Origin of the sequence: Moraxella pluranimalium, assembly GCF_002014825.1 — a bacterium.
Taxonomy (GTDB): Bacteria; Pseudomonadota; Gammaproteobacteria; order Pseudomonadales; family Moraxellaceae; genus Moraxella; species Moraxella pluranimalium.
This window is the reverse complement of sequence record NZ_MUYU01000007.1, coordinates 57,672-99,264: the sequence shown is the minus strand read 5'-3', so window position 1 is coordinate 99,264 and position 41,593 is coordinate 57,672. Positions and strand designations below refer to the sequence as shown.

The window sequence follows — 41,593 nt, the reverse complement described above, 5'->3', positions numbered from 1 at the left end:
GAATTGGGGGTCGGTTCATAGCAGGGGCAATTTTTATTTTATGGATTAACTAAAGTACTGTATCAGCTCATCCACTGTAGGATTATAATAAACATTAATTAGTGTTTTAATATCTTTATGTCCTGTAATTTTAGCAAGCTTTTCTACAGGGATATTCAAGTCTCTAACCATACGGGAGATGGCTTCGTGTCTCGTATCATGAAAATGCAAGTCTTTAATCCATAGCTGTTGTTGCATTCTTCTCCATATTAAATTGAAGTTATCCAAACGTATAGGGAACAGTCTATCCTTCAATGGCTTTATATCCTTTAGCATTTCTTTTGCTGCACTGTTTAGCACAACATCCCTACTCAATCCATTCTTACTGTGTGGGATATGTACATGATTAGTATGAATGTGCTCAGCAGTCAGTGCAAGTATCTCACCCCTACGCATTGCTGTCTGCAAGGCAAATAAGAAACACCAACCAACTTGTTTCCTACAGGTGTCAGGTGGTTCACCTACTTTATAACGAGTCCACTGTAGGACTTTAGCCTCTTCTTCTGGTGTAATCCTTCTATCTCTTGGCGGTGGTTTACTAGGTCGCTTAACCCTGCTCATTGGATTAACTTCCAACAAGTAAAGCTCATTAATAGCAAACTCAAACACACACCTTAAAAAAGACATCTCTAGTAACACAGTACCTTCAGATACCTGTAGTAATCTTCTGTCTTTCCATGCAGTAAGATGTTTGGGTGTTATATCTGTAATGGGTGTAGTAACTAAATCAGGGTGCTCTTTCACCAGAAGGCTAATAATACTCGTTGCTCTATCCCCACTTTTTAGTCGTGACAGCACCCTCTTTCTGTACAGCTCAATGACTTCCAGTAGGCAAAGAATAGCTTCTTCCTTTTGGTTTACAGCCAAGTCATTACAAAGTAGGTTAAACCAGTTAATACACTCTTCTTGTGTAGCCCTAGTTGCAGAGTAACGTTTACCATTAATCATGGTCTGAATACGATACTTATTACCTACCTTGTGTATTTTAGGGATATTTTTAAGTGACATTTTAGGGTAGTCCTCGTAAAACTAAAGAATCAAATTACCCTAAAAAACACAGGTTTTACTCACCACTAACACTTGCCATCAAATCCGCCTGATGCTCACGCAATAGGCTGTCCAATAGCTCGGTCAAATCCCCTTCCATAATCGCATCTAGCTTATAAAGGGTCAAATTGATGCGATGATCCGTCATACGACCTTGTGGGAAATTATAAGTACGGATACGCTCGGAGCGATCACCAGAACCAACCAAATTGCGACGCATATCACTGGTGGCATCGATTTGCGCTTGGACTTTGGCTTGTTGGATACGGGCAATCAGCATTTTCATGGCTTTTTCTTTGTTGGCGTGCTGAGAGCGTTCTTGCTGACATTCAGCGACGACCCCTGTCGGGATATGCGTGATACGCACCGCTGAGTCTGTGGTATTAACATGCTGACCACCTGCACCGCTTGAGCGGTAGGTATCGATACGCAAATCCGCAGGGTTGATCTCAACCGTATCATCAATCTCAATCTCTGGCATCACCGCCACCGTACACGCTGATGTGTGCACTCGCCCTTGGCTTTCGGTTGCGGGCACTCGCTGTACACGATGCGCACCACTTTCAAACTTCAAGCGACCATAGACATCCGTGCCTGAGATACGGCTGATGATTTCTTTGTAGCCGCCGTGCTCGCCTTCGTTGGCAGATAGGACTTCGACTTGCCAACCTTGCGATTGAGCGTATTTTTGGTACATACGGAACAAATCACCGCTAAAAATCGCCGCTTCGTCACCGCCTGTACCCGCTCGAATTTCCAAAAAGGCAGGCACTTTATCATTGGGATCTTTGGGTAGCATCAAGACATTGAGCTTATCACCCAAGCTTTCGATGCGTACTTTGGCATCATCGATCTCTTCGGCTGCCATTTCTTTCATATCAGGATCAGACAGCAGTTCTTGGGCGGTCGCCAAATCTTCTTCGGCTTGCAAAAACTTCTGCCAAGTCTCAGTAATCTCGGTCAAATCGCTGTGCTCCATCGACAGCGTACGAAATTGCTTATTATCCACAATCACATCAGGATCGGATAACAAATGCGTCACTTCTTCATAACGATCAACCATCTGATCTAGGCGATGGCGTAGGGATTCTTTAATCATTGAATTTGTGCTTAAAATAACCAAATAATTGCGTATTTTGCCACAAATCAATCTTTTTTGCATGGGTTTTGTGCAATTTGCTACAATACCGCATACGCCACATTGAGAGTAATCATGATCCAAGACAAAACCACAGTCAGCCCATCACCGACAACCCTGCTGATCATCGGCGCAGAATGTACGGGCAAATCCACGCTGATGCAGGCATTTTGTCAGCGGTATCATGCGCTCGGTGTGAGCGAATATATGCGTAGTTTTTTGGATGCCAAGCCATCAGGCTATCTATGCCAATTTGATGATATTATGCCCATTGCCACAGGACAACGACAGCAAGAACAGCTCGCCTATACGCAGGCGAAGGCAGATGAGATTGATTTTGTGATTTGTGATACATCGCCGATATTGGTGGCGGTGTATAGCCAGTGGTATTTTGGGCGTGTACCTGATGAGATTTGGGTGCTCATAAGGCAGTGCCATTATGACCATGTATTTGTCACGGATGCGCATGGGATTGACTGGGTGGCGGATGGTCAAAGAGATTTGCCACATGGCAGGCATTTGATGCGTGATGCGATTATCCAGATGCTGCAAAAGTTGCAAATCGGTTTCACACCCATCACAGGCACAGTTGATAAGCGACTGATGACGATGGCAAAAGTACTTAATCAAGCTTAACTCTAGACAATATTAAGCTTATCTAGCGGTCAAACACATCCGCCAAAAAACAAAAACGCCCACAACCGTGAGCGTCTTTTGATGGTAGGAAACTTGGCAATAAGTCAAAAATTAAACTTTTTTCAAAATCACCGAACCAATCGAATAGCCTGCACCAAATGATGACATCACGCACAAATCACCTGACTGCACACCTTCTTGGCTGTCATGGAATGCGATGATTGGACTGGCTGAGCTTGTGTTGCCATAGTTGGCGATAACCACAGGGGCGATGGCTTTATCTGCATCTTTACCCATCACCGTACGCAAAATCAAATCAATCATATTGATATTGGCTTGGTGTAGCCATAGGCGTTTGATTTGTTGTGGGTCGATGTGATTTTCTGCCAAATGCGTGCTGATAGTCTCGGCAACTTTTGGACAGACTTCACGAAACACCTTACGACCTTCTTGCAAAAATAGGCTTTTGGTCACAGGTTCATCGATATCGCTGTGCATCGGCACGCCTGAAGCCAAAGATTCTGAGCGGTCCATAAAGCCGTATTCGCTCGTGATATTGGTTGAGAATTGGGTAATCAGCTTGGTACTGATGACTTCATAGCCTTTTGGCGTATCTAGCTCTTCAACGATGGTCGCCGCTGCGATATCACCAAAGATAAAGTGGCTATCACGGTTACGCCAGTTGAGATGCCCTGAAGTAATCTCGACATTGACCACCGCCACACGCTTAGCCAGACCCGAGCGGATACTGGCAGCTGCTTGAGCAATACCAAAGGTCGCCGCACTACACGCCACATTCATATCAAAGGCAAAACCATGCGTCATGCCCACTGCATGCTGAATCTCAATGGCAATCGCCGGCATGGCACGCTGAAAGTTCGAACAGGCACAAATCACACCATCTAGGTCATCTGCACTTAGACCTGCGTTCGCCAAAGCTTTGTTCAGTGCGTCAGCACCCATCTCTGCCATGATAGACAGCTCTTCGCCAAGCTTACGAGCAGGGAAAATCGGCGCCATGATGTCAGGATTTAGGATGCCTTCTTTTTCGATGACATAGCGAGATTTGATGCCTGATGCTTTTTCGATAAATTCTGCACTAGAATGTTGCAAAGCCACCTTTTCGCCACTGGCGATGGCATCAGCGTGCTTGGCATTATAATTATCCACATAAGTATTAAAAGTTGCCACCAGCTCTTCGTTGCTGATTTTATGAGCAGGAATGTGTAATCCTGTTGCGGTGATGCAAATGGTCATAATGACTCCTTGATTTGGTATTTTGTTGTTTGCCATTGTAGCACAAATAAATGTAACGAGTTGTAAAAAAATACAGTTGTTTACACAATTTATTTGTAACGCTTAGCCAATCCAGTATCGACGCACCTGTTTGTCGCCCATACTGATGATATTTTCAAGCTGACCGCCGTTTTTCTCTATCACTCGTGCCGAGCCAAGATTCTCATCATCACAAGTGACCAGCACTCGGTTTACGCCAATCTTTGCCAAAAACTGCACGGCAAAGCCAAGCATGATGGTCGCAATGCCACGCCCTTCAAAATCAGGATGCGTGCTGTAGCCAACATGACCGCCGATTTTGTGCAAAAATTCGGTCAATTCATGACGAATACCCACCACGCCAATCACTTGATTGTCATACATTGCCAAAAAATGACTGGCAGGCACTTTGTCATAGCCGAATAAATTCGTCCCTGCAGGTGCATTGATATAATCAAGCCATGCTTGATAATCATCATCAAATCGCTCAAGTCCACCACTGCCATGAATCACACTATCATGGCGTGATAGATACGCATCCTTATAAGCCATCACCGCTTGCTGATGCTCTATCGTCGGTCGGATAAATACAATATCATCTGCAATCATAAATAATTTCCCTTTAACAGCTTATAGTGAATATGACGGATAAATTTTATCTAAAATTAACCAAAAAAATCTTTATAAAACAACACTTATTTGGTATTTAAACTTGCCCATACTTTTTCAAGTCGCTTGGCAGATACAGGCGATAGCGTCTTCATCGGCTGGGCAAATAGATTAATCCGATATTCTTCGACCAGCCAGCGATATTCGGCAAATTTTGGCTGATGTACCACCGTCGCCAATCGCTCCATGTGTATATCGAGTAAATACACTGCATCCAAATCCGCATCAAGATTGTGCGTAATGCGGTCAAGGCGAATGTTTAGCGCTTGTAAATAGCGGGCATACTGTCGCCAGTATTGATAATCGGTGCGATACACAAAATCCGCCAACTGCAAATCATCAAGCTGATCTTCGATATCTTCAATGCTCTCGCCAAAGATTTCTTGGTCAAGCATTAATAATTTGCCACGAGCCACCTGCCATGCGGTATAAATGTCCTTGAGTGTCTTTAGCACCGTTTGCCCAATCAGCAAGAAATTGGCCAATAGCTTGTCTTGGCAAATGGCAAATTCGGCTTGGTCAAGCGGTAGATGGTCAATCAGCCAGCTATTTTTGTCAGTCACAAGTCCTGCAATCAGCGTACGAGCATGCGCCCCGTGTTCGCTTGGCTGTTCGCGACCAAAGTTGGTGGCGTGCTCATATAGACAAGCTTGCAAGGTAGCATCAACGACGATGGTTTTTAGTTTTTCTAAATCACCAAGTGGCGCAAAAGCAAGCTTAAACGCTTTATCAATCTGACTGGTCAGCTGTTTTTGCTTAGCACCAAGTTTGGATTTGATAAGCGTCAGCACGCCTTGTTTGTGAGCGTTCAGCGCCGCACCAATTTCGGTAAATACCGCAATCGACACCGCCGTGCCTGCTTTATCCGCCTTGAGTGCCGAAAATTCTTGCATGACAATGCCAGATGTGTGCGTATTTTTGACAAAATTAAAATACTCAGGAAACTCATGATGTAGCCCTTGTTCGACGGTGACACTTTGGCTGACTGTTTGGCTATGACGAGCTTGCAAGCGGAGCAGATCGCGGCTTTTTTCGATGACACGGTTTTTGTCATCGACCACGCAAATCAATGGGCGTAGGTATTCTTCGACCTTATCAGGGGCAAAATCAGCAGGCGTCGTACGTACACCGAGTGCCATCAAAGCATGGCTTAGCTGATCAAGCAGCCCTGTCTGTGCACGAGCATCTAGCTTATCAAAGATTTTATCACAAGTATCAGGTATCGGCACAATTTGACGGCGAATTTCTTTAGGTAAAGTTTTTAATAACTGCAAGACCAGCTCATATCGCCAGCCTGCAATCCCCCAAAGTAGCGCCACAGGATCAAGCTGTGCCAATGCCTTAACCGGCACACGCACGGTTACGCCATCATCATCACTGCTTGGGTCAAAGACATAGGATAAGGGTAGTTTTACGCCGCCCAGATGCCAACTTTCGGGGAATTGGCGGCTGTCATCAACTGATTCATTGAGCACATCGTCATCGCTAAAATGCAGGAAGTTTGGCGTCTTATTCTCCGCATCATGATAAAATTCTTCAAAGCTTTTGCGACTGGCGATATGGCTTGGGATGCGAGCATCATAAAACTGATACAGGCTTTCTTCATCAACAAGCAAATCACGGCGACGCATCTTATCTTCGATACGCTCGATGTTTTTGATTTTATTGGCATTATCCGTCAAAAACTTCATCTGCATACCGTACTGATTGGCAACGAGTGCATCACGGATAAAAATCTCACGAGCTTGCGCCAAATCAATCTGCTCATAATTCACCAACTCTTTGGCGATGACAATCAGCCCAAATAAGCTGATTTGCGCATACGCACGCACCCGTCCTGATTTTTTTGACCAATGCGGTTCAAAATAATGATATTTCAGCAGTTTTGGCGCCGCAGAGATAATCCACTCAGGTTCAATCTTGGCAAGGCAACGCATATACACCTGCGATGTCTCAACCACTTCAAACGCCATCACCCATTGCACGCCTTTTTTGTGCAAAGTACTGGCGGGGAAAATCCGAGCTTTTTGGCTACGAGCCATCAGATATTCGCCAAGTGTTTCGGTCTTGTGTGCCACAAATGACAGCAAGGCGGTCAATAGTGCACGATGAATATTGGCATATTGGCGTGATTGACCGTCGGGCTTATCCATACCATTTTTTAGCACATATTTAAGATTAACCAGTGCTTGCTTGGGATTTTTATTTGTCTTTTCTGCTTTGGCTTTGTCTGTTTTTAGCGATAAGCGTACGCCTTTTTTGGTATCGACTGTCGTGTCAAGCGTATCAAGAGTTGCTGTAGGCTCATGAATGACAAAGCCCATTTCAGCGACCATCTCGGTCAGCTGACGATGGGTTTTTTGCCATTCACGGATGCGTGGATAGGACAGATAATGCTTTTTGGCAAAATTGCGTCTGCCATTGCTAGATAGCACCTGATGATCATTGGTGGCGTGCTTGTCAAATAACGCTTGGAATAATTCAAGATAAAATAAAAAATCTGAATCATCTCGGCGAAACAAGGCGTGCTTTTGATCGGCTTGCATCTGCTTATTCATTGGGCGTTCACGCACATCTTGCACGGCGAGCGCAGAGACGATGATCAGCATATCATGCAGACAATCAAAGGTATTGCCCGCCACAAGCATACGGGCTAGGCGTGGGTCGATGGGCATTTTTGCCATCTGTTGACCGATTTTGGTCAGACTGCCTGCCTGTGGACGCCCTTTTTTGGCACGGGTTTTGGTATAGCCGTGTTCATCGAGCGCACCTAGCTCAATGAGCAATTTACGACCATCATTGACCAGTCGCAAATCAGGTGGCGTGATAAAATCAAAGGCCTGCACATCCCCCAAATGCAGTCGCTCCATCTGTAGTATCACCGATGCAAGATTGGTACGCAGGATTTCAGGTTCGGTAAATTCAGGACGACTGTTAAAATCTTCTTCAGAATATAGGCGGATACACACACCGGGTGCGATACGACCGCAGCGACCTTTACGCTGATTGGCAGCGGCTTGGCTGATGGCTTCGATGGGCAATCGCTGAATGCGAGAGCGGTAATTGTAGCGAGAAATACGAGCAAAGCCCAAATCAATCACATAGCGGATGTTTGGCACGGTCAGTGCAGTCTCGGCGACATTGGTGGCGATAATGATGCGTCTGCCACGAGCCGATGGTGAGAAAATCCTTTGCTGTTCGGCATAGCTTTGGCGAGCAAATAACGGTAAAATCTCGGTATGAGCAGGCGCATAGCTATTTAGAATATCTTGCAAATCTCGGATTTCTGCTTCGGTCGCCGCAAAAATCAAAATATCCGCTTGGTCAGGATGGCCTTTGGCTTTTGCATCATCAAAACATTCATTGACCGCCGCCGTCAAAGCACGGGGCAAGTTATCTTCAATTTCATCAAAGGCATCATCGTCTTGGCTAGTGACAATCATATCAGTCAAAGGACGATAACGCACTTCGACAGGATAACTACGCCCTTCGACCACAAACACAGGCGCAGGCTTGCCATCTTTGGCAAAATAATTGGCAAATCGCTCGGTATCAAGCGTCGCCGATGTGATGATGACTTTTAAGTCAGGGCGTTTTGGCAATAGCCGTTTTAGATAGCCCATAATGAAGTCAATATTTAAACTGCGTTCATGTGCTTCATCGATGATGATGGTATCATAATTGGTCAAAAACTTATCCGAGCCAAGTTCAGCGAGCAAAATACCATCGGTCATCAGCTTGACGATTGAGTGCTTACCCCCTTCTTCGGTGAAGCGAATCTTAAAACTCACCGTCTTGCCAAGCTCTTCACCAAGCTCTTCGGCGATACGAGTCGCTACCGAACGAGCGGCCAGTCGTCTAGGCTGTGTATGACCGATTTGACCCGTCGTACCACGACCTGCTAACATCGCAAGTTTAGGCAGTTGTGTGGTTTTGCCCGAGCCTGTCTCACCAGCGATAATCACTACTTGATGCGCTTTGATGGCGTTAATGAGCGTGTCAGCTTCGGCGGTGACAGGCAGGTCGTGATTCAGTTTACCCCACAAATCAGCTGGGATGCTTGCACGGCGTTCTTGTACCTTGTCACTTGAGCGCTGATAAAGTTCATCATAGCGTGCTTGTTTTTTGGCGTGTTCGTCACCTTGTGCGGATTTGATTTCTTTGCGTAATTTTTCTAAAAAGAATCTATCTTTTGCCAAGACAGGCAGAGTATCGGCGGATGGCTTGTTTTTTGGGTGATTAATCATTGTCATTGTAGCTGATTGTATGTATCTGTGTTTTAAATTTGCCTATTGTAAAGAAAATTCGGCATCGGTGCAATTTATCCGAGATGATTTGTGTATTTGGCAGGTGCTGACTGATGGCTGATTTGGCGTTTGGTGGGCCCCGGTCACAGTTTTACCCTACAAAAAGTCCACAAACTGTGCTATGATGATGGCAATTTATTTGTGTATTTAGCCAATAATTATGAATAATTCAATCAGTATTTTACAGCTTGTCACCGAAGCAAGCCTTGTTGTTCAGCTTGTGATGGCGTTGTTGCTATTGTTATCACTTATCAGCTGGGTGATTATTTTTCACTTGGGGACAAAGCTTGGCTCGGCATCTCGCTTTGATGCACGCTTTGAAGCGTGGTTTTGGACAGATAGCATTGATAAGCAGTTCGCCACCGTTGCCAAAGAAAATGAGCGTTCGGCACTTGAAGCGGTATTTTTTGATGGCTATAAAAAGCTTGGCACAGTCACGGGTACAGCTCAAGCCGATATCGCCGAACGAGAGCTAAAAATCGCTCTAGGCAAAGAGCAAAGCCGACTTGAACAAGGGCTGTCGGTTCTTGCCAGTATCGGCTCGGTATCGCCTTATATTGGTTTGTTTGGCACAGTTTGGGGGATTATGAATGCCTTTATTGGCTTGGGTCAAGCCGAATCGGTGAGCCTTGCTACCGTTGCGCCAAGCATCGCCGAAGCACTCATCGCCACGGCATTGGGTCTATTTGCCGCCATTCCTGCGACGCTTGCTTTTAACTACTTTACCGCAAAAGCCAACACCATCTATGAGCGTCGTGCGTTATTTTGCGAAGCTGTGGTATCTGCCCTGCTTGCCAATCAAACCAAGCTTGAGCGACCAAACAGCAACCCAACCGAGTAATCATCGATGACCAACCGCCCAAGTGCTTTTGCTCGCACAAAAAAGCCACTCAATGCTGAAATGAATGTCGTACCGTATATCGATGTGATGTTGGTACTGCTTGTGATTTTTATGGTGACAGCGCCGATGCTCGCCACAGGCGTTGATGTATCCTTGCCAAAAGAAGACACCAAGACCGTCAGCCAAAATGAACTGCCCGTCATCGTCAGCCTAAAAGCCGATGGCAGTGTGTTCGTCAGTCACAAAAATGCCATCGATGAGCCGATGGATGATGCACAGCTTGATGCACTTCTGCGTAATCTGTATAGCGAAAATGAAAACTTACAAGTGATGGTCAATGCCGATGCAGACAATCCATATCACCAAATCATGCATATCATGGCACTCATCCAAAATGCTGGCGTCAGCCAAGTCAGCCTACTGAGCGAAGCTGCCAAATAGGTGCGCCATGTCCAATGAATCCACCCAAAAGACCAGCTACACCCTGCCGATATTGGCAAGTGTGCTCATTCATGCCGTGATTGTCATTGCTGTCATGGCGCCGATGATATCGCCACCTGATAAGGATACGGGTATCCAGACCACATTGGTAAGCCAAGAAGCATTTGCTAAGGCACAATCTACACTTAATGCACATCATCAAGCGCAAAATTCTGTACAGACACAGTCATCACAAAGTACTGCCAATGCACAGACAACATTTGGCAGTACTGATAATCCTTATCAATCTAATCGAGTGGTCAATTCGACAACGACCATTGAGCCGACTTTTAGTAATGACACGCAGTCGCTTGGCTTTGACCAGCCATCAAGCACGATTGATAACACATCCAGCAATTTTGCGACAAATACCAATGATAATTCATCAGCCGCTGATACAGGGTCTGCGTTTAACAATCAGCTTGGCAGTCAAGGCGGTGTGAGTGCTGCTGACAAAAAAGCCGCCCAACAAACCGTCTATAACCGTATCAAGTCCATTTGGTTATCACAGCCAAAACAGCCCAATCAGATGATGCAATTTGTCGTGCGTTTTGACGAAATGGGCAATGTAGCAGGGATTGATTTTGGTGCAGGTAATCCTGAGCTCAAAGATTCTATTCGCACAGCGGTGCAATCAGGCGCGCCGTATCCTGAGATTGCAGGCTTGGTCGGTCAGATGACCTTTCAGTTTCAGACTGAGACGCTGATTTATGATGAACCATCTGCTGATGCATCGTCTGACACTGCGACAACTCCTTGAATATATTGAGTATGATTTATGAATAAATTTAGCCAATTAGCCATCGCCACCATCACCGTGATGGCAAGTATCAGCCCTGCCATCGCCAATGATGATACTGATAAAGTATGGGTAGCAACTCAGCAAATCGCCCAAAGTAGCGACCGTATCGCCATCGTGCCTTTTGTGGGCGATACTGTGGTGACAGACGTTGTCACGGCAAATCTAGACGGCACAGAGCTTGGTGCAAGCAGTGGCAATCTGCCACAACGCACAGCCAGCACCAATGACATCTTGGCAAACCTTAGCACTTGGCGCAATCTTGGCTATGATTATGTCGTCATTGGCAAATCGCACTCAATCGTGGGTAACAAAACCGCCATCAGCTATGATGTCATCGACACCAAAGCCGCCAAAGTCATCGGCAGCCAAACCCAAGTCAGCGACACCAATACCGCATCTTTAAAGCTTGCCGGTCATCAAATCAGCGATAAAATCTATCAAGCCATCACAGGCAAATCAGGCGACTTTGGCTCTATTATCGCCTATGTCGAAGAAACAGGCACGCCATCGAACAAGACTTCTCGCCTAAAGCTCATTGATGCCACAGGACAAAATGCCCGTACGCTGTTTACGGTGACAGGGTCAATTTTGACGCCGACTTTCTCGCCAGATGGTAGCCGTATCGCTTATGCTGTCCAAGCTAAAAATGGCTTACCCGTGATTCATGTGCAGTCAATCAATAGCACGCATAGCGAAGTGGTGACGCCATTTTGGGGGCATAATCTAGCGCCCAGCTTTTCGGCTGATGGCACACGCCTATTATTCTCAGGCAGTCATGAGCACAACAACCCAAATATTTATGAACTCAACCTAACCACCAAAACACTCAAAGCCATCACCACCCAAAACGGTGCAGAAAACTCACCTAGCTATCTGCCCGATGGCTCAGGCTTTATTTATACAGCGGATAATGGCACACGCAGCCAAAGCCTGTACCGCTATCAATTCGCCAATCAAAACGCCACCCGCATTGCACTCAATGCCACCAACCCACGCCTAAGCCATGATGGGTCAAAAATCGCCTATGTCGCAGGTCAAGACATCATCATCGCCAATGTCAGCGGTTCGACCTTACAGCGTATCAAGGTCGGCGGCACCGAGATTTCGGCAAGTTTCTCACCATCGGCAAATCGCATCGTCTATGCCCAAAGTCAAGGCGGTCAAAGTAAGCTTGTCATTCACAACTTAGCGAGCAACCAAAGCACCACTTTGCCGACCACAGGTCAAGTGCGTGAACCGGTATGGTCAAAATAAGACCCAAACCCGATAATAAGCCATGATAAATAGCAAAATGACTGTGCCAATAACCACGCTGACACGCCCTGCGATGCCGACTGATATCGCCAAATGCGTTATAGTGATGTTGCTAGCTGTCATCATGACAGGCTGTCAGCATATCCAACTGGTGCGCAGTCCACTGCCGGTAACTTTGGCAGATGTCAGCCATGACGACAAGACAAGCATCGTCTATCAGCAGAGTATGCCAAGCACAATTCCTGTCAAAAACCGACCACCCAAGCTAACGCCTAGACAGCAGGTGCAACAAGTGTATTTGCTAGAAAATTGGTTCTAGCATGGGAAAGTGGTTAATTTTGAAATGGTGTTTGTGATTAAAAAGATAGGCAAGTAATGGCTTATATTGGGTTTAAAATTGAGTTATTCTAAAATATCACGACCATTTTAATCATAACTGTTTCAATACTGTCTTTGCCAAATGCTCACCAAACCAAATCGCCGTGTCAATATCTCCTTGACATGGCGTGACATCAGGTGGCGCATCGATTGACTGCGTCATCAATCCCAAAAAACTGCTCAATCGGTTCAAATCCACATCGCTACTACCTGTCGGTAATAATGGCAAGCCCGCCCAATTCATCCCGTGTTGCATGGCAAATAAGCAAAGCTGTTGTAGTACCGCCAATTTATCACCGCTCAAGCCACCTGAATTGGCAAAGCCTGCGGCAAATTTACCCTGCCAAGTGCGAGACAGCCAACGCTTGGATGTGCTATCCATAAAGGTCTTAAACTCTGCTGTCACACTGCCCATATACACCGCACTACCAAAGACAATCATCGATGCCTCATCAAGATATGCCCAGTCATCATCGCTGATTGCCATGATATCAATGGTACGCATCGTGCAGTGGCGAGCCACCCCTTCGCCGATGGCTTGTGCGACACGGCGTGTGTGTCCATAGTTGGAATGATAGACGATGGCAATGGTTGCTTGCATGGGTTTATCCTTGTTTGTTTTATTTATTCTTGCTCATTGATAGCAAAGTTTGGCTTGGTGCTTAGTGGCGTACAACTACCATCGCCATACGCCCTGTGGCTGATTTGCCTGCGTGGGTCTGCGCACGGTACGAATACAGATTTGGTTCAAGATAGCTACATGGCACAGACTCACTGACTACATCGATACCCAGATGTTCAAGCTCAAGTCGTGCAAGCTTGACGATATCAATATTCACCTTACCATCATCAGCTGATGGGATAATAATGGCGTCATACAGTGCTGATGATGTCATATTCACAAGCGACTGTGCTGTGACTTCATCGCAGATACGCTTGGCAAGCACTTCATCAATCTGATATGAGCCCTGCGAGATACAAGCACCGATGATGGCTTTGGGTGCAGACAGCACACCAAGCTTGGCATAGCTTTTGGCAATGATACCATTAACAAGTCCCTGCCAACCCGCATGAATACAGGCGATACCATCATCTTGACTCTGCCCAAAAATCGCCACAGGCACGCAGTCCGCCGTCATGATGGCAAGGGCACGATTGGATGACTTGGTAATTAGCGCATCAGCAGACACCGCTTGTAATGACGGCGTATCCGTATCAATATCCAGTACGGTATCGCCATGCACTTGGTTTAGCCAATGAATTGCTGTGATGGGTGCATGATGGCTAATGGCATCAAGTAGCTGCGCTCGGCGAGTGAGCACCGCTGTCGGATTGTCCTTGACGTGCAAACCTAAGTTAAAATCCCCATAAATATCTGTATCGCCAAACTTATCAAATGCCCCTGCTTGTGTCTGCACGACCAGCACGGTGTCATCTTGATAGAGTACGCAAACAGGTACGGTGTCAGTTATTTGCATTTTTTTCATCCTTTAATTAATCTGCAAACACATCCATCAAGGCACAAAAATCAGCCGGCAATGGTGCGTGAAACTTCATCGACTCACCGCTTATCGGATGGATAAAGCCAAGCGTATGTGCGTGTAGCGCCTGTCGTGGGAAAGTTGCCACCGCTTGACGCTGTGCATCTGTCAGCCCTGCTCGTGGCGATGTGCCATAGACCTTATCGCCGACCAATGGATGACCGACATGGGATAGATGCACACGGATTTGGTGCGTACGCCCTGTCTCTAGCTGTACATCGCATAGGCTGTAGCGTTCGTGTAGTGCCACTGCTTTTAGGATATGCGTCACCGCAGGTTTGCCTGTATCTTTGACCGCCATCTTGGTGCGCTGTGTGCTGTGCCGTCCAATCGGCGCATCAATGCGAGCATGACGCATGATGTCATGCGGTGCACCCAGTGCGATGCACTGATATAGGCGATACACGCTTTTGTCTTTGAGCTGATCGATAAGATCAAGCTGTGCTGTCTTGGTGCGAGCGATGACGAGCAATCCTGTGGTGTCCTTATCAATACGATGCACCAGTCCCGCTCGTGGCAGATGCGCCACATCAGGATAATGATACAATAGCGCATTGACTAGCGTGCCTGTGCGATTGCCCGCCCCTGGATGCACCACAAGTCCTGCCGGCTTATTAATCACAATCACCGCATCATCTTCATAGACGACATCGATGGCGATATTTTCGGGTAAATCTTCAGAATGGTTCTCAAGTGATGCGGTCAATGTCAGTACATCACCTGATTTGACTGCGTATTTTGGCTTAACAATCATTCCATTGACGAGCAGTTCGCCATTATCGATAAACTTTTGAATATTGGCTCGTGAAAAGCCATCAAACACCGTGCTACCCAGTTTATCTAGGCGCACACCGACATCAGATGCCTGCACGGTATAAGTCTGCTCACCATCGTGGCTGTCAGCATCTTGATCATCCGCCGTATCATCATCCATATCAAAGGCATCACCATCATCAATCATCTCAAATGGCGTGTCGGTCAAAGCATACTTGGTATGGATATTATCGGCTGTCATGATGGCTACTTATAAAAAATGTCGCTAAACACTGCGACTAAAATTAAATGAATAAAAAGGCGATACTTTAGCATATTTTTGTGATTATCGCCACTTTTGAGCGTGACTTATGGCTCATGCTTGGCTAAATTTGGCTGATCACACCATTGATATTAAGCTGTTTAAATGACCCGAATATCCCAAGCCGCTATCCCAAGCCATTCAAGCCATCGGTTTATCTTGCCACCATCACGCTGTGCTTGATGTGCTTTAGATGCGTGACGATGGTAAAAGTCATCATAATCAGTAGCGACCATGAGCTAAATTTGCTGATATGCACCATCGACCATGCCATCACTTGATTGGGATATTGCCAAATGCCAAAAAAGGTGCTGATATTCTCCGCAAGCCAAATAAAAAATCCAATCAGCACAAACGACAACAGCACGGGCATCCGTCGTGGCGTATCATAAGGGGTAAAACGCACATAACTTCTGGCATACAGCCCAAGCACAAACATGGCAATATACCAGCGCAAATCCATGATGGCATGATGCGTAAAAAAGTTCAAATAAATCAATATCGCTGTGATGGTCGTCAGTGCGTACGGTGGCATCTTATACAAACGTAAATCAAATAACCGCCACGCTTGGATAATATAGCTTGCCACCGCCGCATACATAAATCCTGTGAACAAAGGCACGCCAAACACCTTGCTATAAGCAAAATCAGGATACGCCCAAGATGCACCAATGCGAGCGCCATCGGGCAATAAGAGTGCTTGGATGTCAGGTGAAGTTTTGAATAATTCTAAGGCAAAACCGATTAGATGAAATAAAGTGATGGATTTGAGCTCATCCCAAGTTTCTAGTTTGCTCCACACCATCGCAAACTGCGCCACCACCGCAAAAATCAGCAAGGCATCATAGCGGGGAATACCCCAAATGCCTGATTTGGGGATAACAAACATCGCCACAAAAAACAGCCCAGCGAACAGGCATGCTCGAGCCTGCTTGAGTCCAAAAAACCAAAACTCCACCACAAAGCGACGATAGCCGCGCAAAGTGGGATTTTTGGGATGTTGGCATAGCCATTGGTCAAATTGTGCAAGCATTTTTATCAATACTGATTAAATTCATAAATAAGAATATGATAATTTATCATGTTTTGTACTGATTTGCAATTTGGCAGCTGTCATCGCCATTTATTGCCAATCTCATACTGACCCATCGCCGATAGAACACCTTACTCTAGCGTTGCTTATGAGTAGTAATTTTTTGATAACGGCGGTTTTGGCAAGCTTTGTGCGGCGGTTTCGTTGTTTTGGCTGTCAAATCATGCTAAACTAGCGAAAATTTGTCATACGACATCAAAAAATCGAGGATACAATGAAAGCAAAAGCCCTAAAAATTGCTGTTACTGCTGTTGTTGCAGGCAGTCTGATGACTGGTTGCGCCACTGTTGGTGGGTTGTTTGGCAAGAAAAAAGGCGAAGACATCGTCCAAACCGCCGACAAAACCGAACAGCAATATTATGACTATGCCCAAGAAGCCATCGCCAAATCGCATAATAATGAAGCGATGATTGCACTGAATAACATTCGCACTTTTTATCCGACAGGTGCTTTGGCACAGCAGGCTTTGCTTGATTTGATTTATGTGCAATATCAAGCAGGCAACTATGAAGCAGTGACCCAAAGTACGGCTGAATTTATCCGTCTGTACCCAACAAGTCGTCACATTGACTACGCACTGTATGTACAAGGCGTGACCAATATGGGCGGTGCGCCAAAAGCATCTCGCCTATTTAAGTCAAATCAAGCTGAACGCAATACCGCCTATCTGCGTCTAGCATTCCAAGATTTTCAGACGCTGGTTAATAACTTCCCAAATAGTGCCTATGCTGCCGATGCGGCACAGCGTATGGTGGCGATTTATAATGATTTGGCAGAAAATGAGCTAGTCGCCGCTCGTTGGTACATCAAGCGTGATGCGATGGTCGCAGCTGCCAACCGTGCTAAATGGGTATTCCAGTATTTCCCACAATCTACTGCTGTGCCTGAAGCCATTGCCATTTTGGCATATGCCAATGACGAGCTTGGGCTAAAAGACACCGCAAGCGAGTACAAAACACTCCTGCAAATCAACTATCCACAGTATCTAAACAGCAACGGCACAGTGCGTCTGTCAGGTACAGGCACTAAGACTGCGGTGCAAAAAGCACTATCAACCATCAGCTTTGGCAAGCTTGGTCGTGCAACCGATGCCCAAAGCTATGAAGGTGGCTACACGGGCGAGACTCGCACCCAAGTTATCCGCCAAGCGCAAGCAATGCGTCTGCCCGCTGTCAGCACACCTGCCCCAGCGACCAATAACGACGCCGAAACCAAAAAGAGCCATTTGCCACAGTTTGGTTTGGGTCTGCCAAATGATGCGACGGGCAACCCTAGCGAAACACGCTAATCATAAAGCACGCAACATGACGGCATGATTTGTGCCGTTTTGTTGTTTTTGTCCATTGCCAATCGTGATACAATAATGGTTATTTAAAAAAATAGCCATTTCGATTGTCAGCCAAAGTGTCGCCAGTTGGCATTGATGGTTTTCGCTTTTTTGCATCTGAGTAATCCCATGCGCATTCCTGACTCTATCATCGAACAGCTCAACAGCCAAGCGGATTTGGTTGGGATGATTCGTAAGCATACCGTGCTCAAGCCTGCCGGCCGAGAGTTCAAGGGCTGTTGTCCATTTCATGGTGAAAAGACGCCATCATTTTATGTCAATCCTGAGACCAATTTATACTACTGTTTTGGTTGTCACGCCAAAGGCAATCCAATCACCTTTTTAAAGGAATTTGAACGCTTAAGCTTTATCGAAGCGGTAAAAACATTGTCCGAACAAACTGGTATCGAGCTACCAAAAGACGATGAATTTGCCAAAAAAGTCAAATACAATAAAACCAAAAAAACACCCAAAAATCAACAGCAGCCATCAGCCCAACCTGTACCGCCACCGATGCCACAAGCGCCATCTGTGCAGACAGCACCGGTGATGGATGATGCCATATCACCCCAAGACAGCACACCGCAAGTATATCCCACGCCGCCGATGGCACAGCCCAATCCGCAAGGCGACTTGTATCAATTACTTGAAAATATCTGTCATTTTTATCAATTTACACTACAAAATACACCTGTCGCTCGGCAGTATTTTTTGGACCGTGGTGTGAGCGAAAGTAGCATACAGACCTTTCGGCTTGGCTATGCGCCTGATGGTTGGCAGCACCTTGAAGAAGTCTTTGGCGAAGATATTGAAGGCCTAAAAATCTTGGGATTGGTCAGGCAGTCGCAAAATGGTCGGGATTATGACCTATTGCGCAATCGAGTGATTTTCCCCATTCGTGATAAGCAAGGTCGAGTGGTCGGCTTTGCTGGTCGTACCATTGGCGATGATTCACCAAAATACATCAACTCAAGCGAATCACCCGTATTCCAAAAACAGCACATCCTGTACGGTCTGTACGAATCTCGCCAACAAAAAGCCAGTGATTATATGATGGTCGAAGGCTATATGGATGTGATTGCGCTGTATCAAGCAGGGATTTATGGTGCGGTTGCGCCGATGGGTACGGCAGCGAACGAAAATCAAATCGCCACCTTGCTACGCTACAACAACACGCTGACCCTATGCTTTGATGGTGATAATGCCGGTCAAAGAGCTGCTTGGCGGACGATGGAAATCGCTGCGCCTGCGCTCGAAGACGGTAAGACGCTCAAGTTTCTCACCCTGCCCGATCAGCACGACCCCGATACCTTTATCGCCGAACAAGGTGCGGATGCGATGCGTGAGCAAATCTTAAATGCTTGGTCGCTATCGGACTACATTTATCAGATTTTGGCAGCTCGTTTTGATCTTGAAAAATCCGAACAAAAAGCCGCAGCGATGGCAGAGCTACGCAAATTCACCGATTTATTCCCAAAAGGCTCAAGCTATAAATGGCTACTCAATAGCGACATCTATCAGCGGATCAAGTCGATTGGCGATACTCGCTTTGGTCGCCGTGCTCGCATGGACACCATCAATTATCAAGCAGGTAAGACGCTTGATACTGCCACCGAGCTTGCGTTATTTATCATGCAAAGCCCTACCATCTTGGATCAAGATCCCCTTGCTGATATCATCAGCCAATCGCAGATGGCAGATGCGCATCGCCCTTATTCAGAGCATCTAGAGCGTCAGTCGCTCAAAGTGCCTGACCTACCGACTTGGCAAAGTCTTGATAGCACGGTACTGACCGAAGTCATCACCGCCATCAAAGCACTGCCCAACGAGTATCGACAGCCGAATAACGATGTGCCGAATCACAGCATGTACTTTATCTTATCAACACTCAGTGAAGATGCTCGCCAACAAATCAGCGCACATTGGGATGATTTTGTCCAAATCAGACGCACCTATCCGATGGATGACATCACACCGCTTGTCTATGAGCTGATTTGCACCGCACTAAAAAAAGTATTGAGCGAACAACAAAAAAATGCCAAAGTGCTAGCATTATCAATGATTTATAAACAGCGTTTACAGCTACTCACACAGTGGGATAATCAAAACAACAAAGCCAAATTGGCAGATTTATTCAATAAATCTTAATTGACCTTGATAAATCAATCACCATCTGCTGATGGTATCGCTATTTATCCACGCACTCGACCACCGAGCCTTCGATATGCGCCACTTGACCTTTGGCTTCACAGGCATTGATTTGGCGGGATTGGTGCGCATAATAGCCTGCGCCAAAGCTGACAACGCAAAGGATAGCGACCAGTAGTTTATTGGCGATTTGCTTGGTATTGAGATTGGCATTAAGATTGGTGTTGTCAGATGTGTGTTGCATAATAATTTCCAGTGAAACAAATCACCGCCTTGGATATACGGTGATTTGCTTGCTAAAGCGATTATCGTGATTGCTATGATTACAGTTTTATCAATCAGCTTGGCTTGATGGCACTTGGGCTGGCTTGGTAGATAAGCTTTTGGCAATGCCGATCAGCTCAACGAACTCTTGGCGTAAGCCATGCGGATCTGTGCCGATATTTTGCTGTGCCAAAGTCTCAATCTGCGCCCAATCCATCTTGCCAAGATATTTGCCACCACGCAGTGCTTCACCAAAGCCTGTGGCAGAGACGGCAAATTTGGTATCGGTATCCGCCATACCAAACGGCTTGGCATCCGCCAAAATCGGCGCCTGTATCAATAGACTGTCATCATCGGCACTGGCATTTGCTTGTTTATAGCGAAGTTGCAGATAGGCGTATTCGCGCGCTTGCGTATTCACAGCTGATGGCTGTGTTTGATAACGAGTGTCATCGAGCCAGCCTTGCACGCCGACAGGGATAATCTCATAAAACGCCGTCATCTGATGTCCTGCGCCAATATCGCCCGCATCTACCTTATCATTATTAAAATCTGCTTCATTAAGCATACGATTTTCGTAGCCGATTAGGCGATATTCTTTGACTGTATTGGGGTTAAATTCCACTTGGATTTTGACATCTTTGGCAACGGTGGCAAGCGTGGATGACAGCTGACGATCGATGACTTTGGCGGCTTCTTTTTCATTATCGATATAGCTATAATTGCCATCACCTGCATCGGCAAGCTGTTCCATCAGATGCTCATTATAATTACCCGTACCATAGCCGAGCGTGCTCAATGAAATGCCTGATTTACGTTTTTCGCTAACCATACCTTTTAGGGTATCAAAATCAGTCACACCGACATTAAAGTCACCATCGGTCGCAAGCAAGATGCGATTGATACCGTCTTTGACATACGAGCGTTCCGCCGATTGATAAGCCAAACTAATCGCTCGCTCACCTGAAGTCGCCCCTTGTGCCTGTAAGCGGTTGATGACATCTAGGATTTTTTGCTTTTGATCGCCTGCAGTTGGCTCAAGCGCAATCGTCTCACCTGATGCATAGGTGATGATGGTGACGGTATCTTTGGCTCTTAGCTTGTGCACTAGGGTTCGCAAGGTCTTTTTGACCAAGCCAAGCTTATTATCGCTTGCCATACTGCCCGAGACATCCACCAAAAAGACTAAATTGGCAGCAGGTAATTCGCTCATCTGCTGCTCTTTGGCTTGGATGGCGATTTTGATCAGTTTGGCATTGGGATGAAATGGCGAATCATAGCTCTGGGTTGTGACTGCAAAAGGCTGATTGCCACTTGGCTGTGGGTAGCTATAATCAAAATAATTGACAATCTCTTCGGTGCGTACTGCGCCCACAGGCGGTAATCGCCCGTCGTTCAAAAACCGTCGCACATTGCTATAACTGCCTGTATCGACATCGATACTAAATGTCGAAACGGGGGCATCACTCACCTTTTGCACGGGATTTTGGTCAAGTTTGTGATATTTTTCACGATCTTGGCTAATGGCTTCGGGCATGGCGATGGCGGGCATCATTATAGGCATCGCAGATAAGGCACGAGCTTGCATGGCAGGTGCTTTGACCACTGCTTCTGCCATGATGGGTGCAGGCAGTGCAGGTGTCGGCACTGGCGTATTGGATAAGGCATCCGTTGTCGGCGGATTATGAGTGACCGATTGGCAAGCCATCACAAGCATTGATAGCGAAAAGATAACAGTAGGTTTGACTCTTTGATTCATTGCATTCTCCCACAAAGCTTACACGACTCATACAGGGCTGATGGCTTATTATAAAAGCATTTGGCACAAAAAAGCCAGACAATTTGACTTATCTGGCTTATGGTGATGATTAGCTTATGCCTGTGTATCGGTCGTATCCGTATGTTCAGGACTGGTAGCACCATCTGCATTTGGACTCACATCAGCATCCACCGCATCATCATCACTTGGCTCTTCGTGCTCGACGCACGCCATGCCAACCAGCACTTCTTCGTCAGCGATACGAATCAGCTTGACACCTTGAGCATTACGCCCTGCGATGGCGATTTGGGCAACTGGTGTACGCACCAACGTGCCTTTATCCGAGATCAAAATCACATCTTCTTCGCCAGTCACGGCGATCGCTTTGACCAGCTGGCCATTACGCTCAGATGTCTTGATGGCGATGATGCCTTTACCGCCACGACCTTTGGTTGGGTAGTCGTCAATCGGTGTGCGCTTACCAAAGCCATTCTCGCAAGCACACAAAATCTCGCCTGTCGTCGGTGCAACAACGAGCGACACCACACGACTGACCGCAAAGCCGTCGCTATCGTCGCCATCATCTTCTACAGGCTCTTCGTCATCAGCGAGCGCCAAGAGATTGACACGCATACCACGCACGCCCTTAGCGACACGGCTCATCGCACGGATGCTATCTTCTTTAAAGCGAATCGCCTTACCTTCATTGCTAAATAGCATGATTTCTTGGTTGCCATCGGTAATCGCCACGCCAATGAGCGTATCGCCTTCGACTAAGTCAATCGCTCTTAGACCATTGGCACGCAGATTGGCAAACTGCGACAAGGCAACACGCTTGACCGTGCCCGATGCGGTGGCAAAGAATACAAAGCTGTTTTCGTCCTTAAGATCGGTTACAGGTAAGATGGCAGTGACTGACTCATCAGCTTCAAGATTGATCAGATTCACCAGTGGGCGACCTTTTGAGCCACGACTTGCCAAAGGAATCTCAAAGCCACGCAGACCAAACACACGACCCGTATTGGTAAAGCACATGATATGCGCATGGGTGCTGGTGACCAGCAGATGCTCAATCACATCATCTTCTTTCATCGCAGTAGCCGAGCGGCCTTTACCGCCACGCTTTTGTGCTTGATAATCGCTGATCGGCTGTGTCTTGGCATAGCCTGTGTGTGAGACGGTTAGGACAACGGTTTGTTCTGGGATCAGATCTTCACGGTTGAAATCATGGCGTGCATCGACGATGTCCGTGCGACGCTCATCGCCAAATTCATCACGAATCTCAATCAGCTCACCACGCACCACACCCATCAGCACATCAAAGTCATTCAAAATCAGCTCAAGACGAGCAATCTCGCCTAGAATTTCTTGGTATTCACCAGTCAGCTTGTCTTGCTCAAGACCAGTCAAGCGGTGCAGCTGCATATCCAAGATGGCATTGACCTGTTCAGGCGACAGACGATAGCGAGTGTTATTATCAATCAAGCCATAAGGCGCATTCAAATCTTCACCTTCGATATATTCAGGGCGAATTGAGCTTGCGCCCGCTGCTTCAAGCATCGCCACCACGCCGCCTGACTGCCAAGTGCGTGATAGTAGCTGATCACGAGCTTCTGCTCGGTTTGATGACTGCTTGATGGTCTCAATCACTTCATCAATATTGGCAAGTGCGATGGTCAAGCCTTCGAGCAGATGCCCACGAGCCAAAGCTTTGTTTAATTCAAAAATCGTGCGACGAGTTACGACTTCTTGGCGATGACGAATGAATGCCGCCACCAAATCACGCAAGGTCATCAGCTTTGGCTGACCGTTATCAAGCGCCACCATATTGATGCTAAAGCTAGACTCAAGCGGTGTCTGGGTAAATAGATTATTGACCATGACTTCAGAATTTTCGCCACGGCGCAAATCAATCACCACACGCACGCCTTCTTTGTCCGATTCATCACGAATTTCGGTGATGCCTTCGATTTTTTTGGCATTGACCAAATCGGCAATGTGCTTGATTAGATTGGCTTTATTGACTTGATAAGGAATCTCAGTAAAGACAATACGCTCACGGTCTTTATTCGCACCGCTCTCGCCCATCGGCTCGATATGATAACGACCACGGATGTGCAAGCGACCCTTACCCGTACGATAGGCATCAATGATACCGCTGCGGCCATAGATGATACCCCCTGTCGGGAAATCTGGGCCTGAGATATGCGTAATCAGCTCTTCGGTGGAGATATTTGGATTGTCGGCATAGGCTAGGCAGGCGTTTAGCACTTCAGTGAGATTGTGCGGTGCCATGTTGGTCGCCATACCGACAGCGATACCTGCCGCACCATTGACGAGTAGATTTGGGATGCGAGCAGGTAGCACGCTTGGCATCTTCATCGAGCCATCGTAGTTGTCTTCCCAATCGACAGTATCTTTGTCCAAATCAGCAAGCATACGATGCGTGAGCTTCTGCATCTTCATCTCGGTATAACGCATCGCCGCCGGTGGGTCGCCATCCATCGAGCCGAAGTTACCCTGACCATTGACCAACATATAACGCAGGCTAAAATCCTGCGCCATACGCACGATGGCATCATACACTGCTATGTCGCCGTGCGGATGGTATTTACCGATGACATCACCGACCACACGGGCTGATTTTAGGTATTTTTTGTTATAATCGTTGCCCAATTCGTGCATGGCGTACAAGATACGGCGGTGCACAGGCTTAAGACCATCACGCACATCAGGCAATGCACGAGAGACGATGACGCTCATGGCGTAGTCTAAATATGATCGCTTTAACTCATCGACAATGCCAATGGGGCTGACCGAATCACTCATAAAAAATCCTTGAAAATCACTGGGAAAACACCCGAAAATTTAACGAGTTATTATAGCATAAATTGGCAAAAAATTGTGAATTTTGTTGCAATTATGATAAGTGATTTATGATTGGCAAAATACCTTGATGATTTTGAAGGGTGTAGAAATTAGCGGACTATTTGTTTGATTGCTTGATTAATAAAAAGAAAAAAGTGCAGAATAAAATCTGCACCAGCAAGCTTTAAATCAATTTGCAGGGATGCTTTTGACAGCTAAGCACAGACGGCGTGGATTGGTGCTGATTTGCAAAAATCCGTATTTTTCATAAAACCGCTTGGCAGCATCATCTTTGGCATCAACCACCACAAAAGCAAGTCCCATCATCCCTGAAATTGCCTGTACTGTCTGCAATGCGTGTATTAATAAATCTGCACCCAAGCCAATGCCTTGATAACGCACATCTACCGCCAATCGACCAATCAAAGCACAAGGAATTGGCAAATGCGGGCTTTGCTTTTTGAATAAAGCCTTGTCATCCGCCTGAATCATGGTGGTCGCCGTCAAAGTGTAAAATCCTGCAAGCCTGCCATCATGAGCCATATCAACAGCACCATATAGCACGGATTCTCGGCGTTTGATAAACTGCGATGCTTGCGTGCACAAAAAATCATTGAGTGCCACGACACCGCAGTCAAATTCAGATGCTTGATTGACTTTATCCAGCTTATGAATGACTAACAACTTGATAACCTCGGCTAAACAGTTGATTTAGTTCATCATTTGCCTTAGGTGGATTCTCAAGCATGGCTAGGGCTTGTTGCCATTGCTGTTCGTTTAGCTGAACGGCTTCTAGTTCTGATTCTAATGCCAATGCCTTTTCGTACGCAGTTTGGATAATAAAACTGCTGACACTGACACCCAAACGCTGACAAACCTTTTCAATCATGGCTTTGGTATCAGCAGTTGTTCTGACATGGATGCGTTCGGTAGCAAGCATGGTGACTCCTTGTGTGTCATTTTGGCGTACATAGTGAATACAGCCATTGTACCGCTGATTTATCTTATCGTCAATAAAAAACCGTCCAAAACCCAAGCTTTGAACGGTTTATTGGTTAGATAAAATTAGCGGATTGCCAATTCTTAATCCATTACCAAGCCTGCGCCAATGCTGACAATGCGCCTTTTAGCATCGCTGAGACAGTGCTGTTGCAGGTGCCGATGCCTGAGTAGATTTGACCATCAACAGACAGCTGAATGTAAGCAGCAGCAGCATTGTGCGTTTGGTTGTCCTTGCCGTCGTCGCTGTCGATTTGGGCAGTTTGGCTGATGGCGTGCTCAGCATAGTTGGTGACATGGATTTGCTTGCCTGTTGCTTTGACCAAACCATCAATAAACGCTGATAATGCGCCATTGCCTTGACCAATGACTTCAAAGACTTCGGTCGGTGCTGCCACTTGACCTTGGAATGTCACTTCACCGCCTTTGTTGTTGATGGTGTAGTCGCTTAGGCGGAATTTATCTTGCGATAGATAAGCTTGGGTAAAGATTTCAAGCAGCTCTTCGGTCTTGAGCTCACGAGCTAAGCTCTCAGCTTGAGCTTGCACCACACGAGCAAAGTCAATCTGCGTCCAGCGTGGTAGGTTAAATCCATAATGGCGTTGTAGAATGTATGCCGCACCGCCCTTACCTGACTGGCTATTGATACGCACGACATCTTGGTAGCCACGACCGATATGTACAGGGTCGATTGGCAGGTACGCCACATCCCAGTGATTATCCGTCTCTTTGTGCGATTCGTTATAATCCAGTGATTTTTTGATGGCATCTTGGTGTGAGCCGCTAAATGCAGTAAACACAAGCTCGCCGACATACGGATGGCGTGGATGTACAGGCAAATTATTGCACTCAGTGACGATTTGCACCATTTCACTGACTTGGCTAAAATCAAGCTCAGGATCGACGCCTTGGGTGTATAGGTTCATCGCCATCACTAGGATGTCCATGTTACCGGTACGCTCACCATTGCCAAGTAGCGTGCCTTCGATACGATCAGCACCCGCCATAAGACCCAATTCAGATGCCGCCACCGCACAGCCACGGTCATTGTGCGTGTGTAGGCTGATGATGACGTGCTCACGCTGCTTAAGATGACGGCAGAAATATTCCACTTGGTCGGCATAGACATTTGGCGTGCTCGCTTCGACGGTCGCAGGCAGATTTAGGATAACTGCTTGACCGTTTTGTGGTTGCCACACTTCACAGACCGCATCACACACTTCGACAGCATAGTCGGTTTCGGTTTGGCTAAAGCTCTCTGGGCTGTACTGGAACACCCATTCAGTATCAGGATAATTCTTCGCCTTGTCACGAAGCATCGTCGCCCCTGCGATGGCGATTTGCTTAATTTCTTCTTTGTCCATCTTATAGACTTTGTCGCGTTGGACTTTTGAAGTTGAATTATACACATGGACGATGGCACGGCGAGCACCTTGTAGCGCTTCAAAGGTACGCTCAATCAAATGCTCACGAGCCTGTACAAGCACCTGCAAAGTCACATCATCAGGCACATGACCTTCTTCAATTAGCTTACGAGTAAAATCAAACTCAACCTGCGCCGCTGATGGGAAGCCGATTTCGATTTCTTTAAAGCCGATATCAACAAGCAATTTAAAGAATTTTAATTTTTGCTCAATGTTCATCGGGTCAATCAATGCTTGGTTGCCATCACGCAAATCCACACTCGCCCAAATCGGTGCTTTGGTGATGGTCTTGTCTGGCCAAGTGCGGTCAGTCAGCTTCGGCGCAAATTCGAACGGACGATATTTGGTAAAATCAAAAGCAGAATTTTTTGGATTAATATGTGGCATGATAGCTCCAAACTGTGTCAGTTATCGCAAAATAGGGTTGATTTTTGATGGTGATTATCTTAACAAACTTAGTATAGCAATTTTTACCTATTTTTGCATTATTTTTGCCATCAATGAGTACAAAATACTAATTTTTTGCTAAAATATGGTGAATTTCACTATTTTTAATGGATTTATCAGTTATGGCTACCACTCAAGAAGTTGTGACGCTGGATGCGATTGACCGCAAGATTTTGCGAATGCTGACCATGAATGCCAAAGCATCCATCAGCGATATCAGCGAAGCGGTCAATCTGTCTGCCACGCCGACCATCCGCCGTATCAAACGGCTCGAAGAGCTTGGCATCATCACAGGCTATCATGCACACACTGACCCCGCCACGCTTGGCTATACTCTATCGGTCTATGTGGCGGTGAGCATGGATAAGCATACCGCTGAGCGTTTTGGCGAGTTTGAAAGTCAAGTTCGCACCTTTGATGAAGTGGTCAGCTGTAGCGTCGTCACTGGTCGTAGCGAAGATTATTTGCTCAAGGTCTTGGTCAAAGATATGCGACATTATGAAGAATTTCTACTACATCGTCTGAGTAAAATTGATGGCGTAAGTCAGCTACACACTAGCTTTGAATTACGAGAAGTATTTAATCGCTCGGCGGTGTGATGGCGCCTTAGGCTAATGATACGCTCTTTTGTAGGTGGATGGTGCGATGACACAACGCATCAATCACCATCGGATCATGGCTGATGATAAGTATCGCAGTCTGATAAGTTTGGTTAATTTTTCTTAATAAATCAAGCAAACGAGCAATCGATAAGCGATCAAGCATGGCTGTCGGCTCATCAAGTATCAACAGCTTCGGGCGAGCCAGTAGCGCTCGCACGATACAGATACGCTGACACTCACCGCCTGACAGACCTGATGGATAACGCTCAAGCAGTGATTTGGACAGACCACACAGTGCCAATAGCTCATCCAGATACGCATCATCCGCTGTGTCACACGCTTCATCAAGGCTTTGGCGGATGGTGCGAGTAGGATTTAGGCTGTCTTTGACTTCTTGCATCACTAGGATGGCTTGTCGCTTGGCGTGCCTTAACCGTGTGGCAGACAGCTGATAGATGTCCTGCCCATTGATGATGATACGACCTGAGACGATCAGTCTGGGGTCTAGGCGTGTGATGGCACGGGCAAGCGTGGATTTGCCTACACCTGAGACACCCATGATGCCGACGATTTCGCCTTGATGGACTTGTAAATTAAACTTCTCGATAACAGGACTGGATTTACGCCAAAATAGCCAGCGGTGTGCATGATGGATGGTCAAATCATGTATGCTTAAAACCGGGCTTTGATTATCCATTACATCAGGCATAACTGGTGGCGTACCAAAATCGGCGATCAATAGCGCATGAGCAGTAGGATTGTGAATGATGGTCTGCGGTGTCAAAGTATCACAGCCATCAGCCCCGATGACCAAAAACCGATCACAACGACCCATTAAGCTTGGCAAATCATGGCTGATGATGAGCAGTGCCGTGCCTGTGCGATGGCACAAATCGGTCAATAATGTCAGCATTTCATCTTTTAGATGACTATCAAGCGCGCCCGTCGGCTCATCGGCGATGATGACTTTTGGTGTGCCTGCCAAAGCCTGTGCAATGCTGATACGCCGTGCTTCACCACCTGAGAGTTCGTGCGGATAAGCGGATAAATAACGCTCGGTATCAGGCAGATGCACCATCTCAAGTAATTGTTTGGCATAAGATTTACGCTCATGCTTTGGGATATTAAGCGTAGCAAATAACTTATCAAAACTCGTCGCTATCGTATCCACAGGATTAAGCGATGCTTTTGGCTCTTGAAAAATATACGCCATCTGCCGACGCACTTCGCCAAACGCTCTATCATCACCCTGCCGAGCCATCGGTATCACAAGACCTGCTATCATCGCCTGCTGTGCCGACACCGTCCAAGATGGTGATAATAGTCCAAATAATGACAGCATTAAGCTTGTCTTACCCATACCCGAGACGCCAACGACACCGATGATTTCGCCTTGATGTACATCGAGTGTCAGCCCATCAATGAGCCGAGCTTTGGCAGTGCTGATAGTTAGCTGATTGAGCGAGATGATAGGCTTATTATTGCTTGACATCGAGTGCATTTCTGAGCCCTTCTCCAATCAAAATCAGTAGCGACAGCACCACGCTTAGCACCACAAAGCCTGTCAGCATCAAATGCGGTGCGTCTAGATGATTTTTACCCTGTAATAACAGCTCGCCCAAGCTTGCCGAACCCATCGGCAACCCCAAGCCCAAAAAATCAAGCGTCGTCAAAGCGCTGATATTCGCCACCATCACAAAAGGAAACTGGGATAAGGCGAGCAGTAGCGCACTTGGTAAGATGTGCCGTTTGATGATGACCAGTGGATGCACGCCAAGATTTTGGGCAGCGAGCACATACGCCATACGCCGTGTCCGCAAAAAATGCGCACGGGTCAAAGGCACAAGCGACAGCCAACCAAAGGACAACAACAGCACAAATAGCACAGGCACGGACGGCACAAACACGCTTGCCAAAATCATCATCACAAACAGCTGCGGCAAGCCAAGCCACACTTCGACAATCCGCTGACCGAGCAAATCCGCCAAGCCGCCAAAATACCCCATCAGCGCTCCAAATGCAATGCCAATCACACTCCCCACAAGGCTAAGCCCAAAGCCCATCAACAGACAAATACGCAGTCCATACAGCACACGAGCCAGCACATCTCGCCCGACATCATCCGTGCCTAGCCAATGATTGGTGCTTGGTGCGCTTGGGTGTGGCGTAGGTGCATCGAGCACCAAAGTCTGCTCGCCATAGCGTATCGGCGGCATAATCATCGTCCCATCACGCTGAATGCTATCAATCAGCACAGGGTCGTGATAATTGGCACTCGTCTCAAACTCACCGCCAAATGTCGTCTCGGCATAGTCGTGTAGCATCGGCAGATAAGTGGTGTTTTGATAACGAACCATCAGCGGTTTGTCATTGGCGATGACGGGTGCTAATACTGATACTATGCTAATTACACTTAGTAAAATTAGTGAAAAATAAGCCAAACGCTCACGGCGAAATCTTGCCCAAAAATTCGCCAAAAATCCCTGCGCTGATGCATCGCTTTGGGGGGATGGCGTTGATTTTATTAAACTTGACATCATCACGCCCCAAAATCCACTCTCGGATCAATCAGTACATACAGCACATCAAAGATCAGCTGAACCACCATGCCAAGCAAAGTAAAAATATACAAAATCCCAAACATCAGCGGATAATCTCGCTGTAGCACCGCATCATAAGCAAGCCTGCCAATGCCATCAATCCCAAAAATCACTTCGATCAAAAAATTCCCCGAAAACAGCACACCCACCACCGCCAATGGCAGGCCTGACACAATGGGCAATAAGGCATTTTTGAGCACTTGGGTATATAAGATACGACGCTGCGACAGCCCACGAGCACGCATGGCAAGCACATAGGATGCGCCAAGCTCATTCATCACGCTAAATTTGGTCAAATAAGCAATCCCTGCAATCGACCCCACGCTACTGGCTAGCACGGGCAAGCTCAGATGCCACAGCAAATCGGTCACTTTGCCCCACAATGATAACTCAGCAAACTGCGCCGACATCGCCCCTTGGATAGGGAAAATCTGCCACACGCCTGCAAACAGCACAAGCAGCAGTACCGCCATCATAAACACCGGCAAAGCGTGCAACACCGACAGCACAAGCATGGTCAGATGGTCTTTGGCACTGCCATGTACTTTGGCTTTATACACACCAATCATCACGCCAAAGCCATAAGAGACAAGTAAGCACAACGCCCCAAAAGCAAGGCTAATCGGCAGTTTTTGGACAATCAAATCCATCACCGATTGCCCCTGAAAAAAAGACTGCCCAAGTTCAAACTGAGCAAAGTTCTTTAGCATCAGCCAAAATCGCTCATCAGCAGGCAAATCAAAGCCAAATCGTGTGTTTAATTCTGCCATCATCTGAGCAGATAAACCTTGTGCGCCTTGATAATGGTACTGCGCCAGCGTAAAGCCTTGTGCGGCAAGCTGTTGTTGTTCGGCTTGGATTTTGGCAAGTTGGTGTTCGACAGGGCCACCGGGGGCGATTTGGATGATGGCAAAATTAATCAGCAAAATCAAAAACAGCGTCGGTAGCATCAAGGCGATACGCTTTAGGATGTAGCTCATCGACACCCCTGTATGCTGATTGTCCGACTGTGTTGCTGTCTATTCATGATGGTTAATTTATTACAAAAAAGGTTAGAAAATATGAATAATTAGTCCAAAATCAAGCAGTCAGATGATTGTACAAAATCGATGAGCCAATCACCATCAGCACCACCCCGCCTGCAATCATCGCCCCTTTGCCAAATCGCTCGCCAAGTCTGCGCTCCAAATACAGTCCTGTGGTCGCCATGATGGTCGTGGCAAGTCCAATCATCAGCGCTGCGGTGATGATATTGACTTCCAAAAACGCCAACGACACCCCCACCACCATCGCATCAATACTGGTCGCTATCGCCGTGATAAATAGCCAAACACCCGTGCGAGTATCAGACGCATCATCGTCATCATCACCCCAGATGGCTTCATAAATACAGCGAATACCAAGTATCATCAGTAGCACAAAGCCAATCCAATGATCGACGCTTTCCATCCACTGATGCGCCACCTTACCCATCAGCCAGCCAATCACCGGCGCAATCGCTTCGACCACCCCAAACACCAAGCCGTGCTTGACTGCCTTGGTCAAAGTCATGCCACGAGCGGCCGTTCCTTTGGCAATCGCCACCGAAAAGGCATCCATCGACATCCCAAAGGCAAGAATAATTAGGGCAATCAGACTCATTGATGATTCACTTATTTTAATATTTTTGATAATTTAATTTATATAATATCCAGCATTGGTGATGGTTACACTTTTTTTTAAGCACAACCATTTTAAGCACTGCTTTTTTGCCGATATTTAGGCGTTGTTTTTGGCGATACGCAAAGCAGTAAATACCGCCAAACCATCATCAGCACAGTCAAGCTTTTGCGCCATCTCATGACATAAAGCAGGCTCAAAGCTGTGTAAAAAGACATTGATTTGTTTTTCGTACCCCAGCGATGTCGGCAGGCTTATTTTATCATTTTCTAGGCGCGCTTGGGTATCGGTAATGGCGGTTTCGATGGTTTTTTTGATGCGATCAGCGCAGATGGTTTGGGCGAATTTCAGATTTGACAGCGTGTATTCATGCGCAGGATAAAACAGCGTATCATCAGGCAATGCCAAATACCGCTCAAAGCTTGCGTACAGCTCATCAATCGTCCCTGTAAACACTCGCCCACAGCCACCGCTAAATAGCGTATCCCCACAAAAAACTCGCATCACGCCATCAATCAGCACAAGGTAGCTTAGATGGCTATCAGTATGCCCTGCACTCATCTGCACGGTGAAATTTAGCCCCATGATATCAAGCTGACTGCCTTCATCCACAGGTACGGCATTGCTAAGTCCGTGCTGACTGTGTGCGTACAATGTACAGTCTTTATAAAGATTCATCAGCGTATCTACACCACCGATATGATCGTGATGATGGTGGGTAATGAGTATCGCCACAGGTGTCAGCTGATGAGTATCTAGATAATTAATCACTTCATCAGCAGAACCCGGATCAATGACGATCGCCTGCCCATCCGTGCTAATTGCCCAAATATAATTATCATCAAATGCCTTGATGGCGTGAATGTCAAAGTGATTCATAAGTCAGTCCTGCGTTGTGTCTTTGGGCGGCTGATACCACCAATAATCAAGCCCGATGCTACTGTTTGGCGGTGTAGATGGATGTTGATAACCTTGATAATACATGACATCAGTGGTATTTTTGCCATACCAAGGGATCATGTACTCGCCAGCAAGTAGCAGCCGATCGAGCACTTTGGCATACAGTATGGTCTCGTCTCGTGATGTTGCTTGGCTAAGCTTATCGATGATACTATCAATGGCAGCGCTTTTGATGCCGATGGTGTTTTGGTTGCCTGCTTCATCAGCAGATTTTGAGCCCCACAGATAGCCCTGCTCCGCCCCCGGTGAATTGCCCTGCATAAAGCTATCAATAATCATATCAAAATCATACGCTCGCTTAGCATGCAGATAGCTTGAACTATCCATACGCCGAAGATGCGCATCAATACCCAGTCGCTTAAGGTGGGCGATATAGGACAAAAGCACGGCTTGGTATTTATCATCCTGCACCAAGATTTCTAAGCGTACCGCTTGACCGCTCTTGTCGTGCAGTTTGCCATTATGATAAGACAATCCAGCATCGAGCAGCAGCGCTCTTGCCTTGAGCAGATTGGCACGATTGATACCATCACCATTTGAGATAGGCTGACTAGGCACACCTGTGATGGCGGATTGTTCATCTTGATTTAATGGCAAAGCTTGTAATACTGCCAACTCATCGCTACTTGGCGCACCTTTGGCTTGTAAGGCAGAACCAAAAAAATAGCTGTCCAGTCGCTGATATTCGCCGTACAAGAGCTGCCGATTTGTCCATTCAAAATCAAACGCCAAATTCATCGCTTGGCGTACTCGCTTATCACGAAATAGCGGACGACGCAGGTTCATGACAAGCCCCTGCATCAGCACGGGATTTTGGTTGATGATGGACGCTTTTTGGATGGCGCTTGAGCGAGCGGTATTATCAAAAGTCGCCCAACGCTCGATATCCGTCTCGATACGAAAACGATATTGCCCTGTTTTAAAGGCTTCAAACGCCACCGCATCATCGGCAAAATACTGATATTCGATGACATCAAAATTAAACCGCCCCCGATTCACCATCAACTCCCTACCCCAATAATTGGGGTCACGGACATAGCGTACTCGCCGTGATGGTTCGGCAAGCTCTAGCTGATACGCACCACTACCCATCAACGGCACAAGGCTGACTTGGTCAAATCGCTTTTCGATATCTGATTTGGCAAATACAGGCATCAGCCCGACACTTGCACCCAAATCCGCTGATGCCATTTGATTAAAATAAAACTTCACCCGATGACTATCAAGCACTTCGATGGCATCAATCCCACCCAAAAAACCCCGCCACGACATCAAACCTCTGGTTAATATCGCTTCAAAAGTCGCCTTGACATCGTCCGCTGTCACCGCACTCCCATCCCAAAACCGTGCATCAGGATGGATGTGATAAATAATCCAACTGCCATCATTAGGATTGTGCGTGACGGCATTGGCAAGCTGTGGATAGAGCACATAAGATTCGTCAAGTGAGCCTGCCATCAGCGTGTCATACAGATAAAAAGTCCCTGTCGCAGGGATGCCTTGGTCAATAAAGCTATTTAGGCTATTAAACATCCCGACAGCAGACATCGACAGCACGCCACCCTTTGGCGCATCGGGATTGGCATAGGGCAGATGTGTGGCATTGGCATATTTGGCGTCATTATTCACTGTCAAGACGGTGCTAGTGATGACACCGGCAGACAGATGATTTTGGCGGATGCTTGGTGGCAGCTTATCAGCGGATAAATCAAGTGCATCATGCGTAGATGATTTGACAGGTGCGACATCTGCCGTCTGCTTATCCGCACCTGTTGAGTCATCGGCACAGCCTGCCATCACCGCACTTGCCATGATGGTACAGAACAAAAACCACGACCCAAACAACCGCTTGGCTCGTGGTCTGCTGTCATGCTGATAAGATGACTGAATCATTGCTGATGATAAACAAATTAGCCGTGCTTACGCTCAAATTCAGCCATAAAGCTCACCAATGCCTGCACTTGCTCTAGCGTGATGGCATTATAGATGCTCGCTCGCATACCGCCGACGACACGATGACCTTTTAGGTTTAGTAGCCCTGCTTGTTTTGATTCTTCTAAGAATAGCTTATCAAGATTGCTATCAGCAAGCTGGAACGGCACATTCATGATAGAGCGATACGCAGGATTGACTTTATTGGTATAAAAGTCGCTAGCATCAATGGCATCATACAGCGCTTGTGCTTTGGCACGGTTAATCTTGGCAATGGCTTCGACACCGCCTTGCTCAAGTAGCCACTCAAACACGAGGCCCGACAGATACCATGCATAAGTCGATGGCGTGTTGAGCATTGAGTCATTTTCAAACTGATTTTTGTAATTCATCACATTTGGACACCACGGACTTGCCTGCTCAAGCAACTCCTTACGCACAATGACCAATGTCAAACCAGCAGGGCCGATGTTCTTTTGCGCACCAGCATAAATCATGCTAAAGTCATTGACATTAATCGGCTCTGATAGGATGCATGATGAGAAGTCGGCGACAATTGGCGCATTGACTTTTGGCGTGTCAAAGATTTGCACGCCGTGGATGGTCTCATTTGGGCAATAATGAAAATAGCTTGCACCATCTGTCAGCTGCCAAGTGTCAAACGCAGGCACATCACTGCCATCACCTTCGGCAACCAGATTCACCTTGCCAAGACCAAGCGTTTCATAGCGTTTGGCTTCTTTATAGGCTTTTTGTGACCATGCACCTGTGTTTAGATAATCAGCTGTGCCACCGTTAAGTAGGTTTAGTGGAATGCTAGAAAACTGCAATGCCGCACCACCTTGCAAAAATAGCACCGCATAGTCATCGCTGATGTTCATCAGCTTTCGCAAATTGGCTTCGGCTTTTTGGGCAAGCTCAATATAGTCGGCACTGCGATGGCTGATTTCCATCACAGATGCACCAAGCCCCTGCCAATCAAGCATTTCAGCTTGGGCACGCTCAAGGACAGCGGTTGGCATACTGGCAGGACCAGCACAGAAATTCGCTAAACGGGTCATGGATTTTTCCTTAATGATATAACAATAGCAGACAAGATTGGGAAAGTTTGGTTATTGTATCATGAAAAGCAGTGACAGATAAGCCTTTGCACACTCATTTATGCAATCAGCTGTGGCATTGTCGGTTATTTGCCCGTCTTATCATCCGCTTGATGTAGATATTGCCAAAACTGCTTTTTGACTGTTGGCTGTTTCCACATATCATCCAGCCCAAAATCCTGATTGATAACCAGCTTATCGTCCAGTGCGCTGATGATGTTTTTTAGGTTGATACATGATGGCAAGGCGCTAAGTACAAGAATTTGTTCAATCTTGGGGCTTGCCTGCAAACACCCAAAAATAAAGCCCTTGATACTAGCATCAATCACCGCAGGTTGATTGGCATTCGGGTCATTGCTGATAAGCGGATAATTAAGCAGTCGCTGTTCATACGCCATTTGTGATACCTTGGCATGGTTTTGGATGGCTTGATTGAGCGATACCCATATGTCTTTTTTGGCGATGTCAATGCCGTCAAAATCAACCAACAAAACCCATTGACGATAGACGATCGCCTGCAATCGAAATGTCGGCGCAGTGTCCAGTTCAGCGCTTGTGGTGCTTTGTGTGGTGGATGATAATTCTTGGACGGTGTGGTGTTGTGCCTGTCGGCTGTGTTCTTTTAGAGCTTGGCTAAGATGTGTCAGCTGACTGCCAATCGGTGCTTTGGATGGCTTATCAGTCGGTGTTGTTATATTGGCTTTGGATGGTGATACCTGCGTGGATACCGCAGTGCGTGCCAAAGGCTGTGATGATACATCAGCCGATGGCTGTGCCAAAAGCTGTGTTTGGCTGCTACGAGCCGCCCACAGCACAATACCTAATGCAGATAGGATTGTGCGGGATTGTGCTAAATACACTTCCTCAACTTTTGACACGGTTTTCATGAAGATGAATCGATATGGGCATTAAGCTGAGCGACACACCGATCCTGCACGAGAAAAATTAGCCCCCCATTTGCGATAACCTTGGGTGTCTAGATGCATTGAACCTGTTGCGTATAATCCAAGTCCAAAATTATACTGAGCACCCTTGTCAATCCAAAATTGACATAAGCGATCTTGCATATCTCTTAGTTCAAAACTGTTGGCACCATATGACGGCACCCAAATATCCATAGCGCCGTTAGTCATATGACGACTGCTAGACGCTCCGCCAGCACAACGATTCAGTGCGGGACTGCGATATACTGAGCGAATTTGGGTTTCAGCAGGCAAAATACCTTGTGCACGCAAGTCGTTATATAGGCGAATGGTTGGTACCATTTTATCCCATAAGTCGCGTGGCGGTACTTGATATGGCTGATAGCCACAAGATTGCCAAGAGCGCGCAGTGGTCAATAGTTGACTCATTGGCGGTACATTTTTTTCTCCTAGATTACTAGCAAGATATGCTTGATATTCATCAATAATCGCTTGAGAACTAGGATTGTTATTATACCATTTAGTAAAGTGAGTCGGCGAGCCAACAGATGAGCCAGAAACATCCACATAATTATGCTCATAATTATGATCGTGGTCATGATCATGAGACTCAACGGTCTGAATGGTGCTAGTTTGTTGCGTCTGTACAACCTGTACTGTAGGTACAACTGGTGCAGCTGACGGAGCCTGCGCTACAGCAGTTGGTTGCACAACAGTTGTTTGAGTTACCTGCACTGCAGGAACCGCTTCAGGCTTGGCAGTTTTTGTCATGGGAATCGGTTTTTGTGCAGTCGATTGACTGGCATTGTATGTCGGCTGTGATGCACAAGCTGCCAAAACCGATGAAAAAATAGCAAGCATACCTAGACGCATGACAGTTTGTTTGGATGATATGTGTTTGATCATGGTACGATCCCATTAATTTACTTTAGACAAAGGGTATAGCTTACACCACTTCATCAATTTTGCCAATGTTTTTTGGTAGCAATTTTGACAGCTTATCACGGCGCATGGACGACAAAGGTCGGTGCTCAATGTGAAAAATAAGCGATAAAATCACCATTTTGTACAAAATTTATGCAAATTTCTGTGATTTTTGCTGTTTTTACCCTTGTAATTTATCAAAATGGTGCTAATATAGGAATGTGGTAAAGGGCAATTTGTTTCAATTTGTCATAATTTTACCAAAGCTGGGTACAATGACTACAAAACGACACATTGCAATACTTTTTCTGTGCTACTGTATGCTTGATTAATTTTGACTGTGTTATCATTGCCCAAAACAATCACAATTCACCCCCAGTTGCTTGGTTTGCAAGTATGAGCATCATGGGATAAATTCACAAATACTTGTTATTAATACTTTTTGAATGGTATTGATACTTGATAGTAGCGACTTTGTTACATTAGGATGATGTCTGTTGGCATACACGCCACAACAAAGCTTTCAACACTAAAGAGGCAACCATGAAAACAATTAGCAAATCTTTGCTTGGCTTGGCAATCACTGTCAGCGCAGGCGTTGGTGTTTCTGCACACGCAGGCGATAAAGCAAATTCGGCTAATATTGACAATGTGCTTGGTCAATTGACCGCTCAGCACAACAATGCATCTAGTTTGGTTCGTCAAGCTCGCCAGCCATCTTCTTTGGCGCTTAGCAGTCCTTTGATGACCCAAAATGCCAAAACCACCAAAAAAGCTGATAGCGACACCCCAGTACTCGAAAAACTGACAGCTGTGGCATCTAGCACGGTGAACAAATTTAAGCAAACTGGTCTAGCATCTTGGTATGGTCGTCAATTTCACGGACGCAAAACCGCCAGTGGCGAAACCTTTGATATGAATGCCATGACCGCCGCACACAGCTCATTGCCAATGAACTGCTATGTGCGTGTGACCAACCGCGATAATGGCAAATCAGTCGTTGTCAAAATCAATGACCGCCCATCTGCAGGCAGTAGTGCACTTAGCCTATCTTATGGCGCTGCCAAAGCCATCGGCATGACCGGCAATACAGGCAATGTGACCATTGAGCGTATTGACTGATTGGATATAGATACTAAAAACCGAGACTTTGTTAAGTTTCGGTTTTTTTATGATTTGGCTTCAGCGGATAAATCAACTTAAAATCACGCTAGCAAGCAAATAACACAACAGCAGTAATAAGCCAAGCATCAGAATAACGCATCCCAAGCCTAGCACGAACTTAATCAAGCCAAAAACGATTGTAAAAAATGCGACAAAAAAATCATCATACCGATAAAACAGATACGACAACACAAAAAAGCCAATAAATAAGACAATCGTCAGCGCCCAAACCGACATCACCCTACCCCTTAATCGTTGTCAAAATCTGCTCTTTGAGCACCAAAAACTCCTGCGACTGCATAAAGCCATCTTCTTTTGGTATCTCAAAGCGATGCGCAAGCGTTGCCGGAAAGCCTTTTAGTACATAAACGCAATCAGACAGATAAATCGCTTCGTCAATATCATGGGTAATCATCAAGCAAGTCAGCCCCGTTTGATGACGAAAGGCATTAAACCATGCGTACATCTCGGATTTGGTCACAAAATCGAGCGCCGAAAACGGCTCATCGAGTAGCATTAGATGGTCGTTACTCAGATAAGTACGCAGTAGTGCCGCACGCTGTCTTTGACCACCTGACAGCTGATGCGGGTATTTATCCGCCAAGCCATCTAAGCCAAATAAGCCAAGATTAGGCATGATGCGTGCTTGTATCGCCGCCTTATCCATGCCCTGTAGCATCATTGGCAGTGCGATATTATCATAGATACTTTTAAAGGGTAATAACAAGTCTTTTTGGAGCATATAGCCCACTTGCCCCGCCTTGCCCGTACTATCGACACCATCAATGATGACTTGCCCAGACTCTGGACAAATCAGCCCAGCTGCGATGTTAAATAGCGTACTTTTGCCCACGCCACTTGTACCGATAATGCTCACCACCTGTCTAGGTGCGACGCTCAACGATAGATTTTGGAACAATGGCGCATCCATCGTCGCCGTCACAAAGCGGTGGCAAATATCCACCAGTGACAGCTTGGCTGACTTTTGATGAGCCATCAACTCAGTTTGGCAGATAGTCATTGGTCACGCCTGCTTGTGGCGGTAATGGCTTATCCGTCAAGCCCTTATCATTCACCCAACCAAAGAAACGATCCCAGCGCGCATAATCAAATCGCCCCCAGTCGCCTTTGTCATCCAGATACAGCGTCGAGAGATAGGCTTGGCTTTGTTTGGCAAGCTCAGGATTGATCTCAGGTGCGTGCTTGACCAAAATCTCGGCGGATGCTTCAGGATTTTTGGCGGCATACAGATAGCCTTCTTTGATGGCGGCGAGTGCTTTTTTATATTTTTCGGGATTTGCCTTGAGTGCATCAGTATTGGCGATCAAAATCGGTGAATAGTAGTCAAAGATAGGATTGGCATCTTTAAGATAAAAGAAATTGGTCTCAACACCCTTAATCTTGGCATGAATCCCATCCCAACCATAGTATGCCATAATATAGTCAAACTGACCCATGCGTAGTGCGGTCGTCGCATCGGTCGATTCGCCCGGGATTTTGACCAATGGCTCGCCGACAATCTCGGCTACCGTCGCATCATCCACAGGGTCTTCCCAAGTAGAATAACGCTTGCCGTGCAAATCTTTTGGTGATGTCGCACCCAGACTTGCCAAAGACATCAAGCCTGCACTGTTGTGCTGAGCGATGGCAGCTACCGCAGTGATCGGCTCGCCTTTATTGAGACGCTTGACCATATTTGGCTGAAAATACACGCCAAAATCCGCTCGCTGATTGGCAACCAGCGTCGATGTGCTGTCTTCGCTTGGCTGTACAATCTTGGCATCAAAGCCCTGCTTGGCAAAATACCCTTGATCAAGCGCCACATACAGCCCCGTGTGATTGGTGTTCGGCACCCAATCAAGCGCAATAATCAGCTCTTGTAACGGCTGCTCTTGGGCAGCCTGCTTGCTTTCTTGCT

General features: G+C 46.5%; 37 protein-coding genes (1 of these 37 running past the window's edge). 10 read left to right on the top strand and 27 right to left on the bottom strand.

Annotated elements, in window-relative coordinates:
* Positions 1 to 45: 45 nt before the first annotated feature.
* Together B0680_RS03410 and prfA are read right to left on the bottom strand one after the other, a co-directional pair.
* Entirely contained in the window at positions 46 to 1,047 is a 1,002-nt protein-coding gene (locus B0680_RS03410) for a tyrosine-type recombinase/integrase (RefSeq protein ID WP_078253643.1), read from the bottom strand.
* Positions 1,048 to 1,102: 55 nt separating this feature from the next.
* Positions 1,103 to 2,182: a peptide chain release factor 1 gene (gene prfA, locus B0680_RS03405; RefSeq protein WP_078253654.1), complete on the bottom strand. Its 1,080-nt coding sequence runs from the start codon at positions 2,180 to 2,182 to the stop codon at positions 1,103 to 1,105.
* Positions 2,183 to 2,299: 117 nt separating this feature from the next.
* On the opposite strand from prfA, the gene B0680_RS03400 reads away from it, so the two are divergent.
* On the top strand, positions 2,300 to 2,860 hold the full coding sequence (locus tag B0680_RS03400) for an AAA family ATPase (RefSeq protein WP_078253642.1): 561 nt from the start codon (positions 2,300 to 2,302) through the stop codon (positions 2,858 to 2,860).
* A gap of 111 nt (positions 2,861 to 2,971) precedes the next feature.
* Here B0680_RS03400 and B0680_RS03395 read toward each other — a convergent pair whose 3' ends face one another.
* The 3 genes from B0680_RS03395 to hrpA form a co-directional block, all read right to left on the bottom strand.
* Positions 2,972 to 4,117 (bottom strand): beta-ketoacyl-ACP synthase III, encoded by a 1,146-nt coding sequence (locus B0680_RS03395; protein ID WP_078253641.1) that lies wholly within the window; start codon positions 4,115 to 4,117, stop codon positions 2,972 to 2,974.
* A 102-nt stretch (positions 4,118 to 4,219) separates the two neighbouring features.
* A complete protein-coding gene (locus tag B0680_RS03390; protein WP_078253640.1) occupies positions 4,220 to 4,744 on the bottom strand; it encodes a GNAT family N-acetyltransferase in 525 nt (174 codons plus the stop codon).
* A gap of 86 nt (positions 4,745 to 4,830) precedes the next feature.
* Positions 4,831 to 9,057, bottom strand: coding sequence for an ATP-dependent RNA helicase HrpA (gene hrpA, locus B0680_RS03385; protein ID WP_407661996.1), 4,227 nt, complete (start codon positions 9,055 to 9,057; stop codon positions 4,831 to 4,833).
* Positions 9,058 to 9,271: 214 nt separating this feature from the next.
* Here hrpA and B0680_RS03380 point away from each other — a divergent pair, with 214 nt between their 5' ends.
* From B0680_RS03380 to B0680_RS03360, 5 genes are read left to right on the top strand one after another with little or no spacing between them, the layout of a single operon-like run.
* Entirely contained in the window at positions 9,272 to 9,952 is a 681-nt protein-coding gene (locus B0680_RS03380) for a MotA/TolQ/ExbB proton channel family protein (protein ID WP_078253639.1), read from the top strand.
* A 6-nt stretch (positions 9,953 to 9,958) separates the two neighbouring features.
* Complete coding sequence (gene tolR, locus B0680_RS03375; protein ID WP_078253638.1) at positions 9,959 to 10,393, top strand: protein TolR; 435 nt, start codon at positions 9,959 to 9,961, stop codon at positions 10,391 to 10,393.
* A gap of 7 nt (positions 10,394 to 10,400) precedes the next feature.
* A complete protein-coding gene (locus tag B0680_RS03370; protein ID WP_078253637.1) occupies positions 10,401 to 11,192 on the top strand; it encodes a hypothetical protein in 792 nt (263 codons plus the stop codon).
* Positions 11,193 to 11,210: 18 nt separating this feature from the next.
* Entirely contained in the window at positions 11,211 to 12,488 is a 1,278-nt protein-coding gene (locus B0680_RS03365; RefSeq protein ID WP_078253636.1) for a PD40 domain-containing protein, read from the top strand.
* 43 nt (positions 12,489 to 12,531) lie between these two features.
* The gene (locus tag B0680_RS03360; protein WP_143821339.1) at positions 12,532 to 12,807 is read left to right on the top strand and encodes a hypothetical protein; all 276 of its coding nucleotides are present in this window, start codon (positions 12,532 to 12,534) and stop codon (positions 12,805 to 12,807) included.
* Positions 12,808 to 12,918: 111 nt separating this feature from the next.
* Here B0680_RS03360 and B0680_RS03355 read toward each other — a convergent pair whose 3' ends face one another.
* From B0680_RS03355 to B0680_RS03340, 4 genes are all read right to left on the bottom strand, one after another.
* Complete coding sequence (locus B0680_RS03355; protein ID WP_078253634.1) at positions 12,919 to 13,467, bottom strand: flavodoxin family protein; 549 nt, start codon at positions 13,465 to 13,467, stop codon at positions 12,919 to 12,921.
* Between the two features lie 61 nt (positions 13,468 to 13,528).
* Positions 13,529 to 14,344, bottom strand: a complete 816-nt coding sequence (locus B0680_RS03350) for a polyphenol oxidase family protein (protein WP_078253633.1) — start codon at positions 14,342 to 14,344, stop codon at positions 13,529 to 13,531.
* Between the two features lie 16 nt (positions 14,345 to 14,360).
* On the bottom strand, positions 14,361 to 15,422 hold the full coding sequence (locus B0680_RS03345) for an RluA family pseudouridine synthase (RefSeq protein WP_078253632.1): 1,062 nt from the start codon (positions 15,420 to 15,422) through the stop codon (positions 14,361 to 14,363).
* A gap of 214 nt (positions 15,423 to 15,636) precedes the next feature.
* On the bottom strand, positions 15,637 to 16,515 hold the full coding sequence (locus B0680_RS03340) for a DUF817 domain-containing protein (protein WP_078253631.1): 879 nt from the start codon (positions 16,513 to 16,515) through the stop codon (positions 15,637 to 15,639).
* A 274-nt stretch (positions 16,516 to 16,789) separates the two neighbouring features.
* On the opposite strand from B0680_RS03340, the gene B0680_RS03335 reads away from it, so the two are divergent.
* The gene (locus B0680_RS03335; protein WP_078253630.1) at positions 16,790 to 17,863 is read left to right on the top strand and encodes an outer membrane protein assembly factor BamD; all 1,074 of its coding nucleotides are present in this window, start codon (positions 16,790 to 16,792) and stop codon (positions 17,861 to 17,863) included.
* Here the strand turns inward: B0680_RS03335 and B0680_RS10800 are convergent, their stop codons facing one another.
* A complete protein-coding gene (locus tag B0680_RS10800) occupies positions 17,864 to 18,019 on the bottom strand; it encodes a hypothetical protein (RefSeq protein WP_158078295.1) in 156 nt (51 codons plus the stop codon).
* A gap of 12 nt (positions 18,020 to 18,031) precedes the next feature.
* Between B0680_RS10800 and B0680_RS03330 the strand changes: the two genes are divergently transcribed.
* Positions 18,032 to 20,050 carry a DNA primase gene (locus B0680_RS03330; protein WP_078253629.1) on the top strand — a complete coding sequence of 673 codons (2,019 nt, stop codon included), beginning with the start codon at positions 18,032 to 18,034 and terminating at the stop codon, positions 20,048 to 20,050.
* Between the two features lie 40 nt (positions 20,051 to 20,090).
* Here the strand turns inward: B0680_RS03330 and B0680_RS03325 are convergent, their stop codons facing one another.
* From B0680_RS03325 to leuA, 6 genes are all read right to left on the bottom strand, one after another.
* Entirely contained in the window at positions 20,091 to 20,294 is a 204-nt protein-coding gene (locus B0680_RS03325; RefSeq protein WP_078253628.1) for a hypothetical protein, read from the bottom strand.
* Between the two features lie 90 nt (positions 20,295 to 20,384).
* Entirely contained in the window at positions 20,385 to 22,073 is a 1,689-nt protein-coding gene (locus B0680_RS03320; protein WP_078253627.1) for a vWA domain-containing protein, read from the bottom strand.
* A 114-nt stretch (positions 22,074 to 22,187) separates the two neighbouring features.
* Positions 22,188 to 24,902 carry a DNA gyrase subunit A gene (gene gyrA, locus B0680_RS03315; protein ID WP_078253626.1) on the bottom strand — a complete coding sequence of 905 codons (2,715 nt, stop codon included), beginning with the start codon at positions 24,900 to 24,902 and terminating at the stop codon, positions 22,188 to 22,190.
* 228 nt (positions 24,903 to 25,130) lie between these two features.
* Positions 25,131 to 25,625, bottom strand: a complete 495-nt coding sequence (locus tag B0680_RS03310) for a GNAT family N-acetyltransferase (protein WP_078253625.1) — start codon at positions 25,623 to 25,625, stop codon at positions 25,131 to 25,133.
* A complete protein-coding gene (locus tag B0680_RS03305) occupies positions 25,609 to 25,881 on the bottom strand; it encodes a type II toxin-antitoxin system TacA family antitoxin (protein WP_078253624.1) in 273 nt (90 codons plus the stop codon). Before B0680_RS03305 ends, B0680_RS03310 begins: the two co-directional genes overlap by 17 nt.
* Before the next feature lie 151 nt (positions 25,882 to 26,032).
* The gene (gene leuA, locus B0680_RS03300; protein ID WP_078253623.1) at positions 26,033 to 27,751 is read right to left on the bottom strand and encodes a 2-isopropylmalate synthase; all 1,719 of its coding nucleotides are present in this window, start codon (positions 27,749 to 27,751) and stop codon (positions 26,033 to 26,035) included.
* 182 nt (positions 27,752 to 27,933) lie between these two features.
* Here leuA and B0680_RS03295 point away from each other — a divergent pair, with 182 nt between their 5' ends.
* Positions 27,934 to 28,410 carry an Lrp/AsnC family transcriptional regulator gene (locus B0680_RS03295; RefSeq protein ID WP_078253622.1) on the top strand — a complete coding sequence of 159 codons (477 nt, stop codon included), beginning with the start codon at positions 27,934 to 27,936 and terminating at the stop codon, positions 28,408 to 28,410.
* Between the two features lie 7 nt (positions 28,411 to 28,417).
* Here B0680_RS03295 and B0680_RS03290 read toward each other — a convergent pair whose 3' ends face one another.
* The 9 genes from B0680_RS03290 to B0680_RS03250 all read right to left on the bottom strand — a co-directional run bounded on the left by B0680_RS03290 (position 28,418) and on the right by B0680_RS03250 (position 38,493).
* A complete protein-coding gene (locus B0680_RS03290; RefSeq protein WP_158078294.1) occupies positions 28,418 to 29,905 on the bottom strand; it encodes an ABC transporter ATP-binding protein in 1,488 nt (495 codons plus the stop codon).
* Complete coding sequence (locus tag B0680_RS03285; RefSeq protein WP_078253620.1) at positions 29,892 to 30,950, bottom strand: ABC transporter permease subunit; 1,059 nt, start codon at positions 30,948 to 30,950, stop codon at positions 29,892 to 29,894. The genes B0680_RS03290 and B0680_RS03285 overlap by 14 nt, the downstream gene beginning before the upstream one ends.
* Before the next feature lie 2 nt (positions 30,951 to 30,952).
* Positions 30,953 to 31,993, bottom strand: coding sequence for an ABC transporter permease subunit (locus tag B0680_RS03280; protein WP_078253619.1), 1,041 nt, complete (start codon positions 31,991 to 31,993; stop codon positions 30,953 to 30,955).
* Positions 31,994 to 32,093: 100 nt separating this feature from the next.
* Complete coding sequence (locus B0680_RS03275; protein ID WP_078253618.1) at positions 32,094 to 32,654, bottom strand: manganese efflux pump MntP; 561 nt, start codon at positions 32,652 to 32,654, stop codon at positions 32,094 to 32,096.
* A 117-nt stretch (positions 32,655 to 32,771) separates the two neighbouring features.
* Positions 32,772 to 33,551: a hydroxyacylglutathione hydrolase gene (gene gloB, locus B0680_RS03270; RefSeq protein ID WP_078253617.1), complete on the bottom strand. Its 780-nt coding sequence runs from the start codon at positions 33,549 to 33,551 to the stop codon at positions 32,772 to 32,774.
* A gap of 3 nt (positions 33,552 to 33,554) precedes the next feature.
* The gene (locus tag B0680_RS03265) at positions 33,555 to 35,525 is read right to left on the bottom strand and encodes an extracellular solute-binding protein (RefSeq protein ID WP_143821338.1); all 1,971 of its coding nucleotides are present in this window, start codon (positions 35,523 to 35,525) and stop codon (positions 33,555 to 33,557) included.
* A gap of 17 nt (positions 35,526 to 35,542) precedes the next feature.
* Entirely contained in the window at positions 35,543 to 36,625 is a 1,083-nt protein-coding gene (gene serC / locus B0680_RS03260; RefSeq protein WP_078253616.1) for a 3-phosphoserine/phosphohydroxythreonine transaminase, read from the bottom strand.
* Positions 36,626 to 36,750: 125 nt separating this feature from the next.
* Positions 36,751 to 37,551 (bottom strand): hypothetical protein, encoded by an 801-nt coding sequence (locus B0680_RS03255; RefSeq protein WP_078253615.1) that lies wholly within the window; start codon positions 37,549 to 37,551, stop codon positions 36,751 to 36,753.
* 21 nt (positions 37,552 to 37,572) lie between these two features.
* Positions 37,573 to 38,493, bottom strand: coding sequence for a D-Ala-D-Ala carboxypeptidase family metallohydrolase (locus tag B0680_RS03250; protein WP_228143743.1), 921 nt, complete (start codon positions 38,491 to 38,493; stop codon positions 37,573 to 37,575).
* A gap of 561 nt (positions 38,494 to 39,054) precedes the next feature.
* On the opposite strand from B0680_RS03250, the gene B0680_RS03245 reads away from it, so the two are divergent.
* Positions 39,055 to 39,633: a septal ring lytic transglycosylase RlpA family protein gene (locus tag B0680_RS03245; protein ID WP_078253614.1), complete on the top strand. Its 579-nt coding sequence runs from the start codon at positions 39,055 to 39,057 to the stop codon at positions 39,631 to 39,633.
* A gap of 283 nt (positions 39,634 to 39,916) precedes the next feature.
* Here B0680_RS03245 and B0680_RS03235 read toward each other — a convergent pair whose 3' ends face one another.
* Both B0680_RS03235 and B0680_RS03230 read right to left on the bottom strand, forming a co-directional pair.
* The gene (locus B0680_RS03235) at positions 39,917 to 40,696 is read right to left on the bottom strand and encodes an ABC transporter ATP-binding protein (RefSeq protein ID WP_228143742.1); all 780 of its coding nucleotides are present in this window, start codon (positions 40,694 to 40,696) and stop codon (positions 39,917 to 39,919) included.
* On the bottom strand, positions 40,677 to 41,593 hold the 3' portion of the coding sequence (locus B0680_RS03230; RefSeq protein WP_228143741.1) for an ABC transporter substrate-binding protein. Its footprint extends 76 nt past the window's final position; only the last 917 of its 993 coding nucleotides appear in the window; its start codon lies beyond the right edge, outside the window — the gene reads right to left on this strand; it ends in the stop codon at positions 40,677 to 40,679. The genes B0680_RS03235 and B0680_RS03230 overlap by 20 nt, the downstream gene beginning before the upstream one ends.

Bases quoted from the DNA above. Each gene is read 5' to 3' on its own strand.
- B0680_RS03255 (WP_078253615.1), bottom strand. From the start codon at position 37,551: ATGAAAACCGTGTCAAAAGTTGAGGAAGTGTATTTAGCACAATCCCGC.
- tolR (WP_078253638.1), top strand. From the start codon at position 9,959: ATGACCAACCGCCCAAGTGCTTTTGCTCGCACAAAAAAGCCACTCAAT.
- B0680_RS03345 (WP_078253632.1), bottom strand. From the start codon at position 15,422: ATGACAGCCGATAATATCCATACCAAGTATGCTTTGACCGACACGCCA.
- B0680_RS03320 (WP_078253627.1), bottom strand. From the start codon at position 22,073: ATGAATCAAAGAGTCAAACCTACTGTTATCTTTTCGCTATCAATGCTT.
- B0680_RS03295 (WP_078253622.1), top strand. From the start codon at position 27,934: ATGGCTACCACTCAAGAAGTTGTGACGCTGGATGCGATTGACCGCAAG.
- B0680_RS03305 (WP_078253624.1), bottom strand. From the start codon at position 25,881: ATGCTTGCTACCGAACGCATCCATGTCAGAACAACTGCTGATACCAAA.
- B0680_RS03370 (WP_078253637.1), top strand. From the start codon at position 10,401: ATGTCCAATGAATCCACCCAAAAGACCAGCTACACCCTGCCGATATTG.
- B0680_RS03335 (WP_078253630.1), top strand. From the start codon at position 16,790: ATGAAAGCAAAAGCCCTAAAAATTGCTGTTACTGCTGTTGTTGCAGGC.
- B0680_RS03265 (WP_143821338.1), bottom strand. From the start codon at position 35,525: ATGATTCAGTCATCTTATCAGCATGACAGCAGACCACGAGCCAAGCGG.
- B0680_RS10800 (WP_158078295.1), bottom strand. From the start codon at position 18,019: ATGCAAAAAAGCGAAAACCATCAATGCCAACTGGCGACACTTTGGCTG.
- B0680_RS03400 (WP_078253642.1), top strand. From the start codon at position 2,300: ATGATCCAAGACAAAACCACAGTCAGCCCATCACCGACAACCCTGCTG.
- serC (WP_078253616.1), bottom strand. From the start codon at position 36,625: ATGACCCGTTTAGCGAATTTCTGTGCTGGTCCTGCCAGTATGCCAACC.
- B0680_RS03380 (WP_078253639.1), top strand. From the start codon at position 9,272: ATGAATAATTCAATCAGTATTTTACAGCTTGTCACCGAAGCAAGCCTT.
- B0680_RS03290 (WP_158078294.1), bottom strand. From the start codon at position 29,905: ATGTCAAGCAATAATAAGCCTATCATCTCGCTCAATCAGCTAACTATC.
- B0680_RS03250 (WP_228143743.1), bottom strand. From the start codon at position 38,493: ATGATCAAACACATATCATCCAAACAAACTGTCATGCGTCTAGGTATG.
- B0680_RS03395 (WP_078253641.1), bottom strand. From the start codon at position 4,117: ATGACCATTTGCATCACCGCAACAGGATTACACATTCCTGCTCATAAA.
- gloB (WP_078253617.1), bottom strand. From the start codon at position 33,551: ATGAATCACTTTGACATTCACGCCATCAAGGCATTTGATGATAATTAT.
- B0680_RS03330 (WP_078253629.1), top strand. From the start codon at position 18,032: ATGCGCATTCCTGACTCTATCATCGAACAGCTCAACAGCCAAGCGGAT.
- B0680_RS03350 (WP_078253633.1), bottom strand. From the start codon at position 14,344: ATGCAAATAACTGACACCGTACCTGTTTGCGTACTCTATCAAGATGAC.
- B0680_RS03280 (WP_078253619.1), bottom strand. From the start codon at position 31,993: ATGAGCTACATCCTAAAGCGTATCGCCTTGATGCTACCGACGCTGTTT.
- B0680_RS03365 (WP_078253636.1), top strand. From the start codon at position 11,211: ATGAATAAATTTAGCCAATTAGCCATCGCCACCATCACCGTGATGGCA.
- B0680_RS03390 (WP_078253640.1), bottom strand. From the start codon at position 4,744: ATGATTGCAGATGATATTGTATTTATCCGACCGACGATAGAGCATCAG.
- B0680_RS03355 (WP_078253634.1), bottom strand. From the start codon at position 13,467: ATGCAAGCAACCATTGCCATCGTCTATCATTCCAACTATGGACACACA.
- B0680_RS03245 (WP_078253614.1), top strand. From the start codon at position 39,055: ATGAAAACAATTAGCAAATCTTTGCTTGGCTTGGCAATCACTGTCAGC.
- leuA (WP_078253623.1), bottom strand. From the start codon at position 27,751: ATGCCACATATTAATCCAAAAAATTCTGCTTTTGATTTTACCAAATAT.
- B0680_RS03235 (WP_228143742.1), bottom strand. From the start codon at position 40,696: ATGACTATCTGCCAAACTGAGTTGATGGCTCATCAAAAGTCAGCCAAG.
- B0680_RS03285 (WP_078253620.1), bottom strand. From the start codon at position 30,950: ATGTCAAGTTTAATAAAATCAACGCCATCCCCCCAAAGCGATGCATCA.
- gyrA (WP_078253626.1), bottom strand. From the start codon at position 24,902: ATGAGTGATTCGGTCAGCCCCATTGGCATTGTCGATGAGTTAAAGCGA.
- hrpA (WP_407661996.1), bottom strand. From the start codon at position 9,057: ATGACAATGATTAATCACCCAAAAAACAAGCCATCCGCCGATACTCTG.
- B0680_RS03340 (WP_078253631.1), bottom strand. From the start codon at position 16,515: ATGCTTGCACAATTTGACCAATGGCTATGCCAACATCCCAAAAATCCC.
- B0680_RS03275 (WP_078253618.1), bottom strand. From the start codon at position 32,654: ATGAGTCTGATTGCCCTAATTATTCTTGCCTTTGGGATGTCGATGGAT.
- B0680_RS03410 (WP_078253643.1), bottom strand. From the start codon at position 1,047: ATGTCACTTAAAAATATCCCTAAAATACACAAGGTAGGTAATAAGTAT.
- B0680_RS03325 (WP_078253628.1), bottom strand. From the start codon at position 20,294: ATGCAACACACATCTGACAACACCAATCTTAATGCCAATCTCAATACC.